This window comes from Streptomyces specialis (genome assembly GCF_001493375.1).
Lineage (GTDB): Bacteria > Actinomycetota > Actinomycetes > Streptomycetales > Streptomycetaceae > Streptomyces > Streptomyces specialis.
In genome coordinates this window covers 111,552-169,222 of record NZ_LN929838.1, presented here as the reverse complement: position 1 = coordinate 169,222, position 57,671 = coordinate 111,552, and the positions used below count along the sequence as shown (strand labels likewise).

35 protein-coding genes and 11 pseudogenes (1 of these 46 only partly in view) are annotated in these 57,671 nt (G+C 67.6%); 26 read left to right on the top strand and 20 right to left on the bottom strand.

What is annotated here, in order from left to right:
* Positions 1-897, bottom strand: partial view of a hypothetical protein gene (locus BN2279_RS29235; RefSeq protein ID WP_159037155.1) — the 5' portion only. Its footprint begins 108 nt before the window's first position; the window shows 897 of its 1,005 coding nt (coding positions 1-897); the start codon lies at positions 895-897; its stop codon lies off the left edge, out of view.
* A gap of 289 nt (positions 898-1,186) precedes the next feature.
* Here BN2279_RS29235 and BN2279_RS08630 point away from each other — a divergent pair.
* A pseudogene (locus BN2279_RS08630) lies at positions 1,187-1,627 on the top strand (GntR family transcriptional regulator); the annotation flags it as partial.
* A gap of 6 nt (positions 1,628-1,633) precedes the next feature.
* Positions 1,634-1,930: pseudogene (locus BN2279_RS27485) on the top strand (tyrosine-type recombinase/integrase); the annotation flags it as partial.
* Here the strand turns inward: BN2279_RS27485 and BN2279_RS08625 are convergent.
* Positions 1,912-2,694, bottom strand: coding sequence for a hypothetical protein (locus BN2279_RS08625; RefSeq protein WP_159037154.1), 783 nt, complete (start codon positions 2,692-2,694; stop codon positions 1,912-1,914). The pseudogene BN2279_RS27485 and the gene BN2279_RS08625 overlap by 19 nt on opposite strands.
* 804 nt (positions 2,695-3,498) lie before the next feature.
* Between BN2279_RS08625 and BN2279_RS29840 the strand changes: the two genes are divergently transcribed.
* The 7 genes and pseudogenes from BN2279_RS29840 to BN2279_RS30980 all read left to right on the top strand — a co-directional run.
* Positions 3,499-4,404 carry a DUF2637 domain-containing protein gene (locus tag BN2279_RS29840; protein ID WP_234347627.1) on the top strand — a complete coding sequence of 302 codons (906 nt, stop codon included), beginning with the start codon at positions 3,499-3,501 and terminating at the stop codon, positions 4,402-4,404.
* Positions 4,405-5,430: 1,026 nt separating this feature from the next.
* Positions 5,431-6,537, top strand: coding sequence for a helix-turn-helix domain-containing protein (locus BN2279_RS08610; protein WP_159037153.1), 1,107 nt, complete (start codon positions 5,431-5,433; stop codon positions 6,535-6,537).
* A gap of 758 nt (positions 6,538-7,295) precedes the next feature.
* On the top strand, positions 7,296-8,873 hold the full coding sequence (locus BN2279_RS08605) for a hypothetical protein (RefSeq protein WP_234347625.1): 1,578 nt from the start codon (positions 7,296-7,298) through the stop codon (positions 8,871-8,873).
* A complete protein-coding gene (locus tag BN2279_RS08600) occupies positions 8,870-11,749 on the top strand; it encodes an ATP-binding protein (RefSeq protein WP_059008072.1) in 2,880 nt (959 codons plus the stop codon). Before BN2279_RS08605 ends, BN2279_RS08600 begins: the two co-directional genes overlap by 4 nt.
* A gap of 178 nt (positions 11,750-11,927) precedes the next feature.
* Positions 11,928-12,530, top strand: coding sequence for a CdiA C-terminal domain-containing protein (locus BN2279_RS29230; protein ID WP_159037152.1), 603 nt, complete (start codon positions 11,928-11,930; stop codon positions 12,528-12,530).
* Positions 12,531-12,547: 17 nt separating this feature from the next.
* Positions 12,548-13,027, top strand: a complete 480-nt coding sequence (locus BN2279_RS29225) for a SitI3 family protein (RefSeq protein ID WP_159037151.1) — start codon at positions 12,548-12,550, stop codon at positions 13,025-13,027.
* Positions 13,024-13,361, top strand: a pseudogene (locus BN2279_RS30980) (transposase); the annotation flags it as partial. The gene BN2279_RS29225 and the pseudogene BN2279_RS30980, both read left to right, overlap by 4 nt.
* Before the next feature lie 436 nt (positions 13,362-13,797).
* Here the strand turns inward: BN2279_RS30980 and BN2279_RS08590 are convergent.
* The 3 genes from BN2279_RS08590 to BN2279_RS29220 all read right to left on the bottom strand — a co-directional run bounded on the left by BN2279_RS08590 (position 13,798) and on the right by BN2279_RS29220 (position 17,391).
* Positions 13,798-16,095: an ATP-binding protein gene (locus tag BN2279_RS08590; protein ID WP_059008068.1), complete on the bottom strand. Its 2,298-nt coding sequence runs from the start codon at positions 16,093-16,095 to the stop codon at positions 13,798-13,800.
* Complete coding sequence (locus tag BN2279_RS27475) at positions 16,092-16,754, bottom strand: helix-turn-helix domain-containing protein (RefSeq protein ID WP_159037150.1); 663 nt, start codon at positions 16,752-16,754, stop codon at positions 16,092-16,094. The genes BN2279_RS08590 and BN2279_RS27475 overlap by 4 nt, the downstream gene beginning before the upstream one ends.
* A gap of 271 nt (positions 16,755-17,025) precedes the next feature.
* On the bottom strand, positions 17,026-17,391 hold the full coding sequence (locus BN2279_RS29220; protein WP_059008064.1) for an ATP-binding protein: 366 nt from the start codon (positions 17,389-17,391) through the stop codon (positions 17,026-17,028).
* A 156-nt stretch (positions 17,392-17,547) separates the two neighbouring features.
* Here BN2279_RS29220 and BN2279_RS29215 point away from each other — a divergent pair, with 156 nt between their 5' ends.
* From BN2279_RS29215 to BN2279_RS29835, 3 genes are all read left to right on the top strand, one after another.
* A complete protein-coding gene (locus tag BN2279_RS29215; RefSeq protein ID WP_059008062.1) occupies positions 17,548-18,126 on the top strand; it encodes a helix-turn-helix domain-containing protein in 579 nt (192 codons plus the stop codon).
* A 121-nt stretch (positions 18,127-18,247) separates the two neighbouring features.
* Entirely contained in the window at positions 18,248-18,529 is a 282-nt protein-coding gene (locus BN2279_RS08570) for a hypothetical protein (protein WP_234347623.1), read from the top strand.
* 60 nt (positions 18,530-18,589) lie between these two features.
* Positions 18,590-18,874 (top strand): hypothetical protein, encoded by a 285-nt coding sequence (locus tag BN2279_RS29835; RefSeq protein WP_199827691.1) that lies wholly within the window; start codon positions 18,590-18,592, stop codon positions 18,872-18,874.
* On the opposite strand, the pseudogene BN2279_RS27465 reads toward BN2279_RS29835, so the two are convergent.
* Together BN2279_RS27465 and BN2279_RS08560 are read right to left on the bottom strand one after the other, a co-directional pair.
* Positions 18,781-19,047, bottom strand: a pseudogene (locus tag BN2279_RS27465) (helix-turn-helix domain-containing protein); the annotation flags it as partial. The gene BN2279_RS29835 and the pseudogene BN2279_RS27465 sit on opposite strands and share 94 nt — an antisense overlap.
* A gap of 125 nt (positions 19,048-19,172) precedes the next feature.
* Positions 19,173-22,766, bottom strand: coding sequence for a CRISPR-associated endonuclease Cas3'' (locus BN2279_RS08560; protein WP_079031988.1), 3,594 nt, complete (start codon positions 22,764-22,766; stop codon positions 19,173-19,175).
* 904 nt (positions 22,767-23,670) lie between these two features.
* Between BN2279_RS08560 and BN2279_RS08555 the strand changes: the two are divergent.
* The 3 genes and pseudogenes from BN2279_RS08555 to BN2279_RS08545 form a co-directional block, all read left to right on the top strand.
* Positions 23,671-24,260, top strand: a pseudogene (locus BN2279_RS08555) (transposase); the annotation flags it as partial.
* A gap of 82 nt (positions 24,261-24,342) precedes the next feature.
* Entirely contained in the window at positions 24,343-25,914 is a 1,572-nt protein-coding gene (locus BN2279_RS08550) for an ISL3 family transposase (RefSeq protein WP_324612829.1), read from the top strand.
* A 37-nt stretch (positions 25,915-25,951) separates the two neighbouring features.
* Positions 25,952-26,662, top strand: a pseudogene (locus tag BN2279_RS08545) (IS256 family transposase); the annotation flags it as partial.
* Positions 26,663-26,746: 84 nt separating this feature from the next.
* Here BN2279_RS08545 and BN2279_RS08540 read toward each other — a convergent pair.
* Both BN2279_RS08540 and BN2279_RS28490 read right to left on the bottom strand, forming a co-directional pair.
* Positions 26,747-28,282, bottom strand: coding sequence for an ISL3 family transposase (locus BN2279_RS08540; protein ID WP_456112200.1), 1,536 nt, complete (start codon positions 28,280-28,282; stop codon positions 26,747-26,749).
* Between the two features lie 73 nt (positions 28,283-28,355).
* Positions 28,356-29,166 (bottom strand): annotated as a pseudogene (locus BN2279_RS28490) (IS5 family transposase).
* A gap of 80 nt (positions 29,167-29,246) precedes the next feature.
* Between BN2279_RS28490 and BN2279_RS28485 the strand changes: the two are divergent.
* Positions 29,247-30,061: pseudogene (locus BN2279_RS28485) on the top strand (IS5 family transposase); the annotation flags it as partial.
* Between the two features lie 82 nt (positions 30,062-30,143).
* Here BN2279_RS28485 and BN2279_RS31440 read toward each other — a convergent pair.
* On the bottom strand, positions 30,144-30,344 hold the full coding sequence (locus BN2279_RS31440) for a DUF397 domain-containing protein (protein ID WP_059008050.1): 201 nt from the start codon (positions 30,342-30,344) through the stop codon (positions 30,144-30,146).
* 4,815 nt (positions 30,345-35,159) lie between these two features.
* Here BN2279_RS31440 and BN2279_RS29210 point away from each other — a divergent pair.
* From BN2279_RS29210 to BN2279_RS08495, 6 genes and pseudogenes are all read left to right on the top strand, one after another.
* Positions 35,160-37,412 (top strand): hypothetical protein, encoded by a 2,253-nt coding sequence (locus BN2279_RS29210; RefSeq protein ID WP_159037146.1) that lies wholly within the window; start codon positions 35,160-35,162, stop codon positions 37,410-37,412.
* A gap of 40 nt (positions 37,413-37,452) precedes the next feature.
* Positions 37,453-37,839 carry a hypothetical protein gene (locus BN2279_RS29830; protein ID WP_199827674.1) on the top strand — a complete coding sequence of 129 codons (387 nt, stop codon included), beginning with the start codon at positions 37,453-37,455 and terminating at the stop codon, positions 37,837-37,839.
* A gap of 22 nt (positions 37,840-37,861) precedes the next feature.
* Positions 37,862-38,131: pseudogene (locus tag BN2279_RS31165) on the top strand (helix-turn-helix domain-containing protein); the annotation flags it as partial.
* Between the two features lie 336 nt (positions 38,132-38,467).
* On the top strand, positions 38,468-40,549 hold the full coding sequence (locus BN2279_RS08505; protein WP_159037145.1) for a CHAT domain-containing protein: 2,082 nt from the start codon (positions 38,468-38,470) through the stop codon (positions 40,547-40,549).
* A gap of 126 nt (positions 40,550-40,675) precedes the next feature.
* Positions 40,676-41,425 (top strand): tetratricopeptide repeat protein, encoded by a 750-nt coding sequence (locus tag BN2279_RS08500; RefSeq protein ID WP_159037144.1) that lies wholly within the window; start codon positions 40,676-40,678, stop codon positions 41,423-41,425.
* A gap of 214 nt (positions 41,426-41,639) precedes the next feature.
* Positions 41,640-41,861, top strand: coding sequence for a hypothetical protein (locus BN2279_RS08495; protein ID WP_159037143.1), 222 nt, complete (start codon positions 41,640-41,642; stop codon positions 41,859-41,861).
* Here BN2279_RS08495 and BN2279_RS08490 read toward each other — a convergent pair.
* Positions 41,833-42,620 (bottom strand): IS5 family transposase gene (locus tag BN2279_RS08490; RefSeq protein ID WP_234347653.1). Its coding sequence is split into 2 segments (ribosomal slippage): positions 41,833-42,282 and positions 42,285-42,620, totalling 786 coding nucleotides; the frame shifts between segments, so codons are not numbered across the junction. The genes BN2279_RS08495 and BN2279_RS08490 overlap by 29 nt on opposite strands.
* Positions 42,621-43,214: 594 nt before the next feature.
* Between BN2279_RS08490 and BN2279_RS08480 the strand changes: the two genes are divergently transcribed.
* From BN2279_RS08480 to BN2279_RS31435, 4 genes and pseudogenes are all read left to right on the top strand, one after another.
* Entirely contained in the window at positions 43,215-49,376 is a 6,162-nt protein-coding gene (locus BN2279_RS08480) for a DNRLRE domain-containing protein (protein WP_407702211.1), read from the top strand.
* A 155-nt stretch (positions 49,377-49,531) separates the two neighbouring features.
* Entirely contained in the window at positions 49,532-49,801 is a 270-nt protein-coding gene (locus BN2279_RS08475; protein ID WP_159037142.1) for a hypothetical protein, read from the top strand.
* A gap of 192 nt (positions 49,802-49,993) precedes the next feature.
* Positions 49,994-50,596: pseudogene (locus BN2279_RS28480) on the top strand (IS5 family transposase); the annotation flags it as partial.
* Complete coding sequence (locus BN2279_RS31435) at positions 50,560-50,925, top strand: pentapeptide repeat-containing protein (RefSeq protein ID WP_079031985.1); 366 nt, start codon at positions 50,560-50,562, stop codon at positions 50,923-50,925. The pseudogene BN2279_RS28480 and the gene BN2279_RS31435, both read left to right, overlap by 37 nt.
* A 1,072-nt stretch (positions 50,926-51,997) precedes the next feature.
* Here the strand turns inward: BN2279_RS31435 and BN2279_RS08465 are convergent.
* The 9 genes and pseudogenes from BN2279_RS08465 to BN2279_RS29205 all read right to left on the bottom strand — a co-directional run bounded on the left by BN2279_RS08465 (position 51,998) and on the right by BN2279_RS29205 (position 57,651).
* Positions 51,998-52,684 (bottom strand): hypothetical protein, encoded by a 687-nt coding sequence (locus BN2279_RS08465; protein ID WP_059008027.1) that lies wholly within the window; start codon positions 52,682-52,684, stop codon positions 51,998-52,000.
* Positions 52,684-53,298: an RNA polymerase sigma factor gene (locus BN2279_RS08460; RefSeq protein ID WP_059008026.1), complete on the bottom strand. Its 615-nt coding sequence runs from the start codon at positions 53,296-53,298 to the stop codon at positions 52,684-52,686. Before BN2279_RS08460 ends, BN2279_RS08465 begins: the two co-directional genes overlap by 1 nt.
* A gap of 523 nt (positions 53,299-53,821) precedes the next feature.
* Positions 53,822-53,980, bottom strand: a pseudogene (locus BN2279_RS31430) (IS5/IS1182 family transposase); the annotation flags it as partial.
* A gap of 245 nt (positions 53,981-54,225) precedes the next feature.
* Positions 54,226-54,423, bottom strand: coding sequence for a hypothetical protein (locus BN2279_RS08455; RefSeq protein WP_059008023.1), 198 nt, complete (start codon positions 54,421-54,423; stop codon positions 54,226-54,228).
* A 15-nt stretch (positions 54,424-54,438) separates the two neighbouring features.
* Entirely contained in the window at positions 54,439-55,332 is an 894-nt protein-coding gene (locus BN2279_RS29825; RefSeq protein WP_199827673.1) for a helix-turn-helix transcriptional regulator, read from the bottom strand.
* Between the two features lie 7 nt (positions 55,333-55,339).
* A complete protein-coding gene (locus BN2279_RS08445; RefSeq protein WP_059008021.1) occupies positions 55,340-55,789 on the bottom strand; it encodes an NUDIX hydrolase in 450 nt (149 codons plus the stop codon).
* 217 nt (positions 55,790-56,006) lie between these two features.
* Positions 56,007-56,312: a MazG nucleotide pyrophosphohydrolase domain-containing protein gene (locus BN2279_RS08440; protein ID WP_059008019.1), complete on the bottom strand. Its 306-nt coding sequence runs from the start codon at positions 56,310-56,312 to the stop codon at positions 56,007-56,009.
* Positions 56,313-56,393: 81 nt separating this feature from the next.
* Positions 56,394-56,774, bottom strand: a complete 381-nt coding sequence (locus BN2279_RS08435; protein WP_059008017.1) for a hypothetical protein — start codon at positions 56,772-56,774, stop codon at positions 56,394-56,396.
* A gap of 388 nt (positions 56,775-57,162) precedes the next feature.
* The gene (locus BN2279_RS29205; protein ID WP_159037141.1) at positions 57,163-57,651 is read right to left on the bottom strand and encodes a hypothetical protein; all 489 of its coding nucleotides are present in this window, start codon (positions 57,649-57,651) and stop codon (positions 57,163-57,165) included.
* Positions 57,652-57,671: the final 20 nt, after the last annotated feature.

Genomic DNA, 57,671 nt, shown 5'->3' with positions numbered 1-57,671 from the left:
TCGGGCGTCGTAGGTTTGGTTGAACTTACGCACATCTTCGGAAAGTGGCGCGTTGGTTACTATCAGCACATTGAAAGCAAGGGAGGGAAGCTTGGAAACTACCTTCTCGATATCGCGCATCCGTAGCACTCCCCGGCGGCGGAATCTGACTTCTACCGCGATCGTGCTCCCGGTTGGCGTCTGCCCGTAAGCGTCAAATTCGTCGTCCCTGTTCCCTGGTTCGGCAGGTAGCCCCGCGCGCCTTAGGGCGTCAATCACGGACCGTTCATATTGAAGGGCTTGGAACCTTGGATCCTGCGACAGCTCCAAGGCTTCCACGATGCGCTGCGCGGCTGTGATATAGGATCGTGCACCGCTTTTGGTCAGAAGGATATCGCCTTCATGGACGACTCGGTTCCGCAGGTGGCGCAGATCCTCGACTGAGCGGGCGAGCTCATCGGAGAGCAAGCCCATGCCGGACAGGGTCTGCGGAGATATCCGGGCAACCCCGTGTTTTATCCCAGCGGCCTTCAAGGCCCTTTCTACCTCGCGCCATGCGGCCATGACTGCGGCGGTCGTCTCCGTCTCGGCAAGCTCGAACAGGTCCGAAAGATCGCTAGCTGAATATAGCGGCCGTGTGATCTGTTGCGGTTTCTCGCTCGGGATTTGAGGTTTCTCTGTATCCTCTATCACCGGATGTACTGTCTCTGCCGCTGCTAGTTCGCTTGCCATTTCACTCCCGATTTCGGCAGCTTCCTGAGCAACTGCATCAGCTTGCTTTTCAAAGGCAACTGTCCCAAGAGGAGTCTCAACTGACTCGACGCGACCGAACAGGGATGCTAGTTGCTTCCTGAAGGTGAAGCCAAGAGTCAGCACAACGGCTGGCCAGACGAGTGTGCGTAGGTATTCCAGAGCCATCTGCCAAGACATAGCGGGATGTTTCCACAGATGTGCGCTGCGCGTCAGTACTTCGAGCAAGTTCCCTTATCACTTGGTCGGCCGATCATGCCGGGCGACGCCCGTGGGGGAAGCCGTAGCGCGGGTAAGCGGACAGCCCGGACAGCCCGCCCTTCACCTGTCCGGTCTCTTGTCCCAGGTCAGTGACGTATCCGGACAGCCGGACAGGCAGGACACTGCCCGTCCGATGACGTGTTGTGTGCCTCGTGGCACCCTTGGCAGCGAGCGAAGAAGAGTGAGAGGAGCCGAAGTGCCGGAGGCCAGTCCGCGCGGAACCTACCTGGTCATTGCGGAGGCACTGCGAAGCGAGGTTCAGGCACAGCGAGGCATGGAGACGTTGCCGTCGGAGGCACACCTGATGGACTCACACCGAGTCTCTCGGAACACGATCCGTCGGGCGCTCAAGGTTCTCGAAGCTGACGGGGTTGTCGAGTCCGCTCCCGGCATCGGGTGGCGCGTGGTCCGGGGAGGCGACCGCCGGTCGCTCGCGGAGCGCATGACGGACGTGATCCAAGAAGACTCCCTGTCGGTCGGTGATGCGTACCCGTCCGAATCGAAGCTGTGTGAGCGGTTCGGAGCCTCCCGGACCGCGGTGCGCCGAGTCCTCGCCCAGATGGAGGGAAACGGGGTGCTTGCCACCGTGCACGGCAAGGGACGAACCGTGTGTGCACTCCCGGCTCACACCGCCCGGTCGGAACACGAGCGTGGGGGCGTGGTCGGCTCATCCACCTATTGGCGGGTGTGGGAGGAAGCGCGGGAGTACGCGCTCCCACCTGAGCGCGTCGACTCGCCGTTGGCCGGGCGCCCGTACGACCTGCGGCATGCATGCATCACGCGGTGGCTGAACGCGGGGGTTCCGATCGCGGAAGTTGCGCGGCGCGTCGGCAACTCTCCTGAGGTGATCCACCGCCGGTATCACGGTTGTATCGACGGCCATGAGGAACTGGCCAACGCCAAGATCGAGAGGTCGCTCTATCAAGAGGGTGACGATTGATCGTCGGTTTGCGGTGCAAGGCTCAATTCGTCTTGCACCGCAACTTCCTTTTCGTATGCAGCGGCAGAGTGTGCGCCCTCCTCGTACCATGACTGGTCGCTTGCATTCAGGAGTGGAAGGTCGAACTTTTCGGTGATACGTGCATCGAATTCGCGTACCATTCGCATGGCGCATTTCATGCTTTCCGCCATGTCGTCCTGGCTGACTTCGTACTTCTTGCCGAGTTTCAATCCTGGCTCTTTGACGGACCAGAGAAAACGCTCGTCGATGATCGCGCGACGATGGACCACGATGTTCCTGACAGCGACCGCCTTGTTCAGTGTCGTCCAGTCGTCGTCAGAGGTGTGAAACTTCAGTCCGAGTCGGCTCTCTACGTAATCAGAAATTTCTTTGAGTCCCTTGAAGGAGAGCTGATTCACGCGCCTCTCTGCCGCCCACCTGACAAAGTCTTCCAGGGAGGCATGTTTGAGTACCTCTTCTAGGGTGACCTGCTCCCGGGTTTTAAGTAGGTGCGGGCGAGTCACAATGGCTTGCGTCAGAATATCTGAGATATAGGACAGGAAGTTGTCGACGCTTCGGGACAACGTCATTTCTCGACGCGCCGGCCTAGTCTCGCTCAAGAATTCGCCGTACAGGTCGAGCGTCCTAAACTGCTCTGGAAAGACCTCCTGGGGTTCCTTTGTGTCTCCGCCTAGAACTTTGGCGGTAGAGGTGAGGAACCTCCTGTGAGCCTTCATGGCCATTTCGGTGAGACTGAAAGTCATCAGGTTTATGAAATGCTGCGCGTAGAAGTCGGAAGCTGATTTTGTGAATCGTTCCGGAGTTTCGAGTAGTTCTCGCCTAGCCACTGTTGACCCCGATGTCTGAGAGTCGGTGCTGACCTTCTACTCATCATGACAGCGGGGGAGGGGTGTGCACACCGGAGTTTGCGGTGTCTGCCTCTCGCCGATCAAGGCAAGTCGGGGCCTGTACGTGGCGCTGGGGCAGGGTGTGTCGCGTGTATCGCAGATAGTGCGCGAACAGTGAAAGACAACGAGAGAGGGCGGGAGTCAGTGAGACTGACTCCCGCCCTCTTCTGTCGGCATCCGCGCAGGTCACCTGACACTTTGGGTAGGTGGTCTGGCGAGTGCCCCCGGCAGGGCGCCACACAGATGGTCGCACGCCTGACCAGCAAGTTCTTGCGGGCCGCCTGGTCATCGAGGGGCGATTTGAGCCTGCTGTCGTGAAAGGGGGGGCGATGATGGCCAGCCCCTCTTCGTCGAAGCAGGGCTCGATAGTTCGGTTGGCGCCGGTACCCGGCTTGAACATCCGGTCCGTGATCGAGTGCGGGATGCTGGTGGGTGAACGGCTGGGGGAGCCGGCGTGCGCTGCCCTGTTGGTGGGCTGCGAGACCTGCTTCGCGGGTCGGCGCCGCCAACGGGATTCCGACAGCATGCACGACATTGGCGCCCCACGCGAGCTGGTCGTTTCCGCCGCGATGACCCTGCCACGCCGCTGCCGGGGATGCGGGGTGCGCGATGCGTGACGTTATATCCGCCGGGGAGCGCCGAGCACCGCACTCACACCCTGTGGAAAAGGCTGTACACCGTCCCGACCCCCGTTCAGCCGTCGAATCGGGCGCGGACGCATGGGTGCGGCGGGGTTGCGCGGCGGTGGTGGCGGCGGTGGCCGCGTATGCCTCGTACGTGCACCAGCGTGACTTCGCGCTCCAGGGCGGTGCCGACCAGACCAGCGCGACGCTGTGGCCGTTGTCCGTGGACGGCCTGCTGCTGCTCGTCACCATGGGCCTGCTCAGCCCGAGCCGGCACACCACCCGCCGCACGCGCGGGGCCATGTGGCTGGCCTTCCTGCTGGGCAGCGCAGTATCGCTCGCGGCCAACATCGCCGCCGCCCCGACGCTCGACTGGCAACCCGTCCTGGTCGCCGGCTGGCCACCGATCGCCCTCCTGCTCTCCGTCGAACTCCTCGCACCCCGCCCGGCAAGTCACCAACCTGAAGGCAGCCCGCCCGCTGAAGCGCGCATACCCGGCGGCATGCTCATGCCGGAGGCGCCCAGCCCCCCGGGGGTGAGCAAGGACGACCGGGACTTGGCCAGCGAGGCATCGTCTCCGGGACCCACGGTCGAGAATGCGGGGAAGGCACCTGAGATCGAGATTCCCGCCGCACAGCGAACCGCCAGCGGGACGGAACTGACCGGCGTCCGTTCGCGGCTGTCCGGCGGTGGCCCGGAAGGCGCGCCGCCGGCCCCTCGTGCTGATACGCCGCCGCCGTCGGTTCCTGGGACACGCGCTCGACACCGCAGGAAGACGCCTCCTCCCATTGAGAGCGAGCTTATGGAGCGGGCCCGGGTCGAGGATGCCAGCCACTGGCGGGTGCACCGTCGACCGATCTCTGCGGAGAACTTGCGGAAGCGCCTGGGCATCGGAGCTAAGAAGTCGCGCGCTGGTCGCCGCCTTGCGCGCGGAGGCTGCTGAGGCCGGGCGAGACCGCGAAGTGGCTGGGGCGGAGCGGCAGCCGGGCAAGGAGTCGGCACTCGCAGGGCCTGGGTAGGTGACTACCGTTTCGCTGAGCAGAGCGTCTTGTGCCTGACCGTGAGTCGGGACACCGATGAACGGCCGATCAACTGATGTGCAGCGCGCCGCCGTGTGGCCTCTACGGCACCCGCTCGGAGCCGGTGGTGTCCGGGCCGGGCGGCGTGGGGCGCCGCAAGCTCCTCGTCAGTGAACGTGATCGTCAACCCAGACATACCCACGATGCTACCGAAACCAGCTACCAGAAACCGGTAGCACCCCTCCCAGCCGCGGCACTAACTGCTGGCTCCCAGGCTGCGCGCGCAGCTGGCCGTCGCCAATCAGGGAACGCGGAATGCGGCACTGTTCAGTGTTTGCGCTCCGGGTGTGCTCCCGTGCTCCCGGGTTGGCTGTTTCGCGCCCTGCCGGTTGGGGGGTGTGGTGGCAAGACTGGGACCAGTGAAGCCCTTTTCTGTCCGGATCAGGCCGGGTGGAGCATCCTCTTCGGGAGAGAAGCGTCTGGTGGAGGGCGTCTCGGGCATGCAGTCCCCGGGCGGCGTACTCGGTGAGCTGGTGATGCTGCTCGGGCGGGTCGCCCGCAGGCCGCAGGCTCCCTCAGGGTTTGAGGCGGTGGCAGGCTGGCTGCGCGAGCGACTGGGCATGGAATGTGCACTGATGGCAGGGGACGGCTCAGTGGTAGCGGCGACGTGCGGCTTCCCAGAAGATGTCCTGAAATCGGTGGAGAGGGCGCGGATACAGCTCGCCGACGGCGGTACGGCATCGGTGGCTACCCGGGCGGGGGACGTCCACGTGCTGCTGGAAGCGTTCGGAGCAAAGCTTCCGCGGCCGGTGCTGATACTCGCCTGTGAGCGGGTGCCGGACCGGCAGGCGGTGGCGATTGCCTCACACGCCGGCAGTGTGCTGGCTGCGGCGCACCGCGCGAGAGAGGCTGAGCAGGCGTGGGCGGCCTACCAGCACAAGGCTCAGCAGGTGAGGCTGGCAGTGTTCATGACGCTGATGGCCGGGGATGTCACTCTGGCCCGCCGTCTGTCCACCGGGGCGGTGCCGGCACTGCTGGAAGCCGGGAGAGTACGGGTGTGCCTGTTGCGCTGCTCTCCGGGAGAACGGGACCGTATCGCGCAGGCGTACCAGGATCACACCGGCTTTCACGGCCGGGGGCTGCTGGTGCGCTGCCCGGTCTGGAACGAGCAGCTCATCGGCCTGGCCGGAGAGGACGAGAACGAACCGCCCGGTACCGAACAGCGAGGCATGCTCGCCTTCCTGCACACCCTCGTCCAGGACAACTCCCGCTATGCCCTGGGTATCAGCAGACCCCACCCACTGGAGGAGACAGCCGCGGCGTACGACCAGGCCCGCCACGCCCTGGCCGCCGCGGTCACCAGCACCGGGCGCCGCGCCATCTTCCAAGGTCAACCTTCCCTGGAGGAGGTGCTGCCGCGCGACCTGGCCCGCCGCTGGGCGCGCTCTCTTCTGCAGCCGCTGGATCTCCTGCCCCGGCTGACAGCCGACATCACCCGCCTGGCGCTTCAGTTCCGCCGCGCCGGGGTGGCCAACCTGCTGGGCGTCCACCGCAACACCGTCACCACACACCTGCACAACGCCGAACGCGCGCTGGGACTGGACCTGGATCACATCGCCTCCCGCGCCATGGTGACCCTGGCGCTGAGGATCGCCCCTCCGGCCAGCGACCGGCCCGCCGCGACCGGCAACCATGGCCCGGTGGACCGGGCTGAGGTGCTGGGCCTGACCCGGGAGCTGTGCGTGGCGAGCGCAGACGACGGTGGCAAGTGGGCCACACGATTCCTCCAGCCGCTCCAGCAACACCCGCACAGCGGTGACCTGCTGACCACGCTCACCACATGGATCCAGGCCAACACCGACGCCCAGCAGACTGCCCGTCGCCTCGGCGTCGCCCGCAACACCGTACGCAACCGCCTGCAGACCGCCCAGCGCCTGCTCAACCGCGACCTGCTGAGCGGCGGCCCCGGCGTCCACGACCTCTTCCACGCCCTCCACATCACCGGCCGCATCCCCCATCACCAGTTCCTGGGCCGACTCCCGTACCCCGTGGAGTAGCAGCGTTTCTTGTATCTCTTCCCTTGCAATGGGTTGTGCACCGTGGGCAGTCCTGCTGCTGGAATTGGGCGTCGTGCGCATAGGAGAAGCAGCGCGGAGTTCCTTACCGTCTTTCCATACCGGCTGTCGAGGCCGCTGGCTGAGTGAGATCGGGCGGGACCTGCGCCAGCCCAACCCTGCCTTCCAGCGGTGATCAGCAAGCCGCGCCCTGCAGTATGCCGGGGTCAACTCCTGGCCATCTTTATTCCGGTGGGACTCTTTATGGAGAAGGAACTCGTCACACGCCTCTGGACGAGCGCAGCACGGGGCTGTGCCGACACTGACGCCCTTTTGCTCGGTGCCTCCGGAATATGCACTCAGCAAGGGCGCCCTTTCTGCCGTAACCGCGGAAAGGCGGTGTGACCGTGCTATCTGGAGCGCGTGGCGGCGTGGATGCCTTACTAGAGAGCCGGTCGACCGGCAGGGGCGAGAGCTACGAGCTGGCGGTACGTCTGTCTGCGCCCGCCGAGAGGTGGGGCTGGGAGTATGTGCTGCCTCCGGCACCGGTCCCTAGCCCGGAGGCGAACGGCTTCCCGGTGTGGCGGGAGCCCAGGCCGCCGGACACTGCAAGGCTGGAGGCCTGGCGGGCAAAAGGTGTAAGGCGTCTGCCGCGGGCGCTGGCGCTCACCGGCGCTGTCTGGCTGCTGGCCACGGTCGCGGTACCCGGGGCGGGCCTTGTAGTGCTCGTCGCAGGCGTATCGGTGTCCGTAGTACCGGTCGTGTTCCCGGTGTGGCGGATCAGGTCTGTCCAGGCACGGGCAGCGGTTGCGCGCAAGGAGGGGTATCGCCGCTTCGAGGAGGAGGTGCTGCGGTGGCGGGCGCGCGTGACGGCGCACAACGAGGCGGAACGTGCCCGGGTGGAAGCGGCGCTTCTGTGGCATCCCGTGGGGCTGTGGTCAGGGCCCAGCCGGGTGGACGTCTTCGGGGGGACGGCTGACGGATGGGCCAGCCTGCTGGCGACGTGGGGGACGTCTCTGCTGTCTCCGCGCCGGGGCCTGCTGGTGGTGGATCTCAGCGAGCAGGATGTCGCCAGTGGCCTTGCGGAACTGACCGCCGCCGTAGGTGATGCGGTGACACACATTGACCTGCCCGCACAGGCAGCCCGCCTGGACCTGCTGGGCGGCATGGGCGCGGACCAGGTGGCCGATGTGCTGGCACAGGCCGTCCACACCGCCCGCCGCCCGGAGAGCCGGGGGGACCTGCGCACGCTGGACGCGGAGCTGATCGAGGCGGTCGTCACCCGGCTGGCCCCCCCGCTGACGTTCCGGCGGCTGGTGGCGGGACTGGAAGTCCTGCAGCGCACCTACGACCCTGCCAACGAGCAAGGCCCGCTGCAGGCCTCGGAGGTGACCGCGCTATCGCTCCATGTGGACACTGTCGGTAGCACCGGGCAAGTTCAGGACGAACTGCGATTCCTGGCTGCCACGCTCAAACTGCTGGGCCGGGAGGAAAGCCTGGACACTCCTCCCACCGCTGCCGCATCCGGCGCGCTCGCCCGCCTGTGGCCGCCAACCGGCCTGACAGTGATCACCACCGCACACTCTCAGCACCGCCGCAAGGATCTCCTGGACCGGGTGGTGTTCCACCGCCTGCTGCACGACCTGCGCGCCCCCGGCCTCCCCGGCCAGCACGCAGCACTGGTGATCGCCGGTGCGGACAGGCTGGGCCTGGAAAACCTGGAGGCGCTGGCGCGGCAGTGCCGGCGCACCGGAGTACGCCTGGTGCTGATGCTGGAGCGGCTGCGCGGAGAACTGAAGGAACTGCTGGGCAGCTCGGACAGCGCGGCCGTGCTGATGCGGCTGGGCAACGCGCAGGACGCCGCAGCTGCCGCGGAGTTCATCGGCCGCGGCCACAAAATGGTCCTCAGCCAGGTCACCGCACAGACAGGCCGCACGTTTACCGCAGGTGCCGGCCACAGCATCGGCACCAGTGAGCAGACCGGTGCCACCACGGGTGTCAGCTTCCTCCGCAGCCGCGGCTGGACCTGGCCCTGGGACCGCAACCCGAGGCGATGGACCGTCTCCGACTCCCTGACGGCCTCCCGGGGCCACTCCTGGCAGGAGACGGCCAACCTCTCCCAGGCGGACTCCACCAGCCACAGCACCACGCAAGCCCGGGTCTACGAGTTCGAGGTGAAACCGACCACGATCCAGTCCCTGCCCCCCACCGCGTTCATCCTGGTAGAAAACCCGCCCGCAGGCCGGCGGACCATAGCCGGGGACTGCAATCCGGGAATCACGCTGCTGGACCGCGTCGCCCCCGCTCCGCACACGCACCAGGGAGCGTACCGGCGATGAACCTGCTGAACCGCTTCGCCTTTCACCACATCCTCTCCTCCCCGCACCATCCGAACCAGCCCGGTCAGAAGGACCCACTCGCGGGGCAGCTGTTCGCAGCACTGACCGCCGCACACACAGAGCTCACCCTCCAGGAAGCACCCGGAGCCGCCATCGCCGTGGCCTGGCACCGACCCGAGAGCGAGCAACACCTGCGGTTCCTGACCGGGGGCCACCCCTTCTTCCCCCCGGCCGGCAAGAGGGCACCAGGGACCCACCACCGCGTCCTCTACCCCCCCGGGGCACGCGGCGTCGCCCTCGAGCCCGGAGAGGTGTTGGAGACGCTGGCCCGCCTGCCGGTATGGCTGCGCTGCCTGGGCCACATCGACGCCCTGTGGACCGGGCGGCAGACCGAACGCGAGCTGCGGCGGGGCGGATTCGACGACTACGTGGCCCACCTGACCGGTCCCTTCGCCTGGCTGGTCATCGCCGAACCCCTTCCAGCCCAGGTACTGGAGCGGGAGATGCTCGCCCTGTCCACCGCGATCCCAAGGCTGCGGCAGCGGGAGAACTCCGAACCCGACCGCGTCGCCCTGGAACGCGCACAAGCCCGCTACCGGGAACTGAGCCGCTCACGCGCCACCGGCATGTGGAACGTGCACATCCTCGTCGGCGGCGCCGACGAACCGGGCACACGTACCGCAGCCGCCCTGCTGTGCGCAGCCAGCGACCTGGACAACCTCCCGTACACCCTCCGCCCCGACCGACACACCCTCCCTCTCGACCAGGCCGCCAGCACAGTCGGCACGAACCTCACCAGCGAGAACACATCAAGGGCGGTGGACGAGCTGCGCTCGCCCTTCCCCGCCAGCACAGAACTGCTGGCCGCCCTGGCCCGCCCACCCCGCCGCGAACTGCCCGGCATCCGGCTGATCGAACCACCCGCCTTCGACGTCACCCCCGAACGCGACGGCCCCATCCACCTCGGGGAGGTCCTGGACGATGCCGACCAGCCGACGGGCCCCTTGGGCGTTACCCTGGCCACCCTCAATCGCCACACCTTCGTCGCCGGAGCCACCGGAGCCGGCAAGAGCCAGACGGTGCGTCACCTCCTCGAAGAGCTCCACCACGCCGGTATCCCATGGCTGGTCATCGAACCGGCCAAGGCTGAATATGCCGCGATGGCTGGCCGCATCGGCGGGGAGCAGCTCACTGTCATCCGGCCCGGCGACCCCGACGCCCGCGCCGTCGGCCTCAACCCCCTCGAGCCCGAACCCGGCTTCCCTCTCCAGACCCATATCGACCTCGTCCGCGCCCTCTTCCTCGCCGCGTTCGAAGCCGACGAACCCTTCCCCCAGGTCCTCAGCCATGCCCTGACCCGCTGCTACACGGATTTCGGCTGGGACCCCGTACTCTCCGAATCCCGGCTGCCCGGCGTCACCCCCCGCTACCCCACGCTGGCCGACCTCCAGCGCACCGCCCTGAACGTTGTCGAAGGCATCGGCTACGGCAAGGAAATCAGCGACAACGTCCGCGGCTTCATCGACGTCCGCCTCAGCTCCCTACGCCTGGGCACCCCCGGCCGCTTCTTCGAAGGCGGTCACCCCCTCGACGTCGCTGACCTGCTCAACCACAACGTCGTCCTGGAGATCGAGGACGTCGGCAACGATCAGGACAAAGCGTTCTTCATCGGCACCATCCTCATCCGCCTCCACCAGCACCTACGCACCCGCCGCACCCAGACGGCCGGCTCGGTGCCTATGGGCCATGTCACGGTGGTAGAGGAAGCCCACCGGCTGCTGAAACGGGTCGAGCCCGGCTCCCCGGCCGCACACGCCGTCGAGCTGTTCACCGCGCTGCTGGCGGAGATCCGCGCCTACGGCGAAGGCATCATCGTCGCAGAACAGATCCCCGCAAAGATCGCCGACGAAGTCATCAAGAACACCGCCCTGAAGATCATCCACCGGCTGCCCGCCGCCGACGACCGCGAAGCGGTCGGCGCCACCATGAACCTCGACGAGCCCCAGTCACGCCACATCGTCTCTCTTCCCCCAGGCCGGGCCGTGATCTTCACCGACGGCATGGACCGGCCCATGCGCATCGCCGTCCCACTCGGGGAAGGGCACGAGGACCCTGGCCCTGGCACCGTCGCACCTGCAATTCTCAGGAGCCGGAGCGTTGCCTGCGGCCCACAATGCGGATCCCGTCCGTGCCTGCTGCGTGAGATCAACCGGGCGGAACTGCTGGCCGACGACCCCCGTCTAACCCTGTGGATCGAACTCCTCACCATCGCCCACCTCGTAGGCGAGCCCGCCCCACGCCCCGACAAGGCTTGGGTCATGGGCCTTACCGACCGAGCCGGGCGTCGCACGCTTGAATGCGCCCTCGCTCAACGTATCCAACAAGCCGTCGACAACCGATACACCGGCCTTACCCCCTACTACCAACCTGAGGCTCTCGCTCAGCATCTCAATACTTCTGCCCACGCCACCCTCGCCGGAGCCAGTACACCCTGCGACGGCACAGAAACTCACTGGCAAGCCGGAGTATATCGGTGGGCTGACGTCTTCCACGCTCTACAGAGTGCTGCGGATCCTGATGCGGGGCCCCACCCCGACACCGCCACCTGGCGCAAGCGCGGCTTGCATCTCTTCGGTGCCACCATCAGCCAACAGCTCGCCCACCTCAGCGACCGTCCTGACTCCTGGCTCCCCGACCACTCGACTATTACAGGCGGGGATCACCCTGCCTATGCTGCGGCGCTCGCCCGTCTCACCCATTCCCCCGAGACAGAAGACGGGTATTTGTCCGCCACGCGCTTCCTCAATCTTGGCACCACCTGGCCTCTCGTCGTCCTGGACCTGGCTCTGTCTGACCGGACATCTGATGAAACCTGACCATGCCGCATCGGCCGAAAAAGATTCATCCCCTGACCCGCTCCCCTCCGGGGACGATGCGAGCGCCGCACGTCATGCTACAGAGGGGGCAGCACCATTACCTGCTGCAGCTCGAAAATTCCGCGAGATTCGGCCTCTGCGCCGTGAGCAGGCATCAGTGGGACTAGTGAAAAACGGCATGCCCGACGTCGCGCAGCCAGCAGCCCCACAAGCCGAGAAGAGACAGGACAACCTCGCAGAGGCGACCCCTTCATCGCAGGCGTCCAAAGAAGCAGAAACACGCACGCCCCCGCCCAGCCCGGAAAGTGCGCAAAAGGTTGACCGAAATGAGACAATCGAGCTAGATCGCACAACGCCGTCTGGGCGACCAGACGTCGACGCCCTTCCGCGTGGAACTCCGACTGCAATACCTCCAGCCCAAGACGCAGGCGGAAAAAGAAATCTTAGGCGCGAGAATGAGGCAGCGATTATTCTCGCCAAGAAGGGGTACGACATCGAACAAAATCCTGCAGTGCCAGGAGGTAAAAAACCTGACTATCGCATAGAGGGGCGAATCTTCGATGGATACGCACCGTCAACCGATAAGCCTGCAGGGATCAGAAAAAAGATGAGGAAAAAGGTCGAGCGTGGGCAGGCCGACCGAATCGTGCTGTCCATGGTGGATTGCCCGGTTGAGCCTGACGTGATCCTGAGGGACTTGGAGCGGCATCCGCACAATCGACCAAAGGAGGTCATCATGATAAATGGCGATGGCGACATTTCTCGTCTCTGGCCAAGGTGATTCAGGAGGTCTTCCGTATGGCCATTGTCTATGATTACGAGATAGTGACAGCCTTGTCGCCGGTGTCCGTTGCTCGCATTTTCGCCGAGGCGGCTCAAGAGACTGGACTGTTCCACGCTTTTTGCACCCCAGAGCAATTACTCGAAGGGGAAGCCACGGTGCACGGCACGTGGGTCCGAGTGGGAGAATATGAGCGAGGAGGGCCGGATCCAATGCTTGCGGAGGTTCTCGTCGATGCAACTGTTTGGATCATCTTCAGGTTTCACAACCTGCGCGATAGGATCCAGCAGGCAAGTGACATGATCCGGCAAGTTTCCATCCTGTTGGATCGAATCGAGGGGGATGCGGCTCTACATCGTGATAGTGAGGACCTTCTGCTAGTGCGCCGACTAGGTCAGCTCATCGTCAGCGACGACGATGCACTCTGGCCTGGATACCGCTTGGACATACTCTCGCAGTCATATCGCCGTGCCCCACTTGTCTTTCCTGAGGAATGATCGGCCGGCCGGTGCCCACCAACCGCCATGGACAGCAAGGCATGGAAGGAATCCTGCGCCGATCCGCCATCGGGAAGATCACTACGATCGCCGATGGCGGCTACCTGGGCGTCGGCTTGGTCATCCCCTGCTACCGCAAGCGCAAGGACGAGGAACTGCCCGCCTGGAAAGAGGATCAGAACCCTCACACAGGAGTGTCCGGGCCCGTGTCGAGCACGTCTTCGTCCGCATGGAGAATAGGAGGATCCTCCGCGACTGCCGCCTCAAAGGCGATAGTGTCCACCACGCCATGCTCGGCATCGCCCGCCTCCACAACCTCAACCTTGTCGGATAGACGAACGCGCGGCGCGCCAGCGAGACACATCAAAGATCATTTACGGGACAGCCCTTACGACCTCGTGCATGGTTGGCGGTGAGGCGTCGAGCTCTTGATCGTTGATCATGGTTTGTGTGGTAGGGATCGCGACTTGCTCAGTGATCATCAGCGACCGGAGGATCACGGACATCTCAGAACCCCGTCGCACAACGCCCGGGTTCTGAGAGGACTTCTGTGAATGGCGACCTGGAGAAACGTGGCCGCTTTCCGGGGATGTCGAGAGCTCTCACAGATGGTCATTTGTGTGAACCACCCTGCGTCGCAGCGGCACCGCAGGCCCCAAGCCGCCGCACGACGGGCTCTTGTGGCGACCGGGCCGGGAGGGCGCCGACCTGCGCGGCGCCTCCCCTCTACGGCACCCGCCCGGGGCGGGTGGTGTCCGGGCGAGGGCGGTTCAGGGTTGGGGGTGTTCGGTTTCGAGCTTGTGGAGGTAGGTGGTGGCGGGTCCGGTTTCGGCGGCGCCGATGCGCTGGTAGATCGTGACCGCTTCGCGGAGGCTGGTGATGGCCTGCTGGTGGTGGCCGAGGGCGTGGTGGGCGCGGGCGGTGCCTTCGAGGGCGCGGGCTTCGTCGATGGGGCTGTTGACCTGGCGGGCGAGAGTGAGGGCCTGCTGGTAGGTGTCGAGGGCGGCGTGGCGCTGGTGGGTGGCGGTGTGGAGGTCGCCGGTGGCGTTGAGGGTTTCCGCCTCACCCTGCGGGTCGCCGACGTCGTGGAACAGGGCGCGGGAGCGGGCCAGGAGGTCAGCGGCCTGGGGGAAGTTTCCTTGCTGGGTGCTGGTCTGGCCCATCAGTTGCAGGGTGTTGGCCTGGCCGTGACGGCTGCCGAGGGCGGTGAAGAGGTCATAAGCCTGCTGGGCCAGCTGCCCTGCCCCCTCGTAGTCGCCCGTCGCCCGCCGCACCCGGCCCAGGTCGAGCAGGGCGTACGCCTGGCCTTGGCGATTGCCGAGGGTGGTGAAGAGGTCGTGGGCCTGCTGGGCCAGCAGCCCCGCCTCACCGTAATCCCCCGTCAGCCGCCGCACCTGGCCCAGGTCGAGCAGGGCGTACGCCTGGCCTTGGCGATTGCCGAGGGCGGTGTAGAGGTCATACGCCTGCTGGGCCAGCCGCGCCGCCTCACCGAAGTCACCCGCCCGCCGCCGCACCCAGCCCAGATCAGCCAGGGCGCCGGCTTCAACGTGACGGTCCCCCAGGGCTCGGGCGGTGTGGGCGGCGGTGTGGTGGAGGGTGGCGGCGTCGGTCCAGTGGCCGTCCTGGTCGAGGTGGGCGGCGAGGGCGTGGGCGAGAAGGAAGGCGTGGGGCCAGGCGCGTGCCGCGGCGTGGTGGGCGGCGGCCAGGAGGATGGTGTGCTCGTCCCGCATCCAGGTCTGGGCCTGGTCGCGGTCGGCGAGGTATGGGCGGCAGCGTGAGATGTGTAGAGGGGTGTGGGTGAGGTGGTGGTCGGCTTGCTGGGCGGTGTGGGTGTAGTAGTCGAGCAGGCGGGTGAGGGCCTGGTCGCGCTCGTGCGGGGGGTCATGGTGGGTGTGGATGTGGGCGTAGTGGCGCAGGAGGTCGTGGAGGCGGTAGCGGCGAGGTGCGGGTTCGTCGATGAGGTGGAGGGTGTGCAGTTCCCGCAGCCGGCGGCGCGCCAGGTCGTGGGGGATGTTGTCGAGGGCGGCGGTGGCATACGGGTCGGTGTCGGGTCCGGGGTGCAGTCCGAGGCGTCGGTAGAGGCGTTGCAGGTCGGGGCCGAGGTGGTGGTAGGAGAAGTCGAAGGCCGTGTTGACGGCGCGGTCGCCGGCTTCCAGTTCGCCCAACCGGTCTTGCGAGGCAGCGACTTCGTCGACGAACTCGGTGATGGTCCAGGCCGCTTGGACGGCGAGGCGTGCGGCCAGGATGGTGATGGCCAGTGGGAGGTGCCCGCACAGGTCGACGGCTTTGTCGATGGCGGGCTGGTCGCCGGGGGTGGGGGTGCGGCGGGACAGCCGCACGAACAGTTCCGCGGCCTGGTCGGGCGGCATTGGGGCGAGGGGGAGGGGGCGGGCGCCGTCGAGGTCGAGCAGGCGGCGTCGGCTGGTGATGATGACCAGGCACTCGCGGTTGGCGGGGATGAGGGGTTCGACCTGTGCGGCGGTGGCGGCGTCGTCCAGGACCAGCAGCATGCGCCGCCCGGCGAGCCGGTCGCGCCACATGCTCGCGCGTTCGTCGATGCTGTCGGGGATGTTGCGGGGATCGATGCCCAGGCTGCGCAGCAGCTCGGCCAGGACGGTGGCGGGCTGGGCGGGGGTGGTGGTGTGGGTGTTCAGGCGGACGAAGCGGTGCCCGTCTGGGTAGCGGTCGGTGAGCAGGTGGGCGGCTCTGGTGGCCAGTGCGGTTTTGCCGACGCCGGGCATGCCGTCGACGGTGTGGATGGTGATCAGCGGCGTCCGTCCCGCCTGGGCCGTTTCGACCAGGCGCTGGAGTTCGTCGTGGCGGCCGGTGAACTCCGCGATGTCCCTGGGGAGGTCGCTGCCCCGGGGGATGGGCGGCGGGGGCGCCGGTTGGTGGATGTGCTGGGTGTTGTGGCTTCCGCCGAGCTGGAAGGCGATGCCGCTGGAGCCGTGCACTTCTACCACCGGTCCGTCTCCCGCCGCGGCGGGAGGTGTGTCCAGCCGGTGGGGGGTGGTGTCGTCGTGCTCGTCGCCGGCCGGGTCCGGGTCGGCGGGGGACGCGGGCGTCACCGCTCGTCCCCGGCCGGCGGGGCAGGCGGAGGCTGGTGGATGTGCTGGGTGTTGTTGCTGCCGCCGAACTGGAACCCGACCCCGCTGGCCCCGTGCAGGCTGATCCGGTACTGGCCAGCCTCTTCACCGGGCGCGGGCGGCAGTTGCGGCCCCGCCTCCACACCTGCGGAGTTGCGGGTCGGGTCGCTGCCAGGAGCTGGGCCGGGCCCGTCCGGAGGGTGCGCGGTGCCGGGCGGCTGGCGCCGGGCGGTGCGGGCGGTGTGGAAGGCCCGCCACAGCCCGGTCAGGGTCTGCCCGGAGGCGAGGGCACGGTCGGCGGCCTCGGCGAATTCCCTGGAGGGGGCCTGGCGGCAGGCGACGATGTGGCTGATGTACGTCGGGGTGTAGCCCATCAGGCCGGCCAGCGCGTTACGGGTCAGTGCGCGCCCGGCGCGCAGCCGTTCCAGCTCGGCCGCGAACGCCTCAGCCGCCTGCCGTTCAGGGCTGGGTTCCCCGGCCGGCCGCGTGCCGGGCGGGCCCTGGGTCGGCGGACTGCCACCGGACGGCGGGGCGGTGGGCACGGCGGGGAGGTGCCCGTCCCGGCGGGCGGGTACGAGGGCGCCCTGGTCGTCTAAGCGGCCACTGCCTGCGCCGTCCACGTCCGCGTCCCCCTGCGTCACAGTTCCCCATCCACTCCCCAACCACGCGAACTCACCCGTCCACAGGGCTAGTTGGCCCCGCTGCGGGTCGCGCGGATTGGCATGGCCACGTTTACGCGGCGGCCGGGGGCGCGCGCAAGACGCGTACCGGGGTGAGCCGTTGCGGCGGGGGGGGCGGGGGGGGCCCCCCCCCCCCCCTCCCCCCCTCCCCCCCCCCCCCCCCGGGGAGAAAACACAATGACCGGCTTTTTCTTTTAAAAAAAAAAAAAATAAAACCAAAGCAATCGATACGTTATGGTTCGCAGTCCCGACAGCCAAGAGGGCTGCGCAGCAGGTCGGCCAGGACGGTGGCGGGCTGGACGGGGGTGGTGGTGTGGGTGTTGAGGCGGACGAAGCGGTGCCCGTCGGGGTAGCGGCCGGTGAGCAGGTGGGCGGCCCGGGTGGCGAGGGCGGTTTTGCCGACGCCGGGCATGCCTTCGACGGTGTGGATGGTGATCACCGGCGTCCGCCCGGCCTCCGCCGTTTCGATCAGGCGCTGGAGTTCGTCGTGGCGGCCGGTGAACTCCGCGATGTCCCTCGGCAGGTCGCTGCCCCGGGGGACGGGCGGCGGTGGCTGCGGCTGGTGGATGTGCTGGGTGTTGTGTTCACCGATCTGCACACCACTGGACGCGCGCAGATCAAACGCCCTGCCATCCCTCGCCGCTGCGGGCTCCTCCGGGGCCTTGGGCCGGCCCGGTGCGGGGTCGTTGGTCGCGTCGCCACCGCCGACCCGGACCGTACCCCGGCCCCGGCCGGGCCCCCGGGGACGGATCCGGTGGAGGAGGCCGCCGCCGTGTTCGTCCGGGAACTGGTGCGGCTGCGTACGGGGCGCAGGTGGTCGCGGCGCCAGACGGCGGCCCGCATGGGCCTCGACAAGTCCTACGTCTGCCACATCGAGAACCGCACCGAGAACCCCAGCGAGTCCTTCGCCTGCGCCGCGGACAAGGCCCTGGGCTCCGGCCACACCGTGACCGCGCTGTGGCGCGTCTACGACACCGCGCGTACCGCTGCCAGGGGGGCTCCGGCGCCGCTGCCGTCCGGTACCACGGACAGCCAGCCGGAACCGACGCTTCATCCGGTCGCCGCCGAATCTGGACGGCCGCCCGCTGGGCAGGTTGTCAGCGGCAGCTCCATCAGCGCGGGGATCGTTCAGATCCGGAGCGCGGGCGGGAGCGTACGGATCATCCACCACGGCACCACTGCGACTCCCGCTGTCCTGCCGCCCGCCCCGGCCGGTGGCGTACCGGTGGGCGCGGAGGAGGGCGGGGAGACGGTCCTGGGCTCGGCGGTGGCCGGGCCGGTCTACCAGATCACCGACGTCACCGGCGACATCGAGATCGAGCACGACCGGTGAACACCCCGGCCCAATCCAGCCCGATCCCCGCGTCGTCGGCGCCTCTCCCGCATCTCCCTCAGGCCCCCCTGGTCCTGGCCCTGGAGCGGCTGTCACCGCTGCCGCCTTTACGGGCCAGTGGGTGTCGGGGGCGACGGTGTTCGGTCCGGTGATTCAGGTTGCCGGTGTCGCCGGGAGTGTGGAGATCATGACCGGTCAGGCCTTCTACCGTGTCGACGCCTTCCTCCCGCCCAGCGCCCCGCCTGGGGTGGGGGCGGCGCGTGCGCAGCCAGCGCGGCTGCTCCAAGCCCGCTACGTGGTGATCCCTTTCACCGGCCGCGAAGCCGAACTCGCTCGTCTGACCGCCTGGCGTGACGGGCGGGAGGGGGTGTCGGTGCTGCTGGTCCACGGGCCCGGCGGGTAGGGCAAGATCCGCCTCGCCGCCCGTTTCGCGCACACATCCCAGGCGGCAGGGTGGGAGGTCGTGCAGGCCAGGCACCACAGCGACCCGGCTCCCGCCACTACCCTCACCCCGGACAGCCCTGGCGGCGGGCCGGAGGCGGGCGGCTCGGCGGCGGGGCTGCTGATGGTTGCCGACTACACCGAACGGTGGCCCGCCGACGACCTCGCGACACTCCTCGGACACGCCGGCAGGCAAGGCCGGCTCCAGCGAGAGATCGGGCCCAGCCGCTGGATCACCCGGCACACCGTCGCCGGACAGACGCCGAACAATGGCGCGAGCTGCCGCATCGTGAGGTTCGTGCGGTAGTAGAAAGCCACCAGCAGCACCCGCTCCGGCAGCGGCAGACACCACGGCCGGCCGATCCGGGGGCCGTCACCGCCCCGTTCACGCACCACCCTCACCAACCGCCGGAACTGCGGCTCCTGCAGCCCCGTGAACACCTCGGTGCACACCGGCTCAGCCCGTAAGACGCCACCCATACATCCGGAATGCCCAGGTCACACCCTTCTGCAACACGCTTTAGAACCCGAGCATCCGGGCCGGGTTACGATTCAAGCGACGCCGACAGTCGTTACCCCTCGGCCTGGCCTCCACCATGAGCTTGTCAGCTCACCGAGAGCCCGACATTGGAGATTTCCAGTCTGCGCTCGCCCAATCGGCAGGACCAGCGCCCATCTTCCGTCCGCCGCATGAGCAGGAGTAGAAGCCCCCTGAGTAGCGGCTGCCGTAGCCATGTCTCTGGAACCTCGTTCTCAGCGGTCCGGTCGGCCAGCCATGAACTGGGAATCGGCACGGTGCGGCTCATCAGTGCGACTACCTCGTCGGGACGCGGGTCGCCGGTCGCTTCCGTTGGCATTGGTTCCGTTTGGGCGGGATCCAGCCATCTACTGTCGTCGGCATGGACGTAGATGCAGATGGCGAGGCCAGTCTCGGCACCGGTCCAGTCGGCCAGCAGGTCGTCCGTGATGCCGGGGGGGGCGTTGGTCAGCGCCGCGAGGTCGCCGCCTACACGGAAGGGCTCGGGAATCGTCAGAGCCTCCGCCTGGACCCTTGCTGCGGTTTCGGGCTCCTCCTGGTGTGTGCTCGCGGGATGCACCGACTCGATGAGTGCTGGGACGTCTTCGGGCACCACGAGCCTCCCACCGGCCAGTCCGGTCAGCGCAGTGGTGGTTCGGTCGAGAAGCCCCTCATCATAGATCTGCTCCGGGCCATTCGAAGCGCCGTTCCGGGAGCCGCGGCTCAGCGGATCGAGAACCACTAGACGTGGATCGTCCGATCCTCCTGCCCACCCTGGCCTCGGGACACCCGGATACCGCTTGCTCAGGTCGGCTCGCCGGAGAAGGTGCGCCAAGGGGGCGAGGTCACTGACCACCAGGTCGAAGTCCAAGTCGAGTGAATGTTCGACGACCTGGGTTGTGACCAATACGGTCGGCCCTCGGCCGGCACTGCGATCGTCGTCGGTTGGTCTGCCGAGGGCTGCCTGGCAGGCTTCCGAGGTCCGACGCCGCTGGTCAGACGGCAGCCGGGGATGCAAGAGTCGCAGCCCGCCCCTTCGTGTCGCGAGCCGAGGGAAGGCGAACTCCAGGTCGCGGTAGGTGAGTTGTGCTTCGGAGACGGTGCTGCAGCAGACTAGTACACAGCCTCCCTCGTCAAGCACGGGTGCCACGAGGCCGCGGAGAGCCTCGCGACGGGAACCTTGCTTCGGACTCTGCTCAGGTGGCTCCTGGACGTCCCACGTCACACTCAAACGGTCGACGGTCAGATACCGCGACCGGCTGCGCCTCACCGCGTGCGCCACCATCTCGCCCGTCTCCGCATCGATGTAGAGCCACCCCCGATCCGGCGGCTTGACGCTCGTGCGGTCGGTGAAACCTGCCCCGCGTCGATAGGCATACGCCAGGGAGGAAGAGGCGCTCTGGGTGACGGTATCGGACAGCATCACGACCGGCGTCTGCAGTGCCCCGAGCCACTCCAGGAATCGGGCCAGCAGGCGGCGCAGCCACGGCTCGTACGCCTCAGCCACATCCAGGACGACCACCTTGTTCGCGGTACCGAGCATGCGCACGACGTTGTGCCGTCCAGCGATCACCGCCATGAGGAGCTGGTCCAGGGTGCCGATGCTCAAGGGCGCGAGCAACCCCCGATGGCGTCCACGCAGCCACCGGGCGGAGTCCGCCTCTACGCTGGGAACGTCGATCCCCGGCCATGGGCCGTCGGCCTCAACCAGCCCTGCCGGATCGACGGCCAAGTGTCTCAGCCGCACCGAAGGCCCCGTCCACGAGAGGTTATGCAGCAGGGTCAGCGGCTGCTCTCCTTTCACGGCGTCCCTGGCGAAGTGCTTGACCCGCCCATACATGGCGTCGGCCGTGGCCGTGGTCGGCATTGCGACGTGGAGCCCACCCGCGCCAGAGGTCCGGGCCAGGATCGATGCCGCGCGCAGAGCCGCGTCGGTCTTACCCTCTCCTGCCGGAGCGGTCACCAGAACCAGGCCCGGCCCCTTCGCGACGGCCGGCAGTCGCTCGTCCACATCGATCGACAGCCCGTTCACCGGGGCGAGCAGGCGGTCCTGATCCGCCTGTTCACGGAACACTACGGCGCCCAGCCCGGCCCGCTTCACCAGCGTCGGAGCCGTCGCCAGGGCGGTGTTCCAGTGTTGTTCCAGGTCCGCGTCAGTGCCCCACCAATCGGCTGCCGGCATCCTGGTCTCAACAATGTCGGAGCCGCTCGCGAGCCAGTTGGCCACCGTCACGAGCCCGGCGAGGATGGCTGCCATTGGAGCCGACAGGGCACGCTGCGGGATCTCTCGGGCCCCAGTGAGCTTCCACACTGCCGCGGTGTGTGCGCGGCGCTGGCCTTCCCATCCCTGCTGCCGCATGCCCGGATGGAGATCCGTCACCGCTCGGAGCTGTTTGTGGAGAATGGCCTTACCGAAGCGGCCGTGATGTCCCCCCACTAGTTGGGCGATCTGATGGCTTACGGAGAACCGGCGGACCCGGGCTCGGGGGTAGCCGAGTTCGTCCAGGATTTGGGCGAGTGCCCAGTGGGTCGCTGTGTCGTGCCGAAGGCCGGGCTCCGCTGGTTCGGGGTCGGCGTACCGAGGGTCCGTGGCGATGGACGTGAACGGCTCCGGCGCTCGGGACTGAAAGGCTGGCGTGACTTTCCCGATGTCGTGCAACCCGGCCCAGAAGCAGACGGCGCGTCGGCACCCTTCCTCCGACATCCCCAGCTCCGCTGCGAAGCGCGACCGTAGCCGAGTGCCCAGCATCTCGTCCCACAGGGCTCCGGCGACGGCGGCGGTGTCGAGGAGGTGACAGATCAGGGGGTACACCAGTCGCGAGGAGCTCACGTACTTAGCCCACATCCGGCTGTCGAGCCCTACTCCCGCCGACTCTGGGAACGGAAAGGAACTCTGCACGGGGGAACGGGCGACCGCCATCCGGTCGGGTTCGCTCCGTGCACCCACATCAACGAACTTCGTGTGCGGTGCCGGTCCATCGTCAGCGTTGCCGCTCGTCTGCTCCATGGCTGGTGACGACCCTGCGATGTGTTCTGGGCCCTTAGCGGCCGATGTCCTCAGCAGGGCGGTCTTCGCCGCAAGCCACTTCTGCTTCATCGTCACGACGTCACCCTCACCACCCGCCGCGTTCACAACTCGCAGAAACTCCTCGACCAGCTTCCAACTCGGCACAGACGAGCCCGAGAGCGCCCGGCTCAGAGACGAGGCACTAGTGCCCACGTCGTCGGCCAGCCTTCTGAGACTTCGCGATCCCACCCTCTTGTGAAGCTCCCGGAGCTCAGCGGCGAATTCACGGCGTGCGGAAGCAGCGTCGAGGAGTCCAGCCGGCAACTCGAAGACCGCCTCAGACAGGCCCGGCTCGCGACCCGTACCCCGATGTCCCTCCGATCCACTAGGCTCCATATCGGAAGACGCCAACTCGATCTGTGCCAGCACCGATTGCCGCCTAGCCAGCCACGATTCCACGTGGCCGCCCCACGCGGACACCAGCGCCTCGACGACCTCTACCGACGGAACACGGGTGCCGCTCATCGCCGCGTAAGCAGTTGACGGGGCGACGCCGCCTTCTCGAGCCGCGTACGCCAGCGACAGGCCTGAGGCATCTTGCAGTTCACGGAGCGCGCGGGCGAAAGCTGCCTCCGGGCCGGAGCGGTTGTCGATCGATCGAAAGCGGCGTCCCATGGCGATGTCTCCCAAGTTGTCAAGGCCCCTCGAGCCCAGCCGATTGTCTCCCGAGTGCGAAACATCGCCTTAGATAATCCCGAGAGGATGCAACACCATACTCTCCTTGAGATGGGCTATGCTGTCACCGCTCGTTGCCCTGACCGTGCGTCACCGGCGACGAGTCAGGCTGATGGTCCATAACTAGGACCGCAGGACTGCCCGGTCTGCCGACAAAGCAGGTCGTCGTTCCACCTCGCTGGGTTATGGGTGGGCTCCGCAGGCTGTGCTCCCTCACGGGCGCAGGCTGCAGGTCCACCGTTCCCTACGACGAGGAGGCGCCATGCCCGACCACGATCCACCTGCGGAGGAGCCTGAAGGCACAAGGCTGAAGCCCCCGAAGGAGGAGAAGGAGCAAGAACGGCGCCGTAGTGACAGGATCCGTCTGCTGGCAACGGCAGTGGACTCGGCCCGGTTGATCTGGGAGGTTTTCAAGGCGCTCTAAACCTGCCGAACCGGATGACTCGAAGGAGGCCACCTCCGAGCCATCCGGCTACTACGGAACAGCTGGGTCGTCCTCGCGTTGGCTGGTCAGTCAGAGGGCGGCCCGGCCATCCCCGATGTCATCGCGCACATCGAGGCTCTTCAATTTACAACCTCACCCCGCAGGTTATCTTCTTCGCCTGACGGTCTTGGGCATCGGCCGTGCGCACAGGGCACGAGGGGGTCGGTAGGGGCCGGCCGCTCTCATGAGCACAGAGCGGGAAACGACCTTGTCGAGCTAGATGACCGTCACGCCTCATCGTCGGGCGGGGGCGGTCGGCCGCGGCGCAGCAGCCCCAAGCGCACGTCCCTCGTGCTGCTGCACTGCAAGGGGTCGGGACTGTAAAACGAGTGGTGTATCCCGATCATGGAAGATGCACCTGTGACCAGCGAGAACACGTCCAAGAACGGTCCTGTCGAGGCGCCTGAGGCCAAGGCGTCGGTGGCGGTGGAGCAGGGGTTGATCGACCAACTCGTCGACCGCGCGCAGGCCGAGGGTCTGCAGTTGACCGGTGAGGGCGGGCTGCTCCAACAGCTGACGAAGCGGCTGCTGGAGTCCGCGCTTGATGGCGAGATGACCGACCACCTCGGCTACGACAAGCACGATCCGGCCGGCAGGAACAGCGGCAACAACCGCAACGGCACCCGCTCCAAGACCGTGCCGACCGATGTCGGGCCGGTGGAGATATCCGTGCCCCGCGACCGGGAGGGCACCTTCGAGCCGAAGATCGTCCGTAAGCGGCAAAAGCGCCTGACCGGGGTGGACGAGATGGTGATCTCCCTGTCCGCGAAAGGGCTGACCACTGGGGAGGTCCAGGCCCACCTGGCCGAGGTCTACGGCGCGGAAGTGTCCCGCCAGACGATCTCCACGATCACCGACAAAGTCCTGGACGGCATGGCCGAATGGCAGAACCGCCCCCTCGACCCGTCTGCCCCGTGGTCTTCATCGACGCCATCCACGTGAAGATCCGGGTTCTGTCGACGGTCTTGTGATCCGGACGGACGAGCGGCGGTTCCCATCTGTTCGCGATCATGCATCGCGTGTTCTCGTGATGTGCTTGTGGAGCTGTTTCCGTACCTGTCCGCGTTGCTGTTCGACGAGGTCGAAAGGAGCGCGGGTGTTGTCGTGCTGAGGGCTCGTGTGCGAACTACGGCCGGGACCTGTCGGTGCGGCCGGAGCTCCGGGCGGGTGCACGGCCGCTACATCCGCAAGCTCCGCGACGTTGCCGTCGGTGGCTTGGGGGTTGTGATCGAGTTACAGGTACGGCGCTTCCGCTGTGAGAACTCCGCCTGCCCAGCGGTCACGTTCGTCGAGCAGGTCCCCGGGCTGACCGTGCCGCATGGCCGCTATACCCCGCTGCTGCGTGGCGTACTGACCCAGATCGGGCTGGCTCTGGCGGGCCGTGCGGGGGTGCGGATGGCCGCCGCCATCGGCGTCACAGTGGGGCGGGACACGCTGCTGCGGCTGGTGCGGGCCCTGCCCGACCCGCCGGCCAGGGTCGTGGAGGTGCTCGGCGTGGACGACTTCGCCTTCCGCAAGGGACGGCACTACGGCACGGTGCTGATCGACATGGCCTCCCACCGCCCCCTGCACCTGTTCGACGGCCGTGAGGGCGAGGACCTGGCCGCCTGGCTGAGGCAGCATCCCGAGGTGAAGGTGATCTGCCGGGACCGCTCGGGCGGCTACGGAGAAGGCGCACGGGGCGGGGCTCCCCAGGCCAAGCAGGTCGCCGACAGGTTCCATCTGTGGCGCAACCTCGGCCAGGCCGTGGAGAAGACGGTCAACGGCCGCCGCTCCTGCCTGGCCGAACCGACGCCCGAATCGTCCCCGGCCGAGGTGGAGGCGGAGCCGGCCGTGGTGCAGCCGCCGCGCGAGCTGAAGATCGTGAACCGGATGCGGCAGCAGCACGCCGCCGTCCATGAGCTGTGGGAGAAGGGCCTGTCGAAGGCGGCCATCGGCCGCAAGCTCGGCCTTCACCAGGCCACCGTCCGCAAGCTGGTCAACGCCCGCGCTGTCGACGAGGTCATCGCCAGGACACTCCAGCGCGCCCACGTTGTCGATCCCTACACCGGCTACCTGCACCGCCGGTGGAACGAGGGCATCAGAAACGCCACCCAGCTCTACCGAGAGATCAAGGAACTGGGCTATCCCGGCGGTGAGCTGGCCGTTCAGCGGCATCTGCGCCGCTACCGCACCGGGCGCGGACACGCACCCGCTCCGGGCCCCAAGCCCCCGTCGGTCCGGGAGGTCACCTCCTGGATCATGACCAACCCTGAGCACCTCCACGACAAGGACGCCGACAAGCTGCACCGCCTTCGGGAGCGCGACAGCGACCTGGATCGGCTCACTGGCCATGTCCGCACATTCGCCGCGATGTTGACCGGCCGCCATGGTGACCGCCTGGACGGCTGGATCACCACTGTCGAACAGGACGGCCTGGCTCCCTTGGCGTCCTTCGCCCGCAACCTCCGCCGCGACATCGACGCCGTCCGCAACGGCCTTACCCTGCCGCACAGCTCCGGCGCCGTCGAGGGCAACATCAATCGGCTCAAGATGATCAAACGCCAGATGTTCGGACGCGCCAGCCTCGATCTCCTTCGCAAACGCGTCCTGCTCACCCGGTGAACCCCACCGTCCGCATCACAAGATCCCCGACAGAACCAAGATCCGCGACGGCGCGGTCGCCAACCGGCCCGTCTACGTGGCCCTGGCGGTCACGAGCGAGGGCACCCGCGAGATCCTGGGGCTATGGGCCGGCGACGGCAGTGAAGGTGCCAAGCACTGGTTGCACATCCTGACCGAGCTGAAGAACCGCGGCGTCGCGGACGTGCTCATGCTCGTCTGCGACGGCCTGAAAGGCCTGCCGGATGCGGTCGGCACCGTCTGGCCGGCCACCCTCGTCCAGACATGCGTGGTCCACCTCCTGCGGGCCTCCTTCCGCTACGCGGCCCGCCAGGACTGGGACAAGATGGCCAAAGCGTTGAAGCCGGTCTACACCGCCCCCACCGAGGACGCCGCCCTGGAACGGTTCACCGAGTTCGCCGACACATGGGGCGGCAAGTACCCGGCAGTCGTCAGGCTGTGGGAGAACGCCTGGGAAGAGTTCACCCCCTTCCTGCGGTTCGACACCGAGATCCGCCGCATCGTCTGCACCACCAACGCGATCGAGTCGGTCAACGCCCGCATCCGGCGGGCTGTGAAGGCTCGTGGCCACTTCCCGAATGAGCAGGCCGCGCTGAAGTGCGTCTACATGGCGATCATGTCCCTGGATCCCACCGGCACCGGCCGCAAACGCTGGACCAGCCGCTGGAAGACCGCTCTGAACGCCTTCGACATCACCTTCGACGGCCGACTCTCAGCAGCCCTCCACTAACCCAACCAACCCAGTAACCCAACCAACCCAGATACACCACTCATTGGGCTCTGTTCCGTAGTCGGTGGTGACGGTAGGTACTTGTCATCGGAGCAGGATGCGGTGGCGTAGGAGGTCGAATCCTGCTCGGCCGTGCATCTGCCGCATGATCTTCTTGGTGCGGGTGTTGACGCCTTCGGTGCGGCCGTTGCTCCACGGAAGGGTCAGGCTGGCGTTCACCGCGGCGCGGTCGAGTTCGAGACCGTTGCAGAAGCTGTGCAGGTGGGGCAGGTCGGAGGCGCGGGCCGTGGTGATCCACTGGGTGAGCTTGTTGTCGTTGGCCTGGGCCGGGGTCAGGAGCGCGGCGAACTCGCCGGTGAGTCGGGTGAGTGCGGTCATCTCCGGGCAGGCTGTGGTGAGGAGGCCGAGCAGGGCGGTGTCCTTGGTCCACAGGTGCTCGGGGCGGGTGAGCAGGTGCCGGGCGAGGCGGCGGGGGGTTGTCACTGGGCGGTCGCCTTCGGCGCGGCCCTGGTTGAGGTAGCGGACCAGCAGGTTGGCACTGCCGGTGTAGCCCCGTTCTCTGATCTCGTGCAGGAGGTGGGTGACGGGGACGGCCGGGTTCTCGGACCGGCGTCGGCGCAGGTGGTCGCGGTAGGGGTCGACCAGAGTGGGCCGGTAGCGGGGGGCGATGCGATCGGCGGGCGGTTCGGGGATGCGGGCGTAGCGCTTGACGGTGTTCAGGGCGAGGTTCAGGCGGCGGGAGCAGTCCAGCAGGCCGACGCCGGAGTCGAGGAGGGTGTGGACTTTGTGCCAGCGCTCGCGGGTGGTCTGCTCGCGGATGCCGCCGGGCCGGGGCGGGTTGACGGTGGCCCAGCACGGGGCGTGGGCGCGGACCTCGGCCAGGACCTTGTCGCACAGGTTGCGCCACAGATGCCAGCGGTCGCTGACCTGCACTGCGTCGGGCAGTGCCCGGCGGATCGCCTCGGCATAGGTGGCCGAGCCGTCCCGGCACACGACCTCGATCCCTCGCTTCCCCCGCAGCCAGGTCTCCAAGGTGGCCGCCTCGCGGTCGGGCAGAACCTCGATGCGTTCCCCGGTCTCGGCGTCGATGATGATCGTGGCGTAGCGGTGGCGGCGGCGCAGGGCGAAGTCGTCGACCCCGATCACCCGTGGGATCCGCACCGTCGGTACGGGGATGCGGCGCAGGATGCGCAGGGCGGTGGCATAGGAGACGGGCACGGCCAGCGTCCGGGTGAGCCGGGCAGCCGCCCGGCCGCATAACTCCTTGACCACCCCCGAGACCTGGCTGCTCAGACGCGTGGTGCGACGCTGAAGGCGCTCCAGCAGCCCAGGGACTTGCTCGCGGAAGGTCTGCCGCCGACAGTCCAGGACTGGGCAGACCAGACGTCGCACCTGGACGTTGACCACGACGAGGCGGCCATCCACCGGCACATCCGCGACGGTCCGGCCGTGATACCCGTGCACCTTCCCCGTCGGGACCCCGCATATCGGGCAGGGAACGGGGACATCCTGGGTCCGGGCCAGGACCCGGATCACCTCACCGTCGTCCGCCACATCATCGATGACCAGCGCCGAGAGCCCTGAAAACACCGTGGCCACAAGGGAGTTGACATCTCGCACATGACGTCAACGACGCCCGTCGCCTACCGTCACCACCGACTACGGAACAGAGCCACTCATTGGACAGACCCTTTCACTTGGTGAGTCGGCGGTAGTTGATCAGTGTGGTGGCGAGTGCGGTGAAGGCAAGGAAGTGTTCCGCTTTGCGTTCGTAGCGGCGGTGGAGCCGACGGCAGCCGGCGAGCCAGGACATCGTGCGCTCGATCACCCAGCGGTGGCGGCCCAAGCGCCGTGAGGTCTCTTTGCCGCGACGCGCGATACGGGGTGTGATACCTCGTTCGCGCAGCCATCGGCGCAGGTGGGGTAGTCGTAGCCCTTGTCCGCATGCAGTTTGTCCGGCCGGCGTCTGCGTGGCCCGCGCCGGCTGCGGACCGGCGGTATCGACGCGACGAGCGGCCGCAGGGCGAGGCTGTCGTGCGTGTTGGCTGCGGAAATACCGACCGCGACCGGCAGGCCCGACCGGTCGGTGACGAGGTGGATTTTCGATCCGTTCTTGCCACGGTCGGTCGGATTCGGTCCGGTCAGGGGCCCCGTTTGGAAGGCCCTGACGCTCACCGAGTCGATGGCGAAGCGCGACCAGTCCAGCTTACGGCGGGAGCCGAGCTCGTCCAGGACGACCCGGTGCAGGCGGGCCCAGACCCGGTCCGCGCTCCAGCGCGCGAAGCGACGGTAGACGGTCGGCCATGCCGGCCCGAACACCGGCGGGACCTGCCGTCACGTGCAGCCCGACGTCGCCACGAACACGATCGCGGCCAGACACTCACGGTCCCCGGGGCGCGCCGACGTCCGCCTCCTTGCGGGCGTATCACCACCGTCTCGGGTACCACCCGACGGAACAACTCCCACAACTCATCCGGCACCAGCCGCTCGACAAGACTCGCCATGCCCAGCACAACGACCCATCCCACAAAGGAAACGACGTCTAAGACCGTGTCCTACGTGGTGAGTCGGCCGTTGCTCGGGCATGGGGAGTTCGCGGTGGGGCTGGATCGTTCCGGACGGCCTGTGGGAGATCGCGCGGCCGTTGCTGCCGCCGTCGCGGGTGCGTCCGCAGGGCGGCGGGACGCAGAACAGCCCTGATGAGGCGGTGTTCGCGGCCATCGTCTACGTGCTGACCAGTGGGTGCGCCTGGCGGCATCTGCCGCCCTGTTTCGGGATATCGAAGTCGACCGCCCACCGCCGGTTCCTGATCTGGTCCCGGGCCGGGGTGTGGGGCTGGCTGCACCGGGCCGTGCTCGACGAACTCGCCGCCAGAGGTCTTCTCGACCTGTCCCGGATCATCCTCGACACAGCCCACGTGCGGGCCAAAAAGGGGGCGAACACACAGGTCCGAGCCCCGTGGACCGGGGTAGACCCGGTTCCAAGCTGCATGTCCTGTCCGACCGCACCGGACTGCCTGTCGTGGTCGCTGTCTCAGGTGGCAACGTCCACGACAGCGAGGGCCTGAAGCCGATGCTGGCTGGTCTCCAATCGAGACACGACCCCGAACGCGGCCGGCACTACCGCCCCGGCAAGATCCACGCCGACAAAGCCTACGACCGCGCCGACCTGCGCAGATGGATGCGAGGCAAACGTCTGGCGGTCCGTATCGCCCGCAAGGGAGTGGAGTCCAGCCAGAGGTTGGGCCGCCATAGGTGGGTAATCGAACGGACCATGTCCTGGCTGTCCGGCTACCGCCGCCTCTCGCCCCGCTACGAACGCAACCCCCGCAACTACCTGGCCTTTCTCGGACTCGCCGCCGCCCTGTGCTGCTACAAACGCCTCCGCCGACTCACCACCTGGTACCTGTCGGGTCGAGTGCCCGTCCGCACGAGACGGCGAGGCCAGATGCCGGACGAGCTGTCGGGCGACCACGCACGCTTCACAGGGGGGCGCTGATATCGCCCTTCCGCGTCCCCAGCAGGAATGCGCCCCACCCGGCATGGACGACCTTCATCACTGCGCCATTCCGGTGAACGGTGTCGCGCACGTATGCCACACCCGGCGCGAACCGGACCTCGGCACACTCCTTTTGACTGGCGCTGAAGCTGCTCTTGAACCAGTCGCCTGCTGCGGCTCGCATTATCGCCTGCCTCCCTTCCCAGCCTGGCACCTGTTGTGTGCTGGCCGGTGACCTCAGTACACCGAGGAAGAGAACCTGTGGTCAAGCAGGGCGTCGGCCTTCCGGATAGGCATATCCCGACCCGCGGCGGGCCCCTGACCCGCGACGCGCTGGGTCGGCCTGAATGGGCTATACCCCGACCTTAGAGACAGCTCGCGTTGGAGTGCGGGCAGTGCCGTAGCGGCTGCTGTGCACGCAGAGTGCGCTGCCGAGAGGGCGTTGTCGATGGTGCGCGTTATGGCGGCCGCGGTCCTCAGCGATGGCGAAGTCGGCAGACCTGATCGGGAGCCTTCGTCGCGGTTTGGTCACTCTGAGCCGGGAGATTGTTCGGCGGTGGAGAATGCTGCCGACATGAGTGATCTAACTGCCGCGCACCGCGGGTATGAGTATCAGGACTTGATGGAGGCAGGCCGCGTCGTCGACCTGCTGCTCGGTGGGATCGCCAGGGTCCATGTCGACGAGAAGCTGGTGACGGACGACCGCTTCGACGACCTCACGGTGATCAACGCGGACGGATCCCGTGAGCGGACGCAGTTCAAGCACTCGGACGAGGAAGACCCCCTCGGCTACACCACGTTCACGACCGACGACCGCGGACTGGGACTGGACCGCCTCGTGGCGGCTGCCGTCGCTGACCGGGACGGACCCGGTGCGGGCGCCACCGCCCACGGGTTGCGCATCGTGATGCGCAACGTTCCTCCGGACGACGATGCACTGAACGCTGTGATGGTGCCCGCCCGCTCCTCCGACGCGACGTTCCTGCCGGGGATGAACACCACACTCCTGCGGTTCGACGCGGAAGCGCTCTGGCGAGGGTTCGACCTGCCTGCGCGGGGCCGACGCAAGGCGGGCAACGTCTTCGGGTTCCTGACCAGTGGTGACAAGGCCGTGTTCAAGCAGGATCTGGAATGGCTGTGCGAGCACCTGGTAGTGGAGGTCGGAGCACCGGCCATGACGACAGACCTCCTGCAGCCAGGGCCGGCCGAACAGCTTCTCCTTCAACGGGTACGCGGCGAGCTCGGCGCGGGGATCTACCCCAACGAAGGACGCTCACCAGTGGACGTCGCCGAGGCGCTGATCCGCACGGTCCGCTCCGCCCGGCAGCGCGGCACCGAGGTGACACCCCGCGAGCTATTGCGCCAGGCCCAGTTGCGCAGCGACCTTGGCGCCGTCGTGCGCGCGAGCCCTGTCGACCGCGCCCTGGAAGTGGCCCGGCCCGCCACGGTCGGCGTCCTGGCGGAAGCGGCTGTGATGGCGGCAGCCGACGGGGGAGTTCTGCTGGTCACGGGCCCTCCGGGACAGGGCAAGTCCTGGGCGTGCCAGCAGCTTGTCGACCAGCTCACCGGTGACGGGTGGCTGGTCGCCGAGCACTACTGTTACCTCGGCGACGCCGACGGCGACCAGCTATCCCGGGTGGTCACCGAAACGGTCTTCGGTAGCCTGCTGGGTCGGCTGGCAGAGTCGGACCCCGACCTCGTCCAGGAGCAGCGCCCGCGTTTCGCCGCCGACGCGCAAGCGCTGACCACGGCGGTGGAGTCCGCCCTGCGCAAGGACCCCACCCGGCGCGTGGCGCTCGTCGTGGACGGACTGGACCACGTCACCCGCGTACAAGGAGGAAGGACCAGGAGGGCCGATCCCTCCCTGGCCCTCGCCGCAGTCCTCGGCTCGCTATCCCTTCCGCCCGGCAGCGTCCTCATCGTCCTCAGCCAGCCCGGAAACCACCTCGCTCCCCTCCAGGACACTGGGGCGGCTTCCGTCGCCGTGCCGCCGCTGACCGCGCACGAATGCCGCGCCGTCGCGCAGCGACTCAAACTCGTCCCGACGGCGGATGACGACCGCACCGAAGCCCTCCTGACCGACGACCGCGACGTGACCGACTTCCTGGACGGGCTACAGGAACGCTCGGGCGGCAACGCCCTGTACGCGACGTACCTCTGCCGCGAGGTCGCCCTCCGGCCGGAGACGATCACGAAAGCCGCGGCAGTGGTGCGGGCGCTCCCCGCCTACCAGGGATCGTTGGAGGACTACTACAACCACCTCTACGTCACCCTCGGCGCGGAAGCCTACGTCGTCGCGGACATCATCGCCCTGCTCGGCATGTCCGTCACCCGTGAGGAGCTCGGGCAGATCATCCCGGAGCGGGCGCACAGGATCGACGACGCGCTGAAGGTGCTCGCCCCGGTGCTCTCCGGAACGGCCGGCCCCGGCGAAATCCGCGTCTACCACGAGTCGTTCGCCCGCTACCTGCGCCTGGGCTACGACAACGACCCCGGTGCCCTGGAATCGACGCTGGCACTGATCGCCACCTGGCTGACCGGGAAAGGACTGTTCGACGACCCGCGGGCCTTCCGCCGCCTCCTGCAGATCCTCGCCGAAGCGGGACGCGACACGGAGGTGCTCGACCACATCGGCCGGGACTTCGTCACCCGCGCCGTCTCCACCGCCCACCCGGCCTCGGCTATCAGGGACAACCTGGCCACCGGCCTGCGCTGCGCCGCCAGGACGGCGAACTGGCCCCTCGTCGCGCGCTGCGTCGAACTCGCCAGGGCCGCGCAGACGTACGAGTTCGAGCGTTTCGACTCGGAACTAGTGGAATTCGCCGACGTGCCGATCGCCCTGATGGGGGCTCAGACACTGGCAGACCGGCTCCTGCACGATGGCCGGACCGTCATGCCCGCCCGGGCAGGTCTGCAGATGTGCGCCGTCCTGGACGCGGCAGGCGCCGTGGCACCCTGGCACGCGTACATGACGGCACACGACCACGAGGCCGAATCGGACGACACCTCCTACGGGGCGGAGTCCGACCGGGCCGTGGAACGGGCATACCTGCGCGGCCGGCTGCGCCTGTCGGCGACCGATCAGGGGACAGGTGAGGAGCCGCGCGAGGACGGGTCCGGCCGGCCCGTGTCGCTGGACCGCATAGCCGAGTGGCTCGAGGAACGGGGTGACCAGGCCGCGGCCGACGCGGTCGTCAAGACGCTCCTCGACACCGTCGGAATCGAGGCCGTCACCGACCTGGTGCCGTGCCTTGCAGCGGGTGGGCCGGTATGCCTCGCACTCGCCGAGCAGATCGCCACGGGTGCGGTGCCCGGTGAGGTGGGCAGCGCTGCGGACTGGGCGCAGAAGGCTGCCGACCTGGGATACCTGTCAGGAACGGTGCACCGGCTGCTCGCGCTGGGGGTCGCCGCCGCCGACCTCGCCGCAGGCCTTGCGGCAGAAGAGACTTCGACGGCCCGCGACACCCTGTTCTCCCTGACCTATGACGTACAGAACGAACAGGTCCGGTGGAGCCCCGTGCCCGTGGCCAGGTGGCTCGACGCGCTGGCGGTCACGGCACGCACCGACCCCATCGCCCTGGACGCGGCACTGGCTCTCGTCCAGGGGCCCGGCTGGTACCCCTGCTGGCTGCGGTTCGCGATCGCCCTCGCACGCGCCGAAGCCGCCGCAGCACCCACCCGGTCCGGTCTGGCCATCGAAGCCCTCGGACTCCTGACCGCAGACCTCAGCCCCTTCACCGGCAAACCCCGCGCCTGCGACCTCTACCCGATCCATCCGCTCATCGAGGAGTCGGTGCGCCGGGCGGCCACCCTCGTGTCCGACCAGGACTGGCCGCAGGCGTGGAAGACCCTCATCCACGTCAGCCGGGAAATCAGCGTCAGCGTGCGCGGCGAGATGGGCGGACCGCTGCCGGCCGACACGCTCCTGACGATCGCCGTCGAGCACACCACGCCCGCACGGCGGACTAGCGTCGACGAAGCAGTCCGCAACGAGTTCCTCCAGCAGGCCGGCGGACGCTTCTACAGCGACCTCGCCCGCTCTCTCCTCATCCACGCGCGCCTCGCCCTCACCGCCGACGACCTCGCCGAGGCCCAGGAGCACTGGCTGGCGGCCTGCCGCTTCCTGGTTGCCTACGGCTGGCGCAAGGACATCACCGTCTATGAGGTCCTGGATCCGCTGCCCGCCCTGGTCGCCGCGGACCCGGCCCGCGGGCGGGCGCGGGTGGCGCGCATCCAGCCAATGTGCGAACGCCTGGTCCTTCACACCGACGGCAAGGAGACCAACGCAGCCCGCCCGCGGTGGTGGAACGTCCTGGCCGGCGCCGACCCCGCGGCCCTCGCCGATCTCGCAGCCACCGGGCTGCTCAGCGACTGCAACGGTCCGAACCCCACTCTCCACGGCGCCCGAGAGGACCTTTGGCGCGCATGGAACGACACCGCCGACCCGGTCGTGGCAACCGCCCTGCGCATCACTCTGGACACCCCGCTCCTCCATGCCGACGCCGCACTTCTGGACCGGCTCGCCCAGACAATCGGCCCCTCCACGCCCGACGGCGTTCCACAACTGCTGCGCATCGCCCTGAGCAGGGCCGACGAGCGACAAGCGAACCCCGACGCCTCCAGCGACCAGGCCACGCCGACCGACGCACAGCTAGTCGCGGAACTCAACGCCGTCGCCGAACGCATCGGCGCGCCGCAGCTCATGCTCCTGCCCGAACCACTGGCCACCGACAGGTCCCGGAACGGCCGCAGCGTGCCCGTCCCCGCGCCTGTCTCTTATCCTGTCTCTCATGCCTCTTATCCACTCCCTCCCCCTCCCTCGCGGCTCGCAGTATTATTAACAAAAAAAAGAAGTATTGGAGGGAAGCGGCACCCAAGGAGATCTACACTATCCTCTTCGTCGGCAGCGTCAGAAGTGTAGAAGAGACAGATCCAGGTACTGCGCGCATGGCACCTGAGCCCGTACGAGACCGACACACCACAACACACCCTCGAACAGATGACAGACCTCGTCGGCGACAGCCTGCTCAACCTCGCCACCCGAGGACAGACCGACGACGCCGCACAACTCCTGCGTGCCATCGCCGGCCCCTTCGACTTCCGCGACGGCCCACTCCTGCTGCGCCGGCTCGCGGTCAAGCTCCACCAGAACGGCCACGACGCTCTCGCCGCCGAAGCCTACGCACTGACCTGGGTACGCACCCGCGGACAAGGCGGATGGCTGAACTTCGGAGGCGAGACAGCCCTTGACGCCCTTCGCGCGGCCTCCCAACTCGACCCCACCCTCACCCACCGCGTCATCACCGAAGAAGCGGAAGCAGTGGTGAGTACCGGCCGGTACGGGACCCACGGCATCACCCAGGCACTGATCTTCGCCTTCGCCCACCAAGCCCTCGCCCTGCCCCCGAACGACTCCCTCGACCTGGCCTTCGCGCTCTGGGACGAAGCCGCAGAGGTCATCGAGAACAGAGCACCCCGCGTCCACGACAGCGACGACCCCCAGCACCCCTACCGCGCCCCCGACAACGACAACGGCACCCCCGCACCCGGCGACCTCGACCACGCCTTCCCGACCGCGGCCCTGGCCGCGCTCGCATATGCCGACCGGGAAGGCAAACGCCGCGCGATGGCCGCCACGCGCTCCCTGATCACACTTCGCCCCGAAGCCACGGCACCCGCCATTGCCCTTGCGCTGGAGCAACTCTCCGATCCGGCGACCCTGATGTGGCTGCTGTGCCTCCTCCAAGAACAGGGACCCGCAGCCCAACCCGTCGTGGACCACTGCCAGCACGCACTCGAAGCACTGGCCCGAGGACCACTGCTCACCGTCCGCGCCCTCGCCCGCCGACTGCTCACCGATGCGGCCGACGTGCCCATGGGGCCCTCCGACCCGGCCGCACTTACCCCGCCGAGCCGCCTGTGGACCTCCGCTGCACAGGAGGACAGCCGGAAAGACCACGTCGTGAAGGGGATGGTCGCAGAAGTGGCCCGCGCGCGGCTGAACGAAGCCGAGAAGCTGCAGCCCGGGCTGATCCGAGCGGTCCTCGCCAAGGTCCGCCGCCAAGTCGACACCGAGCGCACCATCGAGAGGAACAAGACCCAGCTTCGCGCCAACCGCAGTGCCGACGAGGACGAGCTGCCGGACGCCTACCTCGCCATCGACGAGACCATCGAAGAGGCGATCCAGACGGTGGCAGCGGGCAGCCGCGCGCACAGGCTTTCGCAGGGCCTGGGCGCGAGCGACCCGGCCCTCTGGGAGGAACAGCTGGCCGCCGTGCTGACAGACCACCCCCGTATCCCGCTGGCCTTCGAAGAAGCACGCTGGCCGCGCCCCGACCTCCGGCTGCCACCCGGCCCCGACGACCCGTCCGACCAGGACACCCCGGCGGCCGGAACAACCGCCGAGACCACCTCCACACGCCCACTGGCACAAGCCGCCGCCCTCACCGGACAGACCCTCCCAGGCTGGCGCATCCTCGCTTCCGTCGAGGAACGCAAGTTCCTGTCACCGAGCACCAGGACGACCGGCCTGACCGTCGTGACCTTCTCAGGCCCGGAAGTGACGGACACCGGAAACCAGCAAGGCAGCACTGCCCCCTTCTTGCACGGGGACCTTGAGGAGTGGAACCGACCATTGAGGCAGTACTCCGCCGCTGACACCCCGCCGGGAACCCCGCTCCTCGGCCTCGACCGCGCCATGACCGCCGCCGCAGACGCCGCCCAAGGCCTGGGCCTGCCAAGCTTCGCGCTAACACCCACCCCATGGCTGCGTGCCGCACTGCGCCTGAAGCCCGGACCCCCGCTGACATTGGACGACGACCGCGGTCCGGCCCTGCGGCTCATCTGCTGGCGCACCGAGTACGAGCGGAGCGCCTACCACCTGCCGTGGCCACGGACGACCGGCTGCGCCGTGGTGATCCGCCCCGACTTGCTAGACATCCTATCCGAACGGGTATCCACACCGATCATCATCCAGGACATCGTCATGCGGCTGAAATCTGAGTGCAGAAAAGCAGTAAGACACCATGGTCGGAAAGAACAGCACCCGGTACCAGGTAACGAGTCCGACCCGTTCGACGCCGGGGCCCGCACACTACGTGTGCGGGCCCCGGCGTCAGGTGTGCTCGGATCAGGCGGCGGGCTCGCCCTGGAATCTGGCGGAAGAAGAGAGGAGCAGCGAAGAGCAGGTCCACCTCCGCCTCGGACGGCGGAATCCGCGGCGTCCCGTACTCGCTCCTCGCCGGGCGGTTGAACTCATCGATCGGCTGCACCAGCACGTGGCCGGTCAGCGCGTGGACGTCACCCCGGTAGCGGACGATGAGGAAGTCGTAGAACTGCGAGAGTGTCCACGCCTTGCGCTGGTCGGCCAGGAACCGATCCGCGTCCTCCGGGCCGGCCGTCCACACCGGACCGCCCAGCAAGCGTACGAACTCGAAGATCGCCCGCCGGTCGTCGGCGATCGAGCCGTCACTGATCCTGGCGCCCAGCCCGGCCAGCAGGAACTGGTCAACCAGCTCCTGCTCGAAGTCCTCGTACTCCTGCGCTGTCTCCAGCTGCTGGGGCGCCCCGATCGACCGGACGACCACGAGCGTCACCGAGCCCTCAACTCACTGCCAAGATGCCTGCATCAACGCGACCTCGCCCTCCAGGGCGGCGCGGACGAGACCAGCGCGATCTAAAACTGACGATCATCGTTGACACCTGGGTCTCCGATCACTACGGAGATCCGCATGTCGAAGCCCAACCCCGCTCGATCGTGAGGCCAAGCGGCGCCTGGCCGTCATACGCTACATCGAAGAGGTCACCGGAAACGTCGCCCAGACCTGCCGCTACTACGCCATCAGCCGCCAGGCGTACTACATCTGGTACCGCCGCTACCAGGCGGAGGGCGTCGAGGGCCTGTGAACCCGATCTAAGGCACCCAAGACCTTCCCGAACGCCACCCCGACCCGGCAGATAGTCGGCCGACTCGGCGGGCACCATCCAGTGTTCAGCCAGGTGCTGCGGCGCAAGAGTCGCCCGCACGACAACGGGATCTGCGGCGTCGACCTGGCCCACCACCGCTGCCGCGAACGAGCAGGGCGTTCATCATCGCGTTGCCGTCCGGCTGTAGCGGTTCCGTAGCGGGCGGCGCAGGACCTTTCCGCATGATGTCACGCGGAGCGCACGGTTCGTGGCATGTCCAGGCCACCACATGCGACCTCATGGGGGCACGGCTCGCAGCGCACTCGGGATTACTGATTGAATCCACCTGACAGCGGTAGGTCCCGGGGTGGGAGGCAGGTTATGTCTGGGGATCGCGATGTCATGATTGAGCTGTCCCGTGACGGGGCGCGTTACCGGGTTGTGGTGCGGTCACCGGCCGGGGAGTTCACGAGTCACAGTGACTTGGATCCGGCACGGATCACCACCGAGCTGGGTGCGGTGCAGGCCAATGTGCTGGCCTCCAGTGCCCGGGTCAGGGCGGTGCGGCCGGTGATGTCGGCCCTGGAAGGCCCGCTGCGGCGGCTGGGCAGCACGTTGTTCGAGGCGGTGCTGGAGGGTCAGGCGGGCGCACTGTTCACGGCCAGCCGTAACGAGGTGGAGCGCCGGGGAGAAGTCTGCCGCATCGTGCTGAGGCTGCCAGCCGAGTTGGCGGTGTTGCCCTGGGAGCTTCTCTATGACGTTCACCGTGGAGAGTACGTGTGTCGGCGAAGCGCCCTCGTGCGTTACGTCGACACGCCGGAGACGGTACGGCGGCTTCAGGTGGACGGCCCCTTGCGCATCCTGGGCATGACCGCGTTGCCGGGCAACCTTGCCGCCCTTGACGCCGACGCTGAGCGCGATCAACTGACCGAGGCCCTCGCCCCCCTTCAGCATCTGGGACTGGTCGAGCTGGAATGGGTCCAGGGCCAGCGGTGGGAGGACCTCATGGGGGCCCTGCTGTCCGGCACCTACCACCTGTTCCACTTCATCGGGCATGGCGGCTTCGACACCCTCCGGGGAGAGGGAGTAATCGCCTTCGCCGACTCCCACAACCGCGCCCAACCAGTGTCAGCCTCCCAGCTCGCCGACCTGCTCACCGTGAGCACTCCGATGCCGCACTTGGTCGTCCTCAACAGCTGCGGCAGCGCGACGGGGGTGGCCACGGACGTCTTCTCAAGTACCGGCGCCACTCTCGTACGACGAATACCGGCAGTGGTGGCCATGCAATTCTCCATCACCGACGATGCCGCCAAAGCCTTCTCCGCCGCGTTCTATCAGGCTCTGGCGCACAATCGTGGCGTCGACGAAGCCGTCCGCACCGGGCGCATCGCCCTGTCCGGCTGGCACGCCGATACCCTGGAGTGGATCACCCCGGTCCTGTACATGCGCAGCCATGACAGCCGCCTTCTGGCCCTGGCCCCGCCCCGTCCACCCCACCATCCGGTAGCCGACGAACGGCCCCGACCGCCCTCAGCCCCTTCGGTCCACCGATCCGCGCCTGCAGTTCTTCCCCAGCTGACACACAGCCTTTCCGGGCCCAGTGCCACCGTCTGGACGGTGGCGTTCAGTTCCGACGGGGCGCTCCTCGCCGGAGGGAGCGACGATGCGACCGTATACCTGTGGGATCCCACGTCCGGCGCCGGGATCGGTGCCCTCACCGGAGACGGCGGTCCCGTCTACGCGGTGGCCTTCGGAGCCAGCAACGGACCCGAGACCATCAACAGGGAAGTCCTCGCAACAGCCGGTTCGGAGGGGACTGTGCGCCTGTGGACGCCGCCGGCCCATCAGCGCTTCGGTGCCTTGACCGGCGCTCACCTTCGGCCGGTCCGGGCGATGGCCTTCAGTCCCGACGGGGCGCTCCTGGCCACCGGAAGCGATGACAGCACGGTAGGGCTGTGGAATCCCCTGACGGGTCAGCAACTGCACGTCCTGACCCGCCACGACGGGCCGGTGTACGCGACGGCATTCAGTCCCGACGGCGCCATACTCGCCACGGGCGGCTGGGACGGGTCGATCCGCCTGTGGAACCCGGCGACCGGCCTGCCTCTCGGTACACTCGTCGGCCACACCTGGCCCGTAAGGGCCGTTGCGTTCAGCCCAGATGGCGCGCTGCTGGCCAGCGGCAGCGAGGACCGGTCGGTCCGGCTGTGGAACCCCGTGACCGGCCGGCTCGTCGGCATCCTGACCGGCCACACGGACTGGGTCTACGCGCTCGCGTTCAGCCCCGACGGCACAACCCTGGCCTCCTCAGGCCGCGACAGCACCGTCCGGCTGTGGAACCTCGCAACGAGCCAGTACGTTGGCACACTCACCGGCTACCAGCAGTCGGTCTGGGCTGTGGCCTTCAGCCCCGACGGCACGACCCTCGCCACCGCTGGACGAGACAGCAGCGTACGGCTATGGAAGCTCCACGCCGACAGCTGACGACTCTCCCGCTGGCGGAGGTCCGGGGCCTGCGGCCCATCGCGGTACCAGCTGCAGCAACGGTCAAGCGTCGCCTGGCGCCTAGTGAGCCCGCACTCACGGCATGAACCCCGGCAGGGCGATGTGGTGGGAGCGGCGAGCGCGTGTCAGCGCCGCGACTTCGCCGCCGCCCACGCCAGCTTCGAGCGGGCCTTAGCCCTCTACCAGGAGCATGGCACGCCACTGCAGCAGACGCAGGTGTTGGGCAACCTCGGCCATACCGCAGCCGGGCTCGGCGACTACCAGCAGGCCGAACGCCTCACCGGTCAAGCCATGGCGGTCTACCACGAGATCAACGCCGATCTTCTTCCCCAGATCGACGTCCTGATCCTTCTGGCCCGTATCGCCCGGGAAACCGACCGTCCCAGCCAGGCCGACACCCACCTGGAAGCCGCACGGGAACTGATCGCACAGATCAGCCACCCCGTCGCCGAAGCGATCCTCAGCCTTGAACAAGCCGCTTCGCACAGAACCCAGGGCCGGCATGAGGAAGCCCTTGACCTGGCCTGGCGCAGCCTGACTCTTCAGCGCACCGTGGGCAACACCGCCGGCCAGGCCCTGGCCTACGACAGCATCGGCCAGGCCATGCGCGACCTCGGCCGCCTGGACGAGGCCCTCGACTTCCACCGCACTGCTGTCCGCATGCTGCGTGACGGTGCCCAGCCGTGGCACCTGGCCCAGACTCTCGCCCACCTCGCCGACACCCACAACCACAACCTGCAGACCGACCTGGCCCACCAGTGCCGCACCGAAGCCCTCACCCTGCTGACCCAGTTCACCGACCCCGAAGCCACCGCCCTGCGCAAACACCTGAAGTCCCTCACCGAGCGGTTGTGATGCCTGCGGGCCAGGCAACAGGTCGGCTCGCGTTCGGCCGGGGAAGCAGCAGCCACCAGGTGTCGATAGCTGCCCTCGAACCGGATGGAAGCCCGGTGTCCCGGCTGGATACCGCACCTCGCTGAAACGCTCGTGGGGTGCTGCGTGTCCCGGGGTGTTGCTGCGGGGGCCGGCCGGTGTCATGCTGGCGGGTTTCCTACCCCGGGGAGGGCTGATGGAGATCAGGTCGCTGCAGGAGTTGCAGGCACCGGATGAGTTGACGCTGGCGTTCAGCCCGTTCGGGCTGGGCGGGCGGGTGCGGCCGGAGGATGCGGCCGAGTTCCAGCAGGCGCAGATCGCAGACCTTGACCTCGTGCCCGGGGTGGCGGAAGGCACGCGGGCGGCGTTCGAACGGCTTACAAGTCATCTCATTTGGTTAGTCGGCGGTAGCAGATGAGGGTGCAGGCGATGCTGGTGAAGGCCAGGAAGTGGTCGGCTGTGCGTTCGTAGCGGCGGTGGAGTCGGCGGCAGCCGGTGAGCCAGGCGATGGTCCAGCGGTGGCGGCCCAGTCGTTGTGAGGTCTCGACGCCCTTGCGGGCGATGCGGTGCCGGATACCCCGTCCGGCCGGCCATCGCCGCAGGTGCGCATAGTCGTAACCCTTGTCGGCGTGGAGCTTGGCCGGCCGTCGCCGCCTGGGTCCCCGGCGGGAGCGGATGGGCGGTATGCCCTTCACCAGAGGGATCAGGGCCTGGCTGTCGTGCACGTTGGCGCCCGAGATGCCGATGGACAGGGGCAGATCGTTCCGGTCGGTGATCAGGTGGACCTTCGACCCGTACTTGCCCCGGTCCACAGGATTCGGACCCGTCAGGTCCCCCTTTTCACCGCCCGCATGTTCACCGAGTCGATCGCACAGCGGGACCAGTCCAGCTCGCCGCGGGCTCCCAGCTCGTCCAGGACCAGGCGGTGCAGCTTGGCCCACACCCGGGCCCTCGTCCATTCGGCAAAACGCCGGTGAGCCGTCGCGCCCGACGGCCCGAACGACGCGGACGGCAACTGCTGCCACGTACAACCCGAGGTGGCCACGAACACGATCGCCGCCAGTACCTCCCGGTCACCGTGCCGACGCCGATCACCACCCTGCGGCCGAACCGGCGCCTCCGGCACCACCCGCTGGAACAACTCCCACAACTCGTCCGGCACCAACCGCTCCACGATCCCCACAGCGGAAGACTATCGAACACGCCAAATGAGATAACCTGTTAGAAGGCGCCATAACGACCTCGAACGCGCCTGCGCCACCGCCCACCAGGCGCTAGACCTCACCGAGGAGATCAGCTCCCACCGCGCCACCGGCCCCCTGCGCGAACTGGCCGACAGCATGACCGGCCGCCACCCGACACTGCCGGCCGTCCTTGGCCCACCCCGGCCTCGCCTGAACAACACGGGAGATTTACCCGGCCTCAGGCATGCCTCCTGTCCTAGCCGGGCAGATGCCCGCACTGACGCCACGTCATCTATGACATGAATCACATGAATTGAGTGGAACCAGCCGCTCCTCTTGGCGTCAATGTGGCACCTTCCCCTCTTTTCTCCCTCATTACTTTGATGGGTGGGCCTGCGTCGCACGACACGTCCATGTGCTGCTCGCATCAAGGGAGAACAGTGACGCTCTTTCGAAGAAGATGTGCTTCCCATGGCAGACCCGACGCGCACCACCCCCAGCCCGCGTGGCGGGCCGCATCCCTGGCCTTCGCCCGACGGGAAGGCTTCCTGACCCGGACGGCGCTTGGCGCCGCGTTTCTGCTGGCGCTGGAAACGGCGCTGGTGACAGGGGAAAGCGGCGTCGCCTTCGCTGTCACCGAAGAAGCCCCCGGAGTCCGCGAGGACACGGGCACCTCCGACCCGACCGTCACCCAGGCGGCGGACCTCACCTCGGCGCGGGTGGCGGCCCGGCTGGGCGGCGAGCGCGTCGAGGCGCTCGCCGAGCGGACCGAGACCTCGACGACCTGGGTGAATCCCGACGGCTCCCTCACCACGGAACTGTCGGCCGGGCCGGTCCGCTTCGAGCGCGACGGCGAATGGGTCGACGTGGACGTGAGCCTTGAGGCGGACGGAGAAGGCGGGTTCGCCTCCCGCGCGCATCCCTCCGGCCTGGAAGTGGCCGGGGAGGGCGGCACCCCGGTGGACTCGCTGGAGGAGGCTGGGGACGCCCCGACCCGCGACCTGGTCCAGCTCGGCCCTGGGGATGAGCAGGTCACCCTCGGCTGGCACGGTGGTCTGCCCGAGCCGGAGATCGAGGACACCGTCGCCCGCTACACCGAGGCGCTGCCCGGCGCGGACGTGGTCGTGGAAGCCACCCGCACCGGCTTTGAGCAGTACGTCGAGATCACCAGCCCGCCCGAGGACGGGCAGTTCTCCTACTCGCTGCCGATCGAGACCGAGGGCCTTGAGGCCGAGCCGCAGGAGGACGGCAGCATCGTCTTCACCGATGCGGAGTCGGGCAAGAAGCGGGCGACGATGCCGGCACCGGTGATGTGGGACGCCACCGTCGACGAGACCTCCGGCGAGCACACCCGCACCGTGCCGGTGGAAACCGACTTCACCGTCAACGGCGACAGCCTGGAGATAGTCCTCACCCCCGACGCGGACTTCCTCACCGACCCCGATACCCAGTTCCCGGTGACGGTCGACCCCTCCACGTCGGCGCTGGGCAACGTCTTCGACACCTACGTCAAGCAGGGCGAGACCGCCGACCTGTCCACGGACACCGAACTGCACATCGGGAACCCGGGCACCACGAACGCGGACGGTACCCCGCGCTACGCCCGCTCGTTCATCACCTGGGACACCTCTCCGATTCGCGATGCGCTGGTCAGCGATGCTGAGCTGGAGCTGTACAACGTCCACTCGGGCAATACCGACTGCCAGCCCGCGACCTGGGCTGTGTGGGACACCGGGACCCCCTCGACCGCCTCGCGCTGGACCAGCCAGCCCACCTGGAACCAGCAGTACGCCACCTCCACCGAGACCGCCGGGCGCTCCGAGTGCGGCGGCGACGGCTGGATCAGCGCGGACGTGACCGACCTGGTGCAGACGTGGGCCTCGGCCGCCACGACCCGCGAGCACATGGGCATCCGCGCCCCCTCGGCCGATACCAAGCAGTGGAAGCAGGTCCGCTCCGGGAACGCCGCCTCCAACCCGCCGCAGCTGACGGTCACCTACAATTACCGCCCGCGCACCGGCACCAAGCAGGAAGCCGGACCGCCGTACTTCTCCTACAGCGGCGCCTACACCGTCAACACCACGACCCCCACCCTGCGCGACACCTTCGTCGACCCGGACGGGGACCGGGTCAACGGCACCTTCCAGATCCACGACAGTGTCACCAACACCCAGGTCGGCGACGTGATCGTCTCGCCCTACGTGCCCTCGGGCCGTGTCGCCTCCGTCACGGTGCCGGCCGGGCTGCTGACCAACGGCAAGACCTACAAGTTCCGCACCAGTCCCTACGACGGGACGCACTACAACACCGGCTGGTCGGCGTGGAAAACCTTCACCGTCGATACCACCGTTCCTTCCGCCCCCACCACGATCACCTCCACCGACTACCCCGCCACTTCCTGGACCGGAGGCGCCGACCAGTCCGGCACCTTCACCGTCACCCCGCCCGCCGGAGGCGACCACCAGTGGCTGGAGTGGTCCCTCGACGACGGCATCACCTGGACCAAGGTCACCACCAACGGCGCCTCCGGCAACAAGACCATCACCATCACGCCGCCCCGCGACGGCACCCACACGCTCCAGGTGCGCACGGTCGACAAGGCCGACAACAAGTCGGAAGCAGCTGAGTACACCTTCCACGCTGGCCCCGGCGGCTTCCTCCAGCCCGCCGAGGGCGACCGGACCGCACGCCGCCTGCCCCTCCTCGCCGAGGCCGACCCCGACGAATACGACGCCGTGTCCTTCTCATGGCGCCGCTCCGAAGCCGACTCCTGGACCACGATCCCCACCGGCGATGTCACGTGGGGAGGGCAGCCGGTGTCCTCCTGGCCCGTCACGCTGGTGGACGGTAAGAACGCCGCCCTCGTCTGGAACGCCGCTGAGACGGTCGATCCAGACGGCACCATCGAGATCCGGGCCTCCTTCACCGGTTCGGGCAGCGCCGCTGGCACCTCCCAGCCGCTGACCGTCGTTGTGGACCGCGACGCCGATGATGCCGCGACCGAGGAGATCGGCCCTGGCTCGCTGAACCTGCTGACCGGGGACTACACCCTCATCGAGTCGGATACCTCCTACTACGGCATGTCAGTCTCCCGTACCGCTTCCTCGCGGGACTCCGGCGCCGGCCAGGAAGGCCAGGTGGCGATCTTCGGTGACGAATGGGTCTCCGGCACCATCGCCGAACTGACCGGCTCCGACTACTCCCACATTCGCATGATCTCCGCGACCGCCGTCGTCGTTGTCCAGGCCGACAACACGGAGATTCATTTCACCGCAGAGGCACAGGGGACAGGCTGGATACCCGAGCCCGGCGCCGAGAGCCTCATCCTTACGGGAGGCGTCAACGCGTCGTTCACCTTGACCGACTCAGACGGGGTAGTGACCGAGTTCACCAAACCTGAAACTTCTTCCCCTGCCTGGCAGGTTGTGTCCTCACACCTTGAAGGGCTGGACGTCTCTACGACCACGATTTCATCTGAGACAGTAACGGTCGGTGGCGAGACGCTGGCCCGGCCCAGGCGTATCGTGGCCCCTTCCTCTGCCAACTCCAATGAGACATGCCTCGCTACACCTACCGTGAGGGGCTGCCGCGTCCTGGAGTTCGTTTATGCCACCTCCACCACTGCAACCTCCGGCGCTTTCGGCGATTACACGGGCCAGGTCAGGGAGATCCTGCTGTACGCCTCCGGTAAGGGCGACTCCTCCTCGACCCCGCGCGCGGTGTCCACCTACCGGTACGACACCGAAGGCCGTCTGCGTCAGCAGTGGAACCCGCGTCTGAACCAGTCCACGGGCATCACCTACGGCTACGACAGCGCCGGGCGGGTGACCTCCTACCAGTCGACCACCGACCAGCCGTGGACGTTCACCTACGGCCTGGCCGGCAGCGCACCCACCGCAGGTGAGGGGATGCTGCTGTCCGTCGGCCGCCCCTTCCTGCGCCAGGGCAGCACCGACATCGTGGACGGCAACGCCGTCCAGACCGTCGTCTACGACGTGCCCCTGAGCGGGGGCAACGCTCCCCATGCCATGGGCGCCACGGACGTGCGGGCCTGGGGCCAGACCGACACCCCCACCGACGCCACGGCCGTCTTCCCCGCAGATGCCGTCCCGCCATCCCACTCTGGCTCTGACCTCACCGTCTCATCGTACATCCGTGCGAATATCAGCTATCTCGATAGTTCCGGACGCATGGTGAACTCCGCCGCACCCGGAGGTCACATCACCACGATAGAGTCGGACCGGTTCGGCAACATCGTACGGGAGCTCTCGGCGAACAACCGAGCAATCGCCTTGGGCATCACCGCCGAGGACGAAGCGACCCAAGCAGACCTTGGCATCGTCCAGCTCACCTCGGCCGAACGCGCCATGCTGCTCTCCACGACCTTCGTCTACAACAGCACAGGAACACGTGAACTCGAAGAGTTCGGGCCGCTCCGCAGGATCGACCTCACCGAGGACCTGAAGACCGGATCCACCGTCCTGGTTCCTTCTGGAACATCGGTGACGGCCCGCTCTTGGACGGTCAACGAGTACGATGCCGACCGCCCGACAGACGGCACTGCTAACGTGAGGGATCAGATCACCAGGAGCACGGTCGGCGCTCAAGTCCGAGACCACCCCGCGGTTCACGGTGAACGCCGGGTCAATCAGACCGTGTACGACTGGACTCGCGGCCTGCCAGTAACCAAGGTCGAGGACCCCGGCGGCCTGGCCATCACTACCGCCTACGAGTACGACGACACCGGACAGATCACCCTTGAGACTCCGCCGGGAGCCACCGGCACGGACGCCCTCACCCGCGTGACGCGTTACTGGTCCGCCACTGGCACTGGCACCTGCCAGGGACGCCCCGAATGGGCCGACATGCTCTGCTCCACTGGCCCGGCCGGAACCATCGCCGACGCTGGCAGCAACCCTAGTCAATTGGCCACCAGTACCTACGAGTACGACTCGTGGGGCAATACCACATCGATCAGCAACAGCGCCAACGGCGTCACGCGCACCACCGGCACCACCTACGATGGCGCGGGCCGTGCCACCACGATCACTGTGACCGGAGGAACCGGTCACGCTGTACCGACCACCACCACCGGATATGACAGCGTCACCGGGCGTGCGACCACGACCAGTTCGCCGACCGGCGGGACGATCGCCAAGGAATACGACAGTCTCGGTCGTCTTATCTCCTACGCCGACGCCGACGGCGGCACGACCACCACCGAATACGATCTCCTCAATCGCCCGGTCAAGGTCACCGACACAGTCCCCTCCACGGTCACCTACACATACGACCACGACATCGAACCCCGCGGCCTGGCCACCTCGGCCTTTGACTCCGTCGCCGGGACGTTCAGTGCGACCTACGATCCCGATGGCAGCGTCGCCAGGGAACGACTGCCAGGCGGCTACACCATGACCATCCGGACCAACACCACCGGAAGCGAGATCGGGCGTACCTACACCCGGGACAGCGACTCGGCGGTGGTCTACTCCGACAGTACGAGGCAGTCCATCCACGAGCAGACCACCAGCCACGCCGGATGGTCCGACCAGTCTTACGGCTACGACGCGGCTGGCCGTCTCGTCACCGTCCTGGACACCTCCGAGACTGTCTGCTCGCGCAGGTCGTACGCCTTCGACGCTCGTGCCAACCGCACCGCGCTCACCACAGCGACGGCGGGACCGGGCCAGGAGTGCCCGGCAAGTGGTGGCATCTCCGAGACCATCTCCTACGACTCGGCCGACCGCCTCACGGCCGCCGGCTACACGTACGACGCCTTCGGCCGCACCACGACCCTTCCCGGTGGAATCACCGTCGGCTACTACACCAACGACACCGCCCGTCAGCAGACTACGAGCACCCAGCGCCAGACGTGGGAGCTGGACGCGGCTCTGCGCTACCGCTCCTGGACTCTGGAGACCAACTCCTCGGGCACCTGGACCCCAGCCGGTTCGATGGTCAATCACTACGACTGCGATTCGGACAGCCCGCGCTGGATCGTCGAGGACCCCACGACCGGCGCCATGACGCGCAACGTGGTCGGCCTCTCGGGAGGACTCGCCGCGACGACCAGTGCCATCGGCGACACCGTCCTTCACCTCTCCAATGTCCACGGCGACATCGCCCTCCAACTCCCTCTCGACACTTCCCAGGCGCCGGTCGCCTTGGACGCCGATGAATACGGGACGCCCCGGGATGGCCAGCCGGCCGTCCGCTACGGGTGGCTCGGCACCAAGCAGCGCTCGGCCGAGACCGTCACCGGGCACACGCTGATGGGCCTCCGCCTCTACGACTCCACGGCCGGCCGTTTCCTTTCCGTGGATCCCGTCGAGGGCGGTGGTGCCAATCGGTATGGTTATCCGAGTGACCCGATCAATCAGGATGACCTCGACGGCCGAAAATGGAAGTGCAAGGCCAAGTGCCAGCTAGCGGGCCGGGGATCGCACTGCACCGGCTACGTGTGGGGGGCAGGTTCGGGCCATTCGGAGGAAGAGGCGGTGAGGGACGCGAAACGAGACGCTGTCCGTCAGGCACCTGGCGGCTGCTACGCCCGTCACTGCCGAGGATTTGACTGCACCAAGAACCGCATCAGGCAGTTCTTCGACATCAACTACAACCGATGGGCCATCCACATGCACAACCCGCCCAACTGGATGAGAAGAGCCAACCGCAACTCCTGGGGCCTTCTCTTCCGAAGCCAGGTGTGGGGAGGAACCTACGGCAGCATCTGTGGTTGCAGTCCATGACCGCCACGACGGTGTGAGCGGGTGACCGCCGGAGACTCGGACTGTCGGGTCCGAGTTGCCCGTTGCTCCCGGAAACAGGCGCGCGTTCGATCAGGCGGCGGCGAGTGACCGCACTGATATGGCCCAGTATTCAAGTTCGGATCAAGGAATCCCGCATGACCGCAGCAAGAGGGATGGAATGCGACACCACGGGGGAAGAACCGAGGCTGTGGCAGATCGAGATCGCGCTGGTAGCCTCCAGCATCGTCCATGAGGAACTGATGGACCGGCTGGTAGAGGTGTTGTGCCCAGATCACCGGCACGATGGCCCCTGCCCCGTACCGTGGGCCATGCACAGTGTAAACGGCGACTCGCTGTCGCGGAGGAAGCGTCGGGCACTCCTTCGGGAGATCGACGAGACCAACCCGGGGCCGGATCTGGCGTGACCGGTACGGCTTGCGAAGCTTCCTCGGCCGCTGACGCGCGCTATCAAGCCCCGCCATCCAAAGGTCCCTGCGGCATGCTCCCGTGGGAGCGCAACGGCGGGCTGATGCGGAGAGATTCGGACCGAAGCGGGGACATGCGGGCCGATTCTCGGAGGTCAACACATCGCCGCAGGTCAGCACGGGTAACGATTCCGTTTCCTGATCTGGTCCCGGGCCGGGGTATGGGGCTGGCTGCACCGGGCCGTGCTCGACGAACTCGCCGCCAGAGGTCTTCTCGACCTGTCCCGGATCATCCTCGACACAGCCCACGTGCGGGCCAAAAAGGGGGCGAACACACAGGTCCGAGCCCCGTGGACCGGGGTAAGCCCGGCTCCAAGCTGCATGTCCTGTCCGACCGCACCGGACTGCCTGTCGTGGTCGCTGTCTTGAGGTGGCAACGTCCACGACAGCGAGGGCCTGAAGCCGATGCTGGCTGGTCTCCAATCGAGACACGACCCCGAACGCGGCCGGCACTACCGCCCCGGCAAGATCCATGCCGACAAAGCCTACGACCACCCCGACCTGCGCAGATGGCTCCGCGGCAAGCACATCGCGATCCGTATCGCCCGCAAAGGCGTCGAGTCCAGCCAGCGGTCAGGCCGCCACAGATGGGTGATCGAACGCACGATGTCCTGGCTATCCGGCTACCGCCGACTCTCCCCACGCTACGAACGCAACCCCCGCAACTACCTGGCCTTTCTCGGACTCGCCGCCACCCTGTGCTGCTACAAACGCCTCCGCCGACTCACCACGTAGGACACGGTCTTAGGTCATGCCTCGCCGACGCCCAGCTCAAGAAGGCGAACCTTACCCACGCGCTGCTCGAGGAGGCAGACCTCCCTCGCGCCCGGCTGGACGAGGCCAGTCTGGCCGGTGCATGGCTCACCCATGCCCGGCTCACCGACACCTGGCTCGACGGGGCGGACCTTACCGGCGCCTGGCTCGACGGAGCAGACCTCGCCACGGCAGCCACCCTGACCGGGCAGCAGGTCATCTCCTCCCTGGCAGCGGGTGATGTGCCGGGGGACGGACGCGTCCTTCGCGATCCGCTCGGGGAGTCGTGTCCGCGCGCTGAGCAACCGTGATGTTCGACAGCTGGCCCCATCTCCGAGATTCTCCAACTCGCTCCGGTCAGGTCGCTGAGGACTTCGACCCGACCGGCCAAGCGTTGCCCCGTCGGACAGCTCGAGGATCCCGGTCCAGAATGGGCGCCGCCAACTTCGGCCGTGGTCTGCAACCATGTCGGGGCCTGAGCCAAGTAGTAAGCATTCTCGCTTGGTTGCTCACGCTGCGGCGGACCAAGACCCACGAAGGCGAGGTGAGATCGCCGCCCGAAGGAGCGTCGGACGGTATTTGGCCGCCGAACCCAAGAGATCTTGGAGCCGGGGGTGTGGACTTCGCCGAGGCGGCGTCGCAGCTGGTGCGAATGCCTGATGGAGAGCGGCTTCGTAGGGCGCGGGCGGTCGTGAGGGTGCTGACCATCCGACTTGAGCGGCGCCCACTGAGCGGGTTGGCTCGAGCAGAGCCCTCGGTGCGCGCATGCGGCGGGCACCCTGCGCCCAGACCGCCGATCTCAAGCCGGGTATGTGTTGCGTTGTCCTGCGTTTGCCGGGATGCTGGGGCGCTGTTGCAGGTTCACACATTGGGCCCTCCGGTTCACCCTTCTGGGCTCGGCGAGCGTCGCTGACGCTCCGGAGGCGAAGAAGGCCCGCTGCGGGCGCCTTTGCAGCGGACCTGCTGGGTGCTTTCCCCCTATTTGCGGTAGGGGGAAAGCGCTCAGCGGTTCAAGAGCTCCTTCACTGTCAGGACTATCCAGAAGGTTGCCTGGGCCAGCTCAGGGAGCTGTTCGCAGATATTTTGGGTGAAGGTTTTCCAGAACCTCCGGTCGCGCATTGCGCCTCCAGTGGTGGTGGGCTACGCCTTGTTCGAGCCCGGGCGCCGGGTTCGTCGGGTGTGTCCTTGGGGTCCGCTGGTGCGCGTCATGGAACTTCACGTCATATTTGTCTCATTTCTGGCGCTAATTTGATGCGTATGGCACGCGCTCGTAGAGGTCGGATGGCTAACCCGCTAAGCAGGTGACGCTGTTGTAGTTCGGCCGCTCGCTCCGAACTTCCGCAGGGTGATCTTGGTCTGTGGTCCCGAGTGGGTCTTCCGGGGTCAGCGTCGGGTGGCGTCGTGGAGCCGGTCGGTGAGCCGGCGGTCTGGGCGGGGGACGATGCCCCAGCCGAGCGGGGAGTCCTCGGCCAGGCGGTTGACTTCCTTCTGGATCGACGCGGTGGGCACGCGGGTGGCGGTGCCGTTCCTGCGGGAGATGCGGGCGAACACCTCCAGGACTCCGTAGAAGCCTTCGACCGGTGGTGCGATCCTGGGCTCGCACGGTGTTTCGGTCGCCTGCTGGAGCCAGTGCCTGGCTTCCCGTTGCTGGCCGAGTTCCAGGTGGTGCAGGTGGAGGCAGTAGGCCGCGGTGCGGTGTCCGGCTCCGGCGGTGAGCTGCCACCAGAGCCGGGCACTCTCCCGGTGCTGGGTCAGATACAGCAGGCACGCGAAGATCAGGGCGCCTTCGATGTCGAGGCGTTCCTGGGCTGTGCGGCGGCTGTGGGAGGGGTCGTAGACGAGGCGTGAGGTGCGGGTCGCGGCGTCCGGGCGGTTGGTCATCCAGCGGGCGATGGCGTCGAGCTTGCGCCGGGCCTCGTCCGTCGGGGACGTACCGGTCCTTGCAGCCCGCACCGTGTGGACCCGCCGGACATCGACGGCCAGGCGGCGCAGCGCGGCGGAGACGTCGAAGTCCCGTGGGGAGGTGGGGAGTCTGGCCTCTGTCAGGGCCTCCTCGATGCTGATGGACATCAGTCGTGCTCCTTTCCTTCGATCCGGCGCGAGCGCTCCGGGGGCATCCCCAGACGTGCCCGCAGTCGGGCCTTGCCCCGGCGGCCGTGATAGGCGACGGTGCGTTCATCGAGCCCCATGAACCACGCGATGCGACGGGTCTCGTACCCGACGACGTAGCGCAGCACGAGGACGTCGAACTGCCTGGGCGGCAGTTCGGCCATGGCCTCGTACAGGCCGCGGTTGCCGTGCAGGTAACGGAACTTGTCCTGGGTGGCCCGCAGGACCTGCTGGACCTCGCCGTTGACGACGAAGGCCGCCGGCCGTCCCTCGTCGACCAGTTGCTGTTCGACGTGTCGCCGCACGACGCTCCATGCGCGTTGGTCGGTGTTCTCCGCGAGGAGGAACTCGTCCCAGTCGCTCAGGATCTCAAGGAAGGCCCGGTGCACCACTTCTTCGGCCGTGCGGCGGTCGCCGAGATATGTCTCGGCGTAGTCGTGGTAGAGCTCCTGGTGGATGATGTAGAAGGCCTCGCCGTCCAGAGGCAGGTCCAGTGGCAGGTCTACCGGGACGTGCGCCGGCCGGTCACCGCGGTGGCGGGATGGATCCTCGCCGGGACGATCGCCGGTGCTCACGGCAGCCTCCTGTCGTGCTGCTGACCGCTTCTCCCGCCCGCCGGGATCGGCCCGGCCTCGGTACTGAATGCGCGCGTCGCGCTCAACGTGCTTCCTCTTCGTCGAGGGAAGGTACCCGCTAAGTAACGGGTACCGGGAACCTGTTGGCTCCTGAGACCACTCAAGCGACTTTGGAAGTGGATCACTCATGTCAGCCGAGAAAAAATCACTCCATGATCATCGACAGCCACTTTAAGTAAGATCATCGCATGATGGTTAAGTGACTGTAACGATCTGACCTGCGGATTTCGCCGCCCGTTCACTCACGTGGATCTCCAGGCTGAACGATGCTGTGAGGCAGATCACAGCAGATGGCGAGCTGGCGTGAGACTCGGCTCCGGGAGTGTGAGGTTCGAGAAGGGTGACACCGGTTGATCCGGGCTCGTGTCACCGGGAGAACCGGAACGCTATCGCGATGATCGACCATCCACAGCGCGCTGGCGCCTCAAGCCGAACACCGCAGTGACATCCACGCCGAGCCGCACAACACCCGCTCCGGCAGCGGCAGATACCACGGTCGGCCGATCCGGGGGCCGTCACCGCCCCGCTCACGCACCACCCTCACCAACCGCCGGCACTGCGGCTCCCGCGGCCCCGAGAACACCTCGACCCACACCGGCTCAGCCCGTAAGACTCCACCCATACGTAGAAGATGCCTAGGCCACAGACTTCCGCTACACGCTTCAGACGTGCGCCCAGGGGGCTCGGCTGTGCGTCGCGGGCGATGATGCGGTAGGTGGTTGCCGGTGGCCTCGTCGGCGACGACGGGCTCTTCAGCGTCAACGGGTTGCACCCGGCAGCGCACAGGCGCGGTGGCCGGGCGGCGCCGCGTCCGGATGGGGCGTCGGCTGGCATTGAGCTCGCGGCGCGCGCCCTACGGTGGTGCCGTCACGTGGCCATCTCTGCCCGTAGCCGGTCCAGGGCATGTTCAGCGACCGTGTGGATGTCGGGCAGCCGTCCGGTGGACGCGCGCTGGACGCGCTGTAGTTGGTGGGGCAGGCGCAGGCGGGAGGCTTCGCTGATGGCGAAGGGCAGTGTCTCGGCGGCGCGGTCGTGGGCCAGGAGCCGGAGGTGGCCTGTTGTCACTGCGGCGATGACCTGCTACTGGGGCGCGGCGGTAGTAGCTGGCGGGGGGCCCGCTTCGGCCGGACGGATCGCGGCGCTGATGCGGACGGTAGCGGCCAGGCCCCGTAGCTGGCTCTCGTGCAGGGCGTAGGGGTTGAACAGCGAGGTCTGGCTGGCTTCGCCGGCCGCACGGGCTAAGAGCGGCAGGACGGCGGCGCGGTTGGCGCGGTCGGGGGCCAGCGCCGCGGCGTGGTGCAGCCGTTCGACGGCCGCGCCGCGCAGTCCGGCCTTGCGCAGCTCGTTGCCGTGCATCTGCAGCGCGTAGGAGGTGAAGCGGGGGTCGTCGAGGTGGGGGGCGATCCGCAGGGAGCCGGCGGTCCAGCGTGCGGCTGTGGCGAGGCGTTCTTCGGGCAGGACGTTGCCCAGGGCGACGCCGAGGCCGACGCGGGCGCGGGCGAGCAGGCGCAGAGCGGGGCGTTCGGTGTGGCCGTCGTTTACGCGCGCTTCCAGGCGGGCGGCCAGCGGCCACAGTTCGGCGACGGCTTCGGAGGTGTGCCCGGACTGGCGGGCGATCTCGGCGAGGCGGACGGTGGAGTTGCCGAACTGGAGCATGGCGCGGTGGTCGGCGTCGGCGGGATCGGTCACTCCGAGAATGTGGGCGGGTAGACGCAGCAGGGTGGCGATGCGGCGTCGGGAGGTGATGTCGTTCAGGGTGCGTTTGCCGAGTTCCAGGGCGGAGATGGTGGTCTTGTCGTAGCCGAGGAGATCGCCGAGTGCGGTTTGGTTGATGCGGTGGACGGCGCGGTAGAAGCGCAGGATCGCGCCGAGGCTGCCGCCGGCCAACACGGCTTGGGCTGCGGGGGTGGCCCAGTGCCACTGAGCGAGCGGGGCCAGCGGCGGTGGCCGCAGCGGGCGTTGCTCTTCGGCCATGCCCGACTTACCCGGGGTTCGCGGCGAGGTGGGCGTACCAGGTGTGGATGGAGCGTTTGTATCCCTGGGGCATGGTCAGGGCGTCGATCTCGTCGGCGGAGAAGAGGCCGATCTGTTTGTGTTCGTGGCTGAGGACTGGCTCGGCCTCGGGGGTCAGCACATAGCAGCCGTAGGTGACGATGAGCACCCGCCGACCGGGGATAGGTTCGTAGATCCACACCCCGCCGTCGATGAGCGGTCCGGCTTTGACCTCCCAGCCGGTCTCTTCGGCCAGCTCGCGTTCCACCGCCTGCTCGGGACTGTCATCCCGGACACAGCCGGGCGGCGCGTCTGTCTCCAGCCGGCCGCCGGGCAGTTCCCACTCCTGCCGTTCGTTCTTCAGCAGCAGCACCCGCTGGCGGGCGCCGACCGCAACGCCCTTGACGGATACGGGCCAGGCGGGCGGCGTGTACGTCATCGCGGTCCTCATCGGCAGCAGGCGGGCGGGGGCACGCGGGTAGGCGAACTGGTCTGGTCACGGTGGACGGGCTCAGCAGCCGCCGGGCCGTGACCGACGTGGCCGAGCGGTGTATGGAGCCAATGGTGAGCCTGTGCTGCCCGAGCGGCGGCTGGCACTGGCCTGGGGAGGATACGACGTCAGCCCTGCGCCGCTGTCGTCGCTGCGTTCGCAGTGCTCAGTCCTCGGAGGTGCGGATCAGGGTTCCGTTTTCGCCGGGTTGATAGGAACGGCGGGTGTTTTTCTCGATCTTGCTGGCGACTTCCGAGTCGAGGTCGATGCCTTGCATTTCGGCGATCGCAACGAGGTAGAGCAGGATATCGGCCAGTTCTTCGCCACGGTCGGGCAGTCCTTTGCGCCAGGCGGTGAAGGCTTCGCCGACCTCGGCGGTGAGCAGGCCGAACTCCAGGGCGACATCGCTGGTGTTGAAGCCTTTGGCGATCTTGTTTTCCCAGGCGAGTTTCTGGGCCTCTGCGATATCCAAGGCTGCTCCGGGGGCAAGGGGATCGTACTGGGAGGAGCCTAGCGAGAAGGATGGGGCCGGTGTGCGCGGAGGGCCTGGGTGTCACTCGGCGGAGGAGAGTTCGTCGCCGGCGGTGTCGAGGGTGAGGACGGGAGCGTAGGCGCCGACGGTCTGGAAGACCCGGTGGTACGCGGTGATGAGTTCCTCCAGTTCGGCGGGGTCAGGGGCGGAGCCATCGCGGGCCCGGAGGCAGGCGTGGATTACATGGGTGGGTGCGGTGAGGTGGAGGAAGAGTCCGTCGCGACGGGTGACGGCCTCGGCCAGGTCGAGGGCCTGGGCCCAGCTCAGTCGGGAACGGCCCCGGTGGAGGGGGCCGTAGACGAGTTCGCTGAGGAAGCAGCGGTCCAGCACCAGGCGCCCGGGCTGTTCCAGCAGCGTACGGTACGGGTCGCCAGGTCCTGCCGGTCGGGCGAGCTTGGTCATCAGCGCCCTGCTAATGTCTCGGTGAATCCCTGCGGCCAGGTCTGCGAGAAGCTTTACAAGAGGCCCGGAACGCGTTGATCGCGGCCTGCGGAGCATTGCGGTGGGTGATACATGCTGGGCTGACTGCCTCGGCCCGGCTGCACCTTCCAGGTCGGCTTCAGCCGCATCGCTCACGCGGCTGGTACGGCCCGACGACGGGCGCAGGCCGCCGACGGCTCCGACGCGCTCATCCGCCCCCGCCACCGGACTCGCCAGCGCCGTTGGGCTGGCAAGTCCGGTGGCCGTCCGGGCTTGGTCGCGTGCTGTCTGGGGTGTGCCTGCGCGGCCGGATCTGATTCGTAGGCCACCGGACGAGCAAGTACGGGGGCATGACTGGGGGCTGATGGTTTCACGGTTGCTGCGGGGCGACTGGGATGCGAGCCCACAGGGCCGTGCCTTCGGCGGCATGGGTGCGACCCCATTCGCGGGTGAGCGCGTTGATGATGTGCCGCCGGTAGCGGGAGGCCGCGGCGGGGCGTCTGGCACGGGAGGGGTCGACGAAGCGGGGGATGAGAACGCATAACAGCGCGTTGTGATGCGCCAGTCCGAGCCAGACGCTGTCGGGGGAAGTGTCGCTCATAGCCCAGGCCATAAGTTCGGAAATGACGGACCGGGCGTCATCGATTGTGGCGGAGAGCTCCCAGCGTTCCAGGGTTTCCGCGGTGTAGTGCCGTGCGCTGGACAACTCTGCGGGTGATGCCGTGAACAGGCGTGCGGTGAAGTGCCGGGCGCCAGCCTGTACCGCTCTCGTTTCCGAGGACTGCGACCAGTGGCGCCGGCCGGGTTCTGCCCAGGGTGCACCCTCGTGTCCTGCATCGCCGGGCGGATAGTCCGTCATCGGGGTGGCTCCGTGGGAAG

What these genes read in the sequence shown, in the direction of transcription:
- BN2279_RS08625 (WP_159037154.1), bottom strand. Translation starts at nt 2,694, where the DNA reads ATGACTTTCAGTCTCACCGAAATGGCCATGAAGGCTCACAGGAGGTTC.
- BN2279_RS08600 (WP_059008072.1), top strand. Translation starts at nt 8,870, where the DNA reads ATGAACCTGCTGAACCGCTTCGCCTTTCACCACATCCTCTCCTCCCCG.
- BN2279_RS29230 (WP_159037152.1), top strand. Translation starts at nt 11,928, where the DNA reads ATGCCCGACGTCGCGCAGCCAGCAGCCCCACAAGCCGAGAAGAGACAG.
- BN2279_RS29225 (WP_159037151.1), top strand. Translation starts at nt 12,548, where the DNA reads ATGGCCATTGTCTATGATTACGAGATAGTGACAGCCTTGTCGCCGGTG.
- BN2279_RS08560 (WP_079031988.1), bottom strand. Translation starts at nt 22,766, where the DNA reads ATGGGACGCCGCTTTCGATCGATCGACAACCGCTCCGGCCCGGAGGCA.
- BN2279_RS31440 (WP_059008050.1), bottom strand. Translation starts at nt 30,344, where the DNA reads ATGCGAGCCGCAGCAGGCGACTGGTTCAAGAGCAGCTTCAGCGCCAGT.
- BN2279_RS29210 (WP_159037146.1), top strand. Translation starts at nt 35,160, where the DNA reads ATGACAGACCTCGTCGGCGACAGCCTGCTCAACCTCGCCACCCGAGGA.
- BN2279_RS08505 (WP_159037145.1), top strand. Translation starts at nt 38,468, where the DNA reads ATGATTGAGCTGTCCCGTGACGGGGCGCGTTACCGGGTTGTGGTGCGG.
- BN2279_RS08495 (WP_159037143.1), top strand. Translation starts at nt 41,640, where the DNA reads ATGGAGATCAGGTCGCTGCAGGAGTTGCAGGCACCGGATGAGTTGACG.
- BN2279_RS08475 (WP_159037142.1), top strand. Translation starts at nt 49,532, where the DNA reads ATGACCGCAGCAAGAGGGATGGAATGCGACACCACGGGGGAAGAACCG.
- BN2279_RS08465 (WP_059008027.1), bottom strand. Translation starts at nt 52,684, where the DNA reads ATGTCCATCAGCATCGAGGAGGCCCTGACAGAGGCCAGACTCCCCACC.
- BN2279_RS29825 (WP_199827673.1), bottom strand. Translation starts at nt 55,332, where the DNA reads ATGGCCGAAGAGCAACGCCCGCTGCGGCCACCGCCGCTGGCCCCGCTC.
- BN2279_RS08445 (WP_059008021.1), bottom strand. Translation starts at nt 55,789, where the DNA reads ATGACGTACACGCCGCCCGCCTGGCCCGTATCCGTCAAGGGCGTTGCG.
- BN2279_RS08435 (WP_059008017.1), bottom strand. Translation starts at nt 56,774, where the DNA reads ATGACCAAGCTCGCCCGACCGGCAGGACCTGGCGACCCGTACCGTACG.
- BN2279_RS29205 (WP_159037141.1), bottom strand. Translation starts at nt 57,651, where the DNA reads ATGACGGACTATCCGCCCGGCGATGCAGGACACGAGGGTGCACCCTGG.